At 69.6% G+C, this 56925-nt stretch carries 55 protein-coding genes (2 of these 55 only partly in view); 18 read left to right on the forward strand and 37 right to left on the reverse strand.

The window, feature by feature from the left end; all coding sequences use genetic code 11:
- From GV007_RS01550 to GV007_RS01565, 4 genes are all read right to left on the reverse strand, one after another.
- A protein-coding gene (locus tag GV007_RS01550; RefSeq protein WP_160070704.1) for an ABC transporter permease crosses the window boundary here: on the reverse strand, nt 1-208 show its start. 674 nt of this gene lie to the left of the window's left edge; 208 of the gene's 882 nt are visible here — the first part of the coding sequence; the start codon lies at nt 206-208; its stop codon lies off the left edge, out of view.
- Between the two features lie 155 nt (nt 209-363).
- On the reverse strand, nt 364-1395 hold the full coding sequence (locus tag GV007_RS01555) for a LacI family DNA-binding transcriptional regulator (protein WP_160070705.1): 1032 nt from the start codon (nt 1393-1395) through the stop codon (nt 364-366).
- Between the two features lie 435 nt (nt 1396-1830).
- Nucleotides 1831-2904 (reverse strand): alkene reductase, encoded by a 1074-nt coding sequence (locus GV007_RS01560; protein ID WP_160070706.1) that lies wholly within the window; start codon nt 2902-2904, stop codon nt 1831-1833.
- 462 nt (nt 2905-3366) lie between these two features.
- Nucleotides 3367-4557 carry an ROK family protein gene (locus GV007_RS01565; protein WP_236558232.1) on the reverse strand — a complete coding sequence of 397 codons (1191 nt, stop codon included), beginning with the start codon at nt 4555-4557 and terminating at the stop codon, nt 3367-3369.
- Nucleotides 4558-4684: 127 nt separating this feature from the next.
- Here GV007_RS01565 and GV007_RS01570 point away from each other — a divergent pair, with 127 nt between their 5' ends.
- The 4 genes from GV007_RS01570 to GV007_RS01585 all read left to right on the forward strand — a co-directional run bounded on the left by GV007_RS01570 (nt 4685) and on the right by GV007_RS01585 (nt 9666).
- Nucleotides 4685-5965, forward strand: a complete 1281-nt coding sequence (locus GV007_RS01570; protein WP_236558233.1) for an ABC transporter substrate-binding protein — start codon at nt 4685-4687, stop codon at nt 5963-5965.
- A 41-nt stretch (nt 5966-6006) separates the two neighbouring features.
- Nucleotides 6007-6951 (forward strand): carbohydrate ABC transporter permease, encoded by a 945-nt coding sequence (locus GV007_RS01575; RefSeq protein ID WP_160070707.1) that lies wholly within the window; start codon nt 6007-6009, stop codon nt 6949-6951.
- Nucleotides 6951-7832: a carbohydrate ABC transporter permease gene (locus GV007_RS01580; RefSeq protein ID WP_160070708.1), complete on the forward strand. Its 882-nt coding sequence runs from the start codon at nt 6951-6953 to the stop codon at nt 7830-7832. The genes GV007_RS01575 and GV007_RS01580 overlap by 1 nt, the downstream gene beginning before the upstream one ends.
- A gap of 136 nt (nt 7833-7968) precedes the next feature.
- A complete protein-coding gene (locus tag GV007_RS01585; protein WP_160070709.1) occupies nt 7969-9666 on the forward strand; it encodes a glycoside hydrolase family 13 protein in 1698 nt (565 codons plus the stop codon).
- A gap of 230 nt (nt 9667-9896) precedes the next feature.
- Here the strand turns inward: GV007_RS01585 and GV007_RS01590 are convergent, their stop codons facing one another.
- The 17 genes from GV007_RS01590 to GV007_RS01670 form a co-directional block, all read right to left on the reverse strand.
- Nucleotides 9897-11489 (reverse strand): HNH endonuclease signature motif containing protein, encoded by a 1593-nt coding sequence (locus GV007_RS01590; protein WP_160070710.1) that lies wholly within the window; start codon nt 11487-11489, stop codon nt 9897-9899.
- A 195-nt stretch (nt 11490-11684) separates the two neighbouring features.
- Entirely contained in the window at nt 11685-13007 is a 1323-nt protein-coding gene (locus GV007_RS01595) for a Y-family DNA polymerase (RefSeq protein WP_160070711.1), read from the reverse strand.
- Between the two features lies 1 nt (nt 13008).
- Nucleotides 13009-13470, reverse strand: coding sequence for a LexA family protein (locus GV007_RS01600; RefSeq protein WP_236558234.1), 462 nt, complete (start codon nt 13468-13470; stop codon nt 13009-13011).
- Nucleotides 13471-13525: 55 nt separating this feature from the next.
- On the reverse strand, nt 13526-14386 hold the full coding sequence (locus tag GV007_RS01605; protein ID WP_160070713.1) for an ABC transporter ATP-binding protein: 861 nt from the start codon (nt 14384-14386) through the stop codon (nt 13526-13528).
- Nucleotides 14383-15495, reverse strand: coding sequence for a FecCD family ABC transporter permease (locus GV007_RS01610; protein WP_160070714.1), 1113 nt, complete (start codon nt 15493-15495; stop codon nt 14383-14385). The genes GV007_RS01605 and GV007_RS01610 overlap by 4 nt, the downstream gene beginning before the upstream one ends.
- Entirely contained in the window at nt 15492-16538 is a 1047-nt protein-coding gene (locus GV007_RS01615) for a FecCD family ABC transporter permease (RefSeq protein ID WP_201297538.1), read from the reverse strand. The genes GV007_RS01610 and GV007_RS01615 overlap by 4 nt, the downstream gene beginning before the upstream one ends.
- A complete protein-coding gene (locus tag GV007_RS01620) occupies nt 16535-17572 on the reverse strand; it encodes an iron-siderophore ABC transporter substrate-binding protein (RefSeq protein WP_104332837.1) in 1038 nt (345 codons plus the stop codon). Before GV007_RS01620 ends, GV007_RS01615 begins: the two co-directional genes overlap by 4 nt.
- 254 nt (nt 17573-17826) lie before the next feature.
- Nucleotides 17827-18618 carry a helix-turn-helix domain-containing protein gene (locus tag GV007_RS01625; protein ID WP_160070715.1) on the reverse strand — a complete coding sequence of 264 codons (792 nt, stop codon included), beginning with the start codon at nt 18616-18618 and terminating at the stop codon, nt 17827-17829.
- A gap of 50 nt (nt 18619-18668) precedes the next feature.
- The gene (locus GV007_RS01630) at nt 18669-19496 is read right to left on the reverse strand and encodes an NAD-dependent epimerase/dehydratase family protein (protein WP_160070716.1); all 828 of its coding nucleotides are present in this window, start codon (nt 19494-19496) and stop codon (nt 18669-18671) included.
- Nucleotides 19497-19589: 93 nt separating this feature from the next.
- A complete protein-coding gene (locus tag GV007_RS01635) occupies nt 19590-21125 on the reverse strand; it encodes a nucleobase:cation symporter-2 family protein (protein ID WP_160070717.1) in 1536 nt (511 codons plus the stop codon).
- Between the two features lie 105 nt (nt 21126-21230).
- A complete protein-coding gene (gene pucL / locus GV007_RS01640; protein ID WP_160070718.1) occupies nt 21231-22148 on the reverse strand; it encodes a factor-independent urate hydroxylase in 918 nt (305 codons plus the stop codon).
- A 2-nt stretch (nt 22149-22150) separates the two neighbouring features.
- Entirely contained in the window at nt 22151-22504 is a 354-nt protein-coding gene (gene uraH, locus GV007_RS01645) for a hydroxyisourate hydrolase (RefSeq protein ID WP_160070719.1), read from the reverse strand.
- Nucleotides 22501-22998, reverse strand: coding sequence for a 2-oxo-4-hydroxy-4-carboxy-5-ureidoimidazoline decarboxylase (gene uraD, locus GV007_RS01650; RefSeq protein ID WP_160070720.1), 498 nt, complete (start codon nt 22996-22998; stop codon nt 22501-22503). Before uraD ends, uraH begins: the two co-directional genes overlap by 4 nt.
- 140 nt (nt 22999-23138) lie before the next feature.
- On the reverse strand, nt 23139-23846 hold the full coding sequence (locus GV007_RS01655) for a helix-turn-helix domain-containing protein (protein ID WP_236558235.1): 708 nt from the start codon (nt 23844-23846) through the stop codon (nt 23139-23141).
- A gap of 94 nt (nt 23847-23940) precedes the next feature.
- Nucleotides 23941-24324, reverse strand: a complete 384-nt coding sequence (locus GV007_RS01660; RefSeq protein ID WP_104241981.1) for a DUF4342 domain-containing protein — start codon at nt 24322-24324, stop codon at nt 23941-23943.
- Between the two features lie 46 nt (nt 24325-24370).
- Nucleotides 24371-24754, reverse strand: a complete 384-nt coding sequence (locus GV007_RS01665) for a VOC family protein (protein WP_160070721.1) — start codon at nt 24752-24754, stop codon at nt 24371-24373.
- A gap of 139 nt (nt 24755-24893) precedes the next feature.
- Nucleotides 24894-26255 (reverse strand): cryptochrome/photolyase family protein, encoded by a 1362-nt coding sequence (locus GV007_RS01670; protein ID WP_160070722.1) that lies wholly within the window; start codon nt 26253-26255, stop codon nt 24894-24896.
- Nucleotides 26256-26385: 130 nt separating this feature from the next.
- On the opposite strand from GV007_RS01670, the gene GV007_RS01675 reads away from it, so the two are divergent.
- Together GV007_RS01675 and GV007_RS01680 are read left to right on the forward strand one after the other, a co-directional pair.
- The gene (locus GV007_RS01675; protein ID WP_160070723.1) at nt 26386-27135 is read left to right on the forward strand and encodes an ABC transporter ATP-binding protein; all 750 of its coding nucleotides are present in this window, start codon (nt 26386-26388) and stop codon (nt 27133-27135) included.
- Complete coding sequence (locus tag GV007_RS01680) at nt 27132-28586, forward strand: ABC transporter permease (protein WP_236558236.1); 1455 nt, start codon at nt 27132-27134, stop codon at nt 28584-28586. Before GV007_RS01675 ends, GV007_RS01680 begins: the two co-directional genes overlap by 4 nt.
- A gap of 329 nt (nt 28587-28915) precedes the next feature.
- On the opposite strand, the gene GV007_RS01685 is transcribed toward GV007_RS01680, so the two are convergent.
- Entirely contained in the window at nt 28916-29845 is a 930-nt protein-coding gene (locus GV007_RS01685; RefSeq protein ID WP_160070724.1) for an aldo/keto reductase, read from the reverse strand.
- 170 nt (nt 29846-30015) lie between these two features.
- Here GV007_RS01685 and GV007_RS01690 point away from each other — a divergent pair, with 170 nt between their 5' ends.
- The 3 genes from GV007_RS01690 to GV007_RS01700 are packed head-to-tail and all read left to right on the forward strand — an operon-like array spanning nt 30016 to nt 31454.
- On the forward strand, nt 30016-30507 hold the full coding sequence (locus GV007_RS01690; protein WP_160070725.1) for a DUF4395 domain-containing protein: 492 nt from the start codon (nt 30016-30018) through the stop codon (nt 30505-30507).
- Nucleotides 30508-30518: 11 nt separating this feature from the next.
- Nucleotides 30519-30959: a thioredoxin family protein gene (locus GV007_RS01695; protein ID WP_160070726.1), complete on the forward strand. Its 441-nt coding sequence runs from the start codon at nt 30519-30521 to the stop codon at nt 30957-30959.
- A 54-nt stretch (nt 30960-31013) separates the two neighbouring features.
- Nucleotides 31014-31454 carry a thioredoxin family protein gene (locus tag GV007_RS01700; protein ID WP_146080186.1) on the forward strand — a complete coding sequence of 147 codons (441 nt, stop codon included), beginning with the start codon at nt 31014-31016 and terminating at the stop codon, nt 31452-31454.
- 47 nt (nt 31455-31501) lie between these two features.
- On the opposite strand, the gene GV007_RS01705 is transcribed toward GV007_RS01700, so the two are convergent.
- Nucleotides 31502-32296, reverse strand: a complete 795-nt coding sequence (locus tag GV007_RS01705) for a GAP family protein (protein ID WP_160070727.1) — start codon at nt 32294-32296, stop codon at nt 31502-31504.
- A gap of 117 nt (nt 32297-32413) precedes the next feature.
- Between GV007_RS01705 and GV007_RS01710 the strand changes: the two genes are divergently transcribed.
- From GV007_RS01710 to GV007_RS01720, 3 genes are all read left to right on the forward strand, one after another.
- A complete protein-coding gene (locus GV007_RS01710) occupies nt 32414-33625 on the forward strand; it encodes a sensor histidine kinase (RefSeq protein ID WP_160070728.1) in 1212 nt (403 codons plus the stop codon).
- Nucleotides 33622-34293 (forward strand): response regulator, encoded by a 672-nt coding sequence (locus GV007_RS01715; RefSeq protein WP_236558238.1) that lies wholly within the window; start codon nt 33622-33624, stop codon nt 34291-34293. The genes GV007_RS01710 and GV007_RS01715 overlap by 4 nt, the downstream gene beginning before the upstream one ends.
- 130 nt (nt 34294-34423) lie before the next feature.
- Complete coding sequence (locus GV007_RS01720; RefSeq protein ID WP_160070729.1) at nt 34424-35428, forward strand: Gfo/Idh/MocA family protein; 1005 nt, start codon at nt 34424-34426, stop codon at nt 35426-35428.
- On the opposite strand, the gene GV007_RS01725 is transcribed toward GV007_RS01720, so the two are convergent.
- From GV007_RS01725 to GV007_RS01745, 5 genes are read right to left on the reverse strand one after another with little or no spacing between them, the layout of a single operon-like run.
- Nucleotides 35425-35805, reverse strand: a complete 381-nt coding sequence (locus tag GV007_RS01725) for a VOC family protein (RefSeq protein WP_104241028.1) — start codon at nt 35803-35805, stop codon at nt 35425-35427. The genes GV007_RS01720 and GV007_RS01725 overlap by 4 nt on opposite strands.
- Before the next feature lie 52 nt (nt 35806-35857).
- The gene (locus GV007_RS01730) at nt 35858-37636 is read right to left on the reverse strand and encodes an acetyl/propionyl/methylcrotonyl-CoA carboxylase subunit alpha (protein WP_236558240.1); all 1779 of its coding nucleotides are present in this window, start codon (nt 37634-37636) and stop codon (nt 35858-35860) included.
- On the reverse strand, nt 37633-39276 hold the full coding sequence (locus GV007_RS01735) for a 5-oxoprolinase/urea amidolyase family protein (RefSeq protein ID WP_160070730.1): 1644 nt from the start codon (nt 39274-39276) through the stop codon (nt 37633-37635). Before GV007_RS01735 ends, GV007_RS01730 begins: the two co-directional genes overlap by 4 nt.
- 4 nt (nt 39277-39280) lie before the next feature.
- Nucleotides 39281-40075, reverse strand: a complete 795-nt coding sequence (locus GV007_RS01740) for a LamB/YcsF family protein (RefSeq protein WP_160070731.1) — start codon at nt 40073-40075, stop codon at nt 39281-39283.
- Between the two features lie 28 nt (nt 40076-40103).
- Nucleotides 40104-41396 carry an NRAMP family divalent metal transporter gene (locus GV007_RS01745; protein WP_160070732.1) on the reverse strand — a complete coding sequence of 431 codons (1293 nt, stop codon included), beginning with the start codon at nt 41394-41396 and terminating at the stop codon, nt 40104-40106.
- Nucleotides 41397-41568: 172 nt separating this feature from the next.
- On the opposite strand from GV007_RS01745, the gene GV007_RS01750 reads away from it, so the two are divergent.
- Nucleotides 41569-42237: a GntR family transcriptional regulator gene (locus GV007_RS01750; RefSeq protein WP_236558243.1), complete on the forward strand. Its 669-nt coding sequence runs from the start codon at nt 41569-41571 to the stop codon at nt 42235-42237.
- Nucleotides 42238-42302: 65 nt separating this feature from the next.
- Nucleotides 42303-43052, forward strand: a complete 750-nt coding sequence (locus tag GV007_RS01755; protein WP_160070733.1) for a glutamine amidotransferase — start codon at nt 42303-42305, stop codon at nt 43050-43052.
- Here the strand turns inward: GV007_RS01755 and GV007_RS01760 are convergent.
- From GV007_RS01760 to GV007_RS01795, 8 genes are all read right to left on the reverse strand, one after another.
- Nucleotides 43049-43939, reverse strand: a complete 891-nt coding sequence (locus GV007_RS01760; protein ID WP_160070734.1) for an ABC transporter ATP-binding protein — start codon at nt 43937-43939, stop codon at nt 43049-43051. The genes GV007_RS01755 and GV007_RS01760 overlap by 4 nt on opposite strands.
- On the reverse strand, nt 43932-45017 hold the full coding sequence (locus GV007_RS01765) for a FecCD family ABC transporter permease (protein WP_160070735.1): 1086 nt from the start codon (nt 45015-45017) through the stop codon (nt 43932-43934). The genes GV007_RS01760 and GV007_RS01765 overlap by 8 nt, the downstream gene beginning before the upstream one ends.
- Complete coding sequence (locus GV007_RS01770) at nt 45014-46060, reverse strand: FecCD family ABC transporter permease (RefSeq protein ID WP_160070736.1); 1047 nt, start codon at nt 46058-46060, stop codon at nt 45014-45016. Before GV007_RS01770 ends, GV007_RS01765 begins: the two co-directional genes overlap by 4 nt.
- Nucleotides 46057-47001: an ABC transporter substrate-binding protein gene (locus GV007_RS01775; RefSeq protein ID WP_160070737.1), complete on the reverse strand. Its 945-nt coding sequence runs from the start codon at nt 46999-47001 to the stop codon at nt 46057-46059. Before GV007_RS01775 ends, GV007_RS01770 begins: the two co-directional genes overlap by 4 nt.
- Nucleotides 47002-47056: 55 nt before the next feature.
- Nucleotides 47057-47815 (reverse strand): iron ABC transporter ATP-binding protein, encoded by a 759-nt coding sequence (locus GV007_RS01780; protein WP_160070738.1) that lies wholly within the window; start codon nt 47813-47815, stop codon nt 47057-47059.
- The gene (locus GV007_RS01785; protein WP_160070739.1) at nt 47812-48861 is read right to left on the reverse strand and encodes an iron chelate uptake ABC transporter family permease subunit; all 1050 of its coding nucleotides are present in this window, start codon (nt 48859-48861) and stop codon (nt 47812-47814) included. Before GV007_RS01785 ends, GV007_RS01780 begins: the two co-directional genes overlap by 4 nt.
- The gene (locus tag GV007_RS01790; RefSeq protein ID WP_160070740.1) at nt 48854-49867 is read right to left on the reverse strand and encodes an ABC transporter permease; all 1014 of its coding nucleotides are present in this window, start codon (nt 49865-49867) and stop codon (nt 48854-48856) included. Before GV007_RS01790 ends, GV007_RS01785 begins: the two co-directional genes overlap by 8 nt.
- Nucleotides 49868-50045: 178 nt before the next feature.
- Entirely contained in the window at nt 50046-51059 is a 1014-nt protein-coding gene (locus tag GV007_RS01795) for a siderophore ABC transporter substrate-binding protein (RefSeq protein ID WP_236558245.1), read from the reverse strand.
- A gap of 221 nt (nt 51060-51280) precedes the next feature.
- Between GV007_RS01795 and GV007_RS01800 the strand changes: the two genes are divergently transcribed.
- Complete coding sequence (locus GV007_RS01800; protein ID WP_160070741.1) at nt 51281-52411, forward strand: FUSC family protein; 1131 nt, start codon at nt 51281-51283, stop codon at nt 52409-52411.
- A gap of 52 nt (nt 52412-52463) precedes the next feature.
- Nucleotides 52464-54650, forward strand: a complete 2187-nt coding sequence (helR, locus tag GV007_RS01805; RefSeq protein ID WP_201297539.1) for an RNA polymerase recycling motor ATPase HelR — start codon at nt 52464-52466, stop codon at nt 54648-54650.
- Between the two features lie 54 nt (nt 54651-54704).
- Here helR and GV007_RS01810 read toward each other — a convergent pair whose 3' ends face one another.
- Nucleotides 54705-55130, reverse strand: coding sequence for a hypothetical protein (locus GV007_RS01810; RefSeq protein ID WP_160070742.1), 426 nt, complete (start codon nt 55128-55130; stop codon nt 54705-54707).
- A 184-nt stretch (nt 55131-55314) separates the two neighbouring features.
- Between GV007_RS01810 and GV007_RS01815 the strand changes: the two genes are divergently transcribed.
- Nucleotides 55315-56298, forward strand: coding sequence for an NUDIX domain-containing protein (locus GV007_RS01815; protein WP_236558247.1), 984 nt, complete (start codon nt 55315-55317; stop codon nt 56296-56298).
- A gap of 186 nt (nt 56299-56484) precedes the next feature.
- Nucleotides 56485-56925: the 5' portion of a pyridoxamine 5'-phosphate oxidase family protein gene (locus GV007_RS01820; RefSeq protein ID WP_160070744.1), read on the forward strand. The gene runs 84 nt beyond the window's last position; the window shows 441 of its 525 coding nt (coding positions 1-441); it begins with the start codon at nt 56485-56487; its stop codon lies off the right edge, out of view.

Raw genomic sequence — 56925 nt, forward strand, 5'->3', positions numbered from 1 at the left:
TCAGGGTGTTCGCGATGAGTCGCTCGAACTGGAACGAGGTGACGAAGCGTTCGAAGTGCTCCAGCCCTACCCAGGGGCTCCCGGCGAATCCATCTGCCGGGTTGTAGTTGCGGAAGGCGATCTGCGCCCCGTACATGGGCCAGTACTTGAAGACCAGGACCGAGGCGAGTGCGGGGAGAAGTAATACGTATAACTGCCAGCTCCGCATGGCGCGGCGGACTTCAGTTCTGAAGTTTCGTCGCGGGCGGCGCGGCTGTCGGGGCTGCTCTGGGTGTCGGAACTGTTCTGACTGTCGGGACTGCTCTGACTGTCGGGACTGCCGGGACTGCCGTGGTTTGCGTTCCGGGAGGGTGATCTTCGTGGTCATGCCTTGGCCTTTGCTACCGACCCGCGAGTCACGACGGTGCACTCGAGTGGGATGTGAAGGGACGGGGAGGGTGTCGGGTCGAGGAGCAGGTCGATGGCGGTCCGCGCCATCTGCTCGTAGGGGAGGGCGACCGTGGTCAGGCCGGGGTCGAGGTGCGGCGCGAGCATCTCGTGGTTGTCGAAGCCGATGATGGAGCAGTCGTCTGGAACGCTGAGGCCGAGGGCCTCGAGTGCCCGGTAGGCGCCCCAGGCGGTTCGGTCGTTGCCACAGAAGATCGCCGTCGGTCTGTCGTCGCCCGCCATGAGCTCCTTCGTGAGTCGCAGGCCATCCTCGACGATTCCGGTGCCGGGGAGGATCCACTCGGGCCTCGGTGAGAGGCCAGCTTCGGTGAGCGCGCGCCGGAACCCGGCGAGGCGTCCGATGCCGGCCGGCAGGTCGCTGATCTGGGGCTGGATGTTGATCATCGCCAGCTTCGTGTGGCCTGCGTCGAGGAGCTGGCGCGTAGCCGCGTAGCCGCCCATTTCCTCGTCGGGGAACACGCTCGGCACGAGGCCGGCGCGGTCCTGTGCGTTGACGACGACGGTGGGCACCCCGCTGAGCGCCTCGGGGACATCGAGGACCCGGTGGTACATCGAGGCGTAGACGACGCCGCGCACTCGGTAGGACTGCATCATCTCGACGGCAGCCTGCTCGAGTCCAGCGTCGTTGTAGGTGTCGACGGTCAGGATCACGTTGCCGTTCTCCCAGGCGAGGCGCTGTGCGCCTTTCAGGAGCCCGCCGGCGAAGGGGGAGCTGGCCACTTCGTCGGAGATGAAGCCGATCATCTCGGACTCGCCGCTCCGAAGGGTCTTCGCGAAGGCGTTCGTCCGGTAGTCGAGCTCGCGGACCGCTTCCAGAACGCGCTCCTTGGTGGCTTCGGCGACGCGGGATCCCGCGACGTTGTTGAGGACCAGCGACACCGTGGCCTGCGATACACCGGCGTGCTCTGCCACCTGTGACATCGTCGTCGTCTTGGGGCGTCTCGCCATTGCCCACCTCCTCGTGGATCAGTTAATCGTATAACGCATGCTAGCACGGGGGCGGAGGTCCGCAGTGGCGGTGTGGAGCTGCGACCCACGACATCGGTGCATGGTCGCGCCGCGCACGACGCCACCGTGGATCATCCGGGTGGCGTCGCGCGCGTGCTGCCGTGCTGGCGTGCGCGTGCTGGCGTGCTGGCGTGCTGCCGTACGCGTGCTGGCGTGCTGGCGTGCTGGCGTGCTGCCGTGCGTGAGCTGCCGTGCATCGGGCAGAGCGGCGCGGGCCTCGCGAGTCGGCAGGGCTGCGCGGTCTGCTGTCTGCTGTCTGCACGATTTAGCTGGGCGGCACGGGCCGCGGTAGTTGGCAGGACCGTGCGGTCTGCGCAGGCTGCGCTGTCCTGTGCCGGGCTCCGCCGGCTGCGCGGTCTGCCCGGTCTACCCGGTCTACGCGGAGAGCCGCGGGTAGTCGGTGTAGCCGACCGCCCCTTCGCCGTAGAAGGTCGCCGGGTTCGGCTCGTTCTCCGGGTGGTCGCCCTGCCAGCGCTCGACGAGGTCGGGGTTTGCGATCGCGAGGCGGCCGACGGCTACCGCATCCGCGTTGCCCTGGCCGACGAGGTTGAGGGCCTCCTCGCGGGTCGTGACGCTGCTGAAACCGCTGTTTGCGATGAATGCGCCGCCGAAGCGGGCCCGCAGGTCCTGCACCAGCGCGCCTTCCGGGTCGGCGTGCAGCACGCTCAGGTATGCGAGGCCGAGCGGGGCGAGACCATCCGCCACGGCGTCGTAGGTTGCGCGCACGTCGGCTTCGTCCGTCTCGACGACGTCCTGGATGTTGTGGGCGGGTGACAGGCGCACGCCGACGCGTCCCGCGCCGATCGCCTCCGCGACGGCCGCCGTCACCTCGACGACGAAGCGGGCGCGCGCCGCGGGCGAGCCGCCGTACTCGTCGGTGCGCTGGTTCGATACGGGCGAGAGGAACTCGTGCAGGAGGTAGCCGTTCGCGCCGTGGATCTCGACGCCGTCGAGGCCTGCCTCGATGGCGCGCCTTGCAGCATCCACGAACTCCTCGCGGACCTCGGCGAGCTCAGCCGTCGTGAGTTCGTGCGGAACCGGGTAGGGGAGCTTGCCGTTCGGGGTGCGCACCTCGCCATCGATCGCGATGGCGCTCGGAGCGACGATCCGGTCGGTGCCCGTGATCTCCGTGTGCGAGACGCGTCCGCCGTTCATGAGCTGCATCACGATGCGCCCGCCGCGGGCGTGTACGGCCTCGGCGACGCGACGCCAGCCTTCGACCTGCTCGGGGGTGACGATGCCGGGCTGGCCCGGGTAGGCGCGCGACTCGGCGCTCGGGTAGGTGCCCTCGGTGATGATCAGGCCAAGGCTCGCGCGCTGCGCGTAGTGCTCCGCGACGAGCTCGCCCGGCACGCCTGCTGCATCTGCGCGGGTGCGGGTCAGCGGCGCCATGACGACACGGTTGGCGAGCTCGATGTCGCCGAGAGTCAGGGGGGAGAAGAGGTCCACTGGGACTGCCTTTCGGATTGCGGGACCCGCTCGTGCGCGGCCCCACAGGTCGAACAGTGGCCCGCCCGCTCGCATTCCGTGCGGGCGTGTTGCGCGCTCAGGCTGCACCTGTTCCGGCAGAGATTGCTCAGGCACCCATTGCTCAGGCACCCATTGCTTCGCCGCCCCTTTGCTGCGGCACCACTCGCTTCGGCACCCACTCCGGGTTCGACGAGGGTGGTTCCTGTTCCTGTTCCTGCGTTTGCGAGCGCTCATCCACGTGCCGGTGGGCGCGGGTGCCCGTGCCCGTGCCCGGGTGCTGGCACTGGCACTGGCACAGGTGCGGAGTGCGAGATCTCCCTGTTCGGGGTGCTTCGTCGTTCGGGGTGTCTCTCTGTTCGGGGTTTCTCATCGTCCGGGGCCTGTCCTCGTCCGGGGTTTCTCTTCGTCCGGGGCCTGTCTTCGTCCGGGGCCCGTCCTCGCTCAGAGGTCCAGGATGCTGGCCCTCAGGGAGCTGAGGGCGTGCTGCACGGCGCCGATCGACACGACGCCGGCGCCGAGCTCTGAGCGCACGAGTTGCGGGACGGGCAGGTGCAGGAGCGCTGGGAGTTCCTCCCTGGCCGCCGCGATGATGCCGTCGGCGCCGGGCGCGACGCCTCCCGCGATGATGACCCGTTCGGGGTCGAAGAGGCTTGCGACGAGGCCGGCGATGCGAGCCAGCACTCCGCCGACTTCCGTGACGACCCGACGAGCGTCAGGGTCGCCGTCCCTGGCTGCTTCGAGCACGAGCTTGCCGTCGATCTGCTCCGGTTCCACCCGCAGGAGTGGGCTTCCGGGCAGCACGTTGCCGTCTGCGACGGCTGCCTTGGCGAGCCGCGCAGCACGCAGCCCGAGGCCGTCGACGCCTTCCGCGCCGGCCACGAGGTCGAGGCCGAGCATCTCGCCGACCCCGCCGTGGGCGCCACGGAGCAGTCGTCCGTCGACGACGATGCCCGCACCGAAGCGCTCGCCGCTCAGGAAGGTCACGAAGTCGGTGCTGCCGACGCCTCCACCCACGCTGCCCTCCGCGACGGCGGCGAGCAGGGCGTCGTTCTCGACGCGGATGATCGGGATCTGCTCCTCGAAGACCGTCACGAAATCTGGGTTGGTGCGCTGCCAGAATCTGTCGACGTGCGTGGGGGAGGTGCCACGCCCGTCCACGGGGGCTGGGACGCCGATGCAGATCGCCGCCACTTCCTCGAAGGCATGCCCGGTCACGCCGAGCTGGTCGGTGACGACCCGGCGCAGGAGGTCTCGCCTCGTCTCGGGGGAATCGGCCTCGGGGTCGACCTCGACCTGGCTGGTGCTGATCGTCGAGCCGCGGAGGTTCGACACGGTCGTCGTCAGATGCTCGCGTCCGGCATCGACGCCGACGACGACCCCCGCGTCTGCCGCGAATTCGAAGCGGCGCGCGGGGCGCCCCTTCTGGTAGCTGCCGTCCTGTCGCGAGTTGGGGAGCTCGGTGACGAGCCCGCACGAGGCGAGCTCGTCGAGGAGGTCGATGATGGTCGACCTCGTGAGGCCGATGCTCATGGCATCCGTCGCAGTGAATGCCTCAGAGCTCCAGGCGTACTCGAGCAGCAGTTGCAGGTTGGCGCGCTTCAGGGGAGGTGGGGTGCTGAGAAGGCTGAACACGGTGTTGACCTTTCGCTGGCAGTGGGTTTACATTACCTCCAGCAGTAAATTTAGATACAAAATTTAGTGTTCGTTTCAATGTCTGGCCAGCGTCCGCAGCGGCCAGCTCAGCCCAAGGGACAACGACGTGCCAACACCTTCGAAACGCTTCCGGCCCCGCGCCCTGCTGCGTGCGCTTGTCGCCGCGCTCGTGATCGCGCTCGCCGGCTCAGGACTCGCCGCCTGCACCAGCACGGGGCCCACCGAGGTGCGCTTCTTCCTCAGCAAGCCGGAAGCCATCCCGTACTTCCGAGAGCTCATCCAGGACTACAACTCCTCGCAGAGCGAGGTGCGAGTGGTCCTCGATACCTCCTCCAACCTGCAGGCCGGGTTCCTTCGCGGCAACCCGCCGGACCTGGGGCTCCTCAACTACAACATGGAGATGGCCCGCTTCATGGAACGCGGGGCACTTTCAGATCTGTCCGACCTGCCTGAGGCCGACCGCATCCTGCCGGAGATCCAGGGCCTCGTCGACCAGTACGCCAGCTACCCGGGGCGCACGAGCGTGCTGCCCTACTCGGTCATGGCCGCATCCGTCATCTACAACAAGGACATCTTCGAAGAGCAGGGCCTCGAGGTGCCGACCACCTACAGCGAGCTCATCGAGGTCTGCGATCAGCTCAAGTCGGCCGGCGTCGACCCGTTCTACGCCACCTTCAAGGACCCGTGGACGGTGAGCCAGGGATGGTTCGACTACACGGTTGGCGGCTCCATCGACGTCGCGGGCTTCTACGACGAGCTCAATGAACTGGGCACCGACGTCGGGCCGGACTCGCCCGTCTCGTTCGAAGCGACCATGACCGACCCGGTCACGCGGATGACGGAGCTCGCCAGCACCTACACCAACGCGGATGCGGGCAGCCGAGGCTACGGCGACGGCAACGTGGCCTTCGCCGAGGGCAAGGCGGCCATGTACCTGCAGGGCCCGTGGGCGCTCGGCGAGATCGCCAAGACCAACCCGGACGCGAACCTCGGCATGTTCCCCCTCCCGATGACGGAGAACGCGGACGACCGCGAGGTGCGCGTCAACATCGACCTCGCAGCCTGGATTCCGGAGGCCTCCAAGCACAAGGAGGAAGCGCGCGAGTTTCTCCAGTACCTCTTCCAGCCGGAGGTCATCAACGCCTACAACGCTGCCCAGCTCGGCTTCGGCACGACCGTCGACGCCGACCCGGTCACCGACCCGCGGCTCGTCGAACTCCAGCCCTATTACGAGAAGGCCGCCTTCTACCAGGGGCCGTCGAAGGCGATTCCGCTGACGATCCCCACCGAGAACTACATGCAGGGACTCGTCACCGGGGGAGCGAGCGTCGACTCGACGCTCAGCACGCTCGACGCCGACTGGGCCCGCCTCGCGCTGCGCCAATGACGGCCAGCGCAACTCGATCAAGAACCGGACCGGAGACACCAATGTCGACCACCATCGAGGCAACCACCACTGAGGCGATCCGCACCGAGGAAGCCGCCCGCGAAGGCCAGAAAATCAGGCCGCGAAGCTCACGTCGCATCGACCGCGTCCACTACCTCTTCCTCGTCCCGACGCTCGTGCTCTTCACGATCGCCATCACCATCCCCGCCATCATCGGCATCTTCTTCAGCTTCACGAACTCCATCGGCTTCGGCGAATGGAACTTGGTCGGCATCACCAACTACATCGCCATGTTCGGCGACCCCGCCATCTGGCAGAGCTACGGGTTCACGATGGGCTTCGCTGCCGTCACGGTGATCCTCGTCAACGTGCTCGCGTTCCTCCTCGCGATCGGCCTCGTCGCCCGCATCCGCCTCAAGGCTCCGCTGCGCACCGTGTTCGTGATCCCCATGGTCATCTCGGGCATCGTCATCGCGTTCGTGTTCAACTTCCTGTTCTCCAACGCCGTGCCGGCACTTGGGCAGAGCCTGAACATCCCATGGCTGTCGGAGAGCATCCTCGCGAACCCGAACCTCGCCTGGATCGGGATCGTGATCGTGACGGCCTGGCAGGCGATCCCCGGCACCCTGCTCATCTACATCGCCGGTCTCCTCGCGGTTCCCGGCGACGTCTACGAGGCGGCAGACCTCGATGGCGCCTCGAAGTGGCAGCAGATGCTGCAGATCACGCTGCCGCTCGTCGCCGGCTACGTCGTCATCAACGTGATCCTCGGCTTCAAGAACTTCCTCAACGCCTACGACATCATCGTCGGCCTCACGGACGGCGGCCCGGGCACGTCGACCAGAAGCATCGCCATGACGATCTTCACCGGCTTCAGCGGCGGCGACTACGCCTACCAGATGGCCAACGCGACGTTCTTCTTCGTCCTCGTCGTCGTCATCTCCCTCCTCCAGCTCCGCCTCACCCAGGGAAAGAACCAACTCTGATGGCACTTCAACAGCCCATCGTCAGCCGCGCACGAGTGGCCTCGGCAAGCAGGAACCGTGGCGGACGAGGTCGATGGTCGACGACGATCATCCTGCTCCTCTGCGCCGTGACCGTGCTCATCCCGCTCTACGTGACCGTGGTGACCGCCTTCAAGACCACCTCGCAGGCTGTCAGCGGCAACGTCTTCGCTCTGCCTGCGCCATTCAGCTTCGACGGATTCGTCGAGGCCTGGAATCTCACCAACTTCCCGCAGGCGTTCAGCGTTTCCGTGTTCATCACGGCGGGCACCGTCGTGGGCGTCATCCTGCTCGCGGCTCTCGCCTCGTACGCCATCACGCGCAACTGGAACAACCGGTTCTTCCGGGGCTCCTTCTACTATCTGCTGGCGGCGATGTTCCTGCCCTTCCCGGCCGTCGCCCTTCCGCAGATCCAGATGAGCGGACTCTTCGGGCTCGACAATCCGGTCGGCGTCATCATCCTCCACGTCATGTTCCAGCTCAGCTTCTCGATCCTGCTCTTCACCGCGTTCCTGAGGTCGATCCCGGGCGAGCTCGAGGAGAGCGCCCGCATCGACGGCGCCAGCACGTGGCAGACGTTCTGGCGGGTCATCTTCCCGCTCCTCGCCCCGATGAGCGCGACGGTCGGCATCTTCGCCTTCCTCGCCTCATGGAACGACTTCATGATGCCGTCGCTCATCATCTCCGACCCGGCGATGCAGACCCTGCCCGTGGTGCAGAAGATCTTCCAGACCCAGTTCAGCAACAACTACAACGTGTCCTTCGCCTCCTACCTGATGGCGATGGCGCCGGCGCTCATCGCCTACCTGTTCACGCAGCGGTGGGTCATGGAGGGCGTCACGCAGGGCGCCGTCAAGGGATGACTGCCTCGCGGACGCCGCATGCGCTTCCACAGGAGCATCTCGCGCCCACCGCGAGCTCTCTCGAACCTTCTCGAGCCCTCCCGAACCCAGAACTCTCTCAGCCACAGACCACCAACAACCCGAGGAATACCCAACTATGAGCTCGACCTTCTCCGCAGAGACCGACGTCCTCACCCGCGCCCGCCCGCAGGACGCCGACTGGTGGCGTCAGGCGGCGGTCTACCAGATCTATCCGCGCAGCTTCGCGGACGCCAACGGCGACGGGCTCGGCGACCTGCCGGGCATCACCGCGAAGGTGCCGTACCTGCAGGCGCTCGGCATCGACGCCGTCTGGCTCAGCCCCTTCTATCCGTCTGAGCTTGCCGACGGCGGCTACGACGTCGCCGACTACCGCAACGTGGATGCCCGCCTCGGCACGCTCGAGGACTTCGACCGCATGGTCGCCGCCCTGCACGTGGCCGGGATCCGCGTGATCGTGGACATCGTCCCGAACCACTCGTCCGACCAGCACGAGTGGTTCCAGGCGGCTCTCGCCGCTGGGCCGGGCTCCCCGGAGCGCGACCGCTATATCTTCCGCGACGGCAATGGGCCGGACGGGGCGGAGGCGCCCACGGATTGGGAGTCGGTGTTCGGCGGACCGGCTTGGCATCGTGTCGAGGACGGCCAGTGGTACTTCCACAACTTCGCGGTCGAGCAGCCCGACTTCAACTGGGCGAACCCCGAGGTGAGGGCCGACTTCCTGCACACCCTGCGGTTCTGGTCAGACCGAGGCGTTGACGGCTTCCGCATCGACGTCGCCCACATGCTGACGAAGGACCTCAGCGGCGAGCTGCCGTCGAAGGCGGTGCTCGACGCGTTGCCCTTCGACGGCAACCACCCCATCATCGACCGTGACGACGTGCACGAGGTCTACGCCGAGTGGCGCAAGGTCTTCAACTCTTACGACCCACCGCGGACGGCCGTCGCCGAGGCGTGGGTCGAGCGTGACCGCCGCCCGCGTTACGCGAGCCCGGAGGGGCTCGGTCAGGCGTTCAACTTCGACCTCCTCGAGGCCGACTTCGATGCCCGCCAGTTCTCGAGCATCGTGACCGACAACCTCGAGCTCGCGGAGCGCTCCGGGTCGTCGACCACCTGGGTGCTGTCGAACCACGACGTGGTGCGTCACGCGACGCGCTACGGACTGCCGCATCCGGAGCGCAGCGAGAAGGGTCACCCGGTCGTGAAGCACGGCTCGGAGTGGCTGCTCTCGGGGGGCGAGCACCCTGTGCTCGACGCGGAGGGCGGGCTGCGTCGGGCGCGGGCGGCAACTCTGTTCACGCTCGGGCTGCCGGGTTCTGCGTACCTGTACCAGGGTGAGGAGCTCGGGCTCCACGAGGTCGCCGACATCCCGGACTCGGACCGCCAGGACCCCACGTTCTTCCGCAACCCCGGCGTCGACATCGGCCGCGACGGCTGCCGTGTTCCTCTGCCCTGGGTTGCCGAGGGTCGATCGTTCGGGTTCGGGGAAGCGGATGCGCACCTTCCCCAGCCCGGATGGTTCGGCGCGTCGGCGGTCGAGCTCCAGGAAGAGGACGCCGGTTCGGTGCTTGCGCTCTACCGGAAGGCCCTCGCGCTGCGGCACGAGCTGCAGAGCGGGGAGCAGCTCGAGTGGCTGCCGAGCGGGAGAGCGGACGTGCTTCGCTTCGCCCGCCCGAACGGCTGGGAGATCGTGACGAACTTCGGGTCCGAGCCGTTCGACCTTGGCGCTGACGCTGAGGTGCTGCTGCGCAGCGACCTCGACAGTGGCACAGACTTGGCGGGCGAGACGACCGCGTGGGTGCGTCGCCCGGCCTAGTCGGGGGTCGGTCGCCCGGAATCGGGAGCTGGTACTTGCTGGCCGGTGGTCGGCAGGCGGCGGGAAGCGTGAAGTAGGAAGTAGGAAGTAGGAAGTAGGAAGTAGGGGGAAGCGAGAAGCTACTCGCGACTGCCACTTGGGTGAGCCCTCGCTCGCCACACGAGCGAGGGCGCGCCTTTGCGAGCGCGCTTCGTGGAGGCAGCGCGTCGCCCGCGGGTCGCCTCGCCTGGTCAGAACGGCGGCGCGCTGGAGGCTTGGCCGAGCTGCGGCGGCGGGTCTTCTTCAGGGGCCGAGCGCTCACTCGAGTTGGGCCCTGGGGGCTCGTCCGCTGGTCTGAAGAGTTGGTCGGTGGGTGTGAAGGTGGGGCCGTGGGGTTCGGGGTGGTCGACGTAGGTTTTTCCGCTTGGGGTGGTCCATTCGAGGGTGCCGCCGTCGTGTTGGGTGACGGTCCAGGCGGTGTGGTGCTTGATGATGTGGTGGTTTTTGCAGAAGTCGCTGAGGTTCCAGGTGGCGGTTTTGCCGCCGTATTGGTGGTCGATGGTGTGGTCGAGTTCGCAGTTCGTGGCGGGTTGGCGGCAGCCGATGAAGCGGCAGTGGATGTCGCGGGCTTGGAGGAAGGCGCGCATGGCCGCGGTGGGGGTGTAGGCGTCGACGGCTTGGATTGCTCCGGTGATGGGGTGGGTGAGGAGGCGGACGAACGCGGGTGCGGTCGCGGCGAGGTGTTTCGCGTCTTCGATGGGCATGGGGGACATGCCCTCGAGCAGCGCTGGCGCGCGGCGAGGGCGGCTATCTCTGCCGGCGTCGGTCGGGCCGCCGCTGTCCGCGCCGGTGTCGGTGTCGGTGTCGGTGAGGAGTGTCGTGATGGGGATGCTGACGTGGGTGGTGGCCTGGATGCCGTTCGCTGCGCTGGAGATGGTGGGGTCGCTGGTGAGGAGCAGGTCCGCGATGACGTCGGACATGACCTGGTCGAGGGTGCGCTCATCCGGCGCAACCGCGTCTGCCAGCTCACCCAGCTCGCCCAGCTCGCCCAGCTCGCCCGGCTCGCCCGTCTGACCGGTTTCGCCGGCCTGGCCGGTCTGATTGGTGCCCGGTTTGGGGCGGGCTTTGATGATGGCTTTGCTCTGCTTGCGTGCGCGGTCGCGGATCGCGTGCGCGAGGAAGGAGCTCATGAGCACTCGCAGGATGCTCATGCCGTCGCCGAGGTCCTCGACGCTCACGCGGCGCCGTTTCTTGGCGCGTTCGTGGCGTTGATCGATGGACTCCCCGGTGAGCTCTTCCGCGACGCGCTCGGCCGCTTTCTGCAGCGCTGCCGGTGGGAGCGGCTCTCGGCGCACGCGCTCCAGCATGACCTGGACGAACTCTCCCCGCCGGTGGGTCTGCTCGGCCGGGTCGTCGTGGTTGACCTTCAGGCCGGTCTCGACGAGCTTGTGCACCTGAGCGGGCGTCGCAGCATTGCTCTCGAGCGCGAGGGCGAGGGCCGGGAACTCGCGCAGCGTCACGGATGCTGTCGCGAGGTGTCCCTGGGCGGTGCCGGCGGCGAGCTTCACGAGCAGGCCGACCTCGTTCGCGATCGATCGCACGTGCATGGCGGATTCCGCGCATCCCTCAGCGACATCGAGGGCGTGCCCGAAGTCGTACGCGGCGGCGTGTGCTCGCAGTTGCAGGGCGGCGCCGGCCGCGAGCATCGCTGCGGCCGCTTCCTCCATCGCGAGGATCTCCGAGCGGCGAGCCGCGACGGAGGCCGGGTCCGAAGGGTCAAACCCCGGATCCGGAACCGGGCTCGCCTCGGCCCCTGACCCCTCGTGTCTGTCGCGTTGCTGCATGCCCAAAGTCTACGAACGACCACCGACATTCGAGAGGGTGGTGGATAACTTTCTCGGAGCGCATGGACTGCGGCTCGCGGTTCAGTGAGTCTATCCACAGACCTGACGGGCACTTAAGCAAGTAGTTATTGGTACATGTGTTCCATTCGGAGCAGGTGCAAAACCAGAACTCACGTTAACCCAAAACTTCGCCACTCACTCCGCCTTGACGACCGCCAGCTCGTCCCAGTGGGTGGTTGCACGGGGTGAGACCATGTCGCGCCGCATAGTCCAGCTCCGCCCACTGCGGAGGCCGGCGATGCCGAGGCCAAGCGATTCCTGGCCGAACTTCGCGGCGACGGCGTCGAGGGCCTCGCCCACGCGCCTGTCTTCGCCGCGCTCGTCGAAGATGTCGAGTGCCGCGTACGAGTCTCGCGCGACGAACTCGAAGAGCGAGACGCCGACGCGCACGTACTTCAGCTCGGCTCGCAGCTGCGGGCCGAGGGCGGTGGCGGCGGCACGGAAGAGCACGACCGGGTCGTCGGTGGGTTCCGGGAAGGCGACGGACACGGCGTGCGACTCGTGCCCTTCGCGGAAGGGCGAGGTCGCGGCGTAGCAGCTCATGGCCCGCGTGAGCGAGCCTTGCGCGCGGAGCCGAGCCGATGCGCGCTGCGTGTACACGGAGAGCACCTCTTCGAGTTCCTGCACCGTGGAGATGGGGACTGCGAAGGAGCGGGAGAACTGGATCTGCTCGCGCTCCGACGGGACCTCGTCGATGGGGAGGCAGTCGATGCCGCGCAGCTCTTGGACGACGCGCTCCTGGACGACGCCGTAGCGGCGGCGGATGGCGGTGGGGGAGGACTCGCGGAGGTCGAGGGCGGTGCGGATGCCGAGGCCCACGTATTTCGCGGCCATCTTGCGGCCGACGCCCCAGACGTCACCGATGTCGATGGTGCTGAGAATCCCGCTGAGCTGCTCTCGCCCGTAAGCGCCGAGGTGGCAGACGCCTCCAAGCGATAGTTCGGATTTGGAGCCGCGGTTGGCGAGCTTGGCGAGCGTCTTGCTTGGGGCGATCCCGATGCTGACGGGGATGCCGATGAGCTTCCGCATCGCCACCCTGATCTCGCGGGCGACGGCGAGGGCCTCCCGGCGGTCGTCTGGCAGCCGGATGAAGCTCTCGTCGATCGAGTACACCTCCTGCGATGGCGTGTAGCGGCCGAGGAGCTCGATGGTGCGGGCGTTGATGTCGCCGTAGAGCTCGTAGTTGCTGGAGCGGGCGACGACGCCCTTCATCGCGGCTTCCGGGGCGATGGCCTGCCAGGGGGCGCCCATCGGGATGCCGACGGCTTTCGCTTCCTCGGAGCGCGCGATGACGCATCCGTCGTTGTTGGAGAGCACGACGATGGGCTTGCCTTCGAGGCTGGGGTCGAAGATGCGCTCGCAGGATGCGTAGAAGTTGTTGGCGTCGACGATGGCGATCGCGGACTGCCGGAGCTCCTGCGTCGATGCCTGGGTCGAGTCGTGCGTCGGGTCCGTCATCTCAGACACGGTGGAGGCATCTCGTGACGACGCCCCACACGGTGAGTTCGCTGAGCTCTTCGAGCACGATGTCGGCGTATGCGGGGTTCTCGGGCGCGAGGCGCACGCGGCCGTGCTCGAACCGTAGGCGCTTGACGGTGAGCTCGCCGTCGACGACGGCGATGACCACGTTGCCGTCGTGCGGTTCGAGGGAGCGGTCGACGATGATCTCGTCGCCGTCGAAGATGCCGGCCCCGATCATGCTGTCGCCGCTGACGCGGACGATGAAGGTCGCGGCGGGGTCGTTGATGAGGTGCCGGTTGAGGTCGACGGGGCCGGAGTAGTAGCCCTGGGCGGGTGAGGGAAAGCCGGCTGGGACTGCTTCGTCTGCGCGTTCCGGGAGCTGCGCATTGGGCGTGCTGCCCGGTTCGACCTCTTCCGGGTGCCCGAGGGGAGCGAGGATCTCGACGCCTGCATCGCTCACTGTCGGCACCCTGTCCTTCGTCTCGGCGGAGGGAGCGGGGTGTGGTCCCGCTCGATCACGCGTGTGTTCGAGCCCCAATTGTCGCGGATGAACCTTCGGGATGCGTGACGGATGCATCCGCCGAGTGGTGGCGACCGATGGGCACCATGAGTGGCCGGCCGGAGACGGGGTCCTGCACGACGAGGCTCTCGAGCCCGAAGACGGCGCGCACCGTGTCGACTGTGAGGACGTCGCCGGGTTCGCCCGCTGCGTGCAGTCCGCCGTCGGCGAGCGCGATGAGGTGGTCCGCGTAGCGCGCTGCCAGGTTGAGGTCGTGGAGCACCATGACGATGGTCGTGCCGCGGGACTGGTTGAGGTCGGTGAGTAGATCGAGCACCTCGATCTGGTGGCTGACGTCGAGGAAGGTCGTCGGCTCGTCGAGCAGCAGCAGGTCGGTCTGCTGGGCGAGGGCCATCGCGATCCACACTCGCTGCCGCTGCCCGCCGGAGAGCTCGTCGACGTGGCGGTCGGCGAGAGCCGTCGTCTCTGTCGCTTCGAGGGCGGCGGCGACGGCGAGGTCGTCGTCGTGGCTCCACCTGGAGAGGATGCTCTGGTGCGGGTGGCGGCCGCGGCCGACGAGGTCGGCGACCGTGATGCCCTCGGGGGCGATGGGGGATTGGGGCAGGAGCCCGAGGATACGCGCGAGCTGCTTCGCGGGTGTCTTGTGCACTTCCTTGCCGTCGAGGAGGACCTGCCCGTCGCGAGGTGCGAGGAGCCGCGACATGGAGCGCAGCAGGGTCGACTTGCCACAGGCGTTCGCGCCGACGATCGCCGTGACCTTGCCTGGCGGCACGAGGAGGTCGAGCTCGTCGATGACGACTCGGTCGCCGTAGCCCAGGCTGAGCTGCTCGACGATGAGGGTGTGGTCTGCGGTCATAGCGAGCCTCCCGCGCGGTTCGTGCGGATGATCAGGTAGATGAGGAACGGCGCACCGAGCACGCCGGTCACGACGCCGACGGGGTATCGGGTGCCGAGGAGGAACTGGCCGACGAGGTCGGCGACGAGCACGAGGAGGGCTCCGACGAGTCCGGCGGGGATGAGGAGCGATCCGCCGCCGCCGAAGAGCCGGGCGGCGATCGGGCCGGCGAGGAACGCGACGAAGGCGATGGGGCCTGCAGCGGCTGTCGCGAAGGAGAGCACGCCGACGGCGGTGACGATGACGACGAGCCTCGTGCGGTTGACGCGAACCCCGAGGGCTGCTGCGGTGTCGTCGCCGAGCTGCGTGGCCGAGAGGCTGCGGCTCTGGGCGAGGAGGATCGGGACGAGCACGAGGATCGAGATCGCGACCGGGAGGATGGCGTTCCAGGATGCGCCGTTCAGGCTGCCGTTGAGCCAGCGGAGCGCCTCCTGGAGGTCCCACTGAGCGGCCTGCGAGAGCACGTAGTTGGTGATGCTGTCGAGCATGGCCGCGATGCCGATGCCGATGAGGATGAGGCGCGTTCCCGTGACGCCGCCCTTGAACGACAGGACGTAGATGAGGATGGCGACGCCGAGGCCGACGAAGATCGCGAAGAAGGACACCTCGCTCGCGCCCAGCGAGAGCGTGACGATGCCGAAGGCGGCGGCCGCGCTGGCGCCGGAGGAGATGCCGATGATGTCGGGGCTCGCGAGCGGGTTGCGCAGCATCGTCTGGAAGGTGACGCCGGCGAGGCCGAACGCGAGTCCGGCGAGGATCGCGAGCACGGCACGCGGGAGCCGGAGCCGCCCGACTGTGAAGGTCGCACCCTGCACGTCCTGGCCCAGCACGACGGCGATGACCTGGTCGAGGCTGTAGAAGGTCTGTCCGACCATGAGCGAGACGACGAAGACGACGAGGATGAGGGTGACGAGCACCAGCATGAGGAGTCGGCGCCGCGCGTTGCGTCGGCCGCGGCTACGCGCGACGGCGCGGGCTGTCGCCTCGATGACGGAGTTCGGGGAGGCGGGGGCGAGCGAGGTCGGCGATGAGGCTGGCGCGGCCGAGCCCGAAGGACGGGTCGCGGTCATAGGGCACGCACCTTCGAGCGGCGGACGATCCAGATGAAGATGGGGGCTCCGATGATGGCCGTGATGATGCCCACGTCGATCTCGGACGGGCGGGTGAGGATGCGGCCGAGCACATCCGCCCCCGTCAGCAGGGAGGCGCCGACGACTGCGGAGAAGGGCAGCACCCAGCGGTGGTCGACGCCGAACATGAGCCGGCAGGCGTGCGGCACGACGAGGCCGACGAACGCGATGGGACCCGTGACGGCGGTGGCGGCGCCGCAGAGCACGACGGCGCCGAGGGCCGCCGCGCCGCGCGTCAGCGCGACGCGTTCGCCGAGTCCAGCGGCGAGATCGTCGCCGAGGGCAAGCGAGTTGAGGCCCTTCGCTGAGGCGAGGCTGACAAGGAAGCCGACGATGAGGAACGGCAGCACCTGCGAGATGCTGTCCCAGGTGCCTCCGCCGACGCCGCCGATCTGCCACGACCTGGCGCTCTGGCTGATGTCACCCCGAGGCAGGATGATGGCGGTCACGAAGGACGCGAGCGCGGCCGACGTCGCCGCACCGGCGAGGGCGAGCTTGAGGGGCGTCGCGCCGCCCCGCCCGAGCGAGCCGACGACGTACACGAAGACGGCCGCGAGGGCCGCGCCGGAGATGGCGACCCAGATGAAGCTCGACGCGGAGGCCAGGCCGAAGTAGGCGATTCCCGTCACGACGGCGAGGGATGCGCCCATGTTGACGCCGAGGATGCCCGGGTCTGCGAGCGGATTCCTGGTGACGCCCTGCATGACGGCGCCTGAGACGCCGAGGGCGGCCCCCACGGCGACGGCGAGGAAGGTGCGGGGGATGCGTTTCGCGACGGCCGCCTCGTCGAAGCCGTTCGTCGATCCGCCGAGGGCTGCTACCGCATCCGCCCAGCTCACGTCGCGCGATCCGATCATGACGGACACCACGATGAGCGCGCCGAGCGAGGCGATCGCGAGGAGGAACCACAACGCCCGCAGCCGCCGGGGGCGTCGCACGATGGCGACACCCCCGGCGGCTACGGGAGGAGCGGTCTGGGTCACTTGACCTGTTCTGCTGCCTGCGAGAGGAGCGCGACGTAGTCGTCGAGGATCCACGAGATGGACAGCGGCGTGGGGTTCGCGGCCGTGCCGAGCGGCTCCGTGCCTGGCAGATTGACGATCGAGCCGTTGGCGACGGCGGGGATCTGCGAGAGCACGGGGTCGCCCTGGAGGGTCTGGACGAGCTCCTCGCCGCCGTAGGTGACGATGATCTCGACGTCGGCGAGCGTGTCGCTCTGCTCGGCGCTGATGGTCTGCGAGAACTGGTCGGTCGATGCCGACGCGTCGACGAGGCTCTGCGGGAACGTCATGCCGAGGTCCTCGAAGAAGGCGCTGCGGGTGTCGTGCGTCGTGTAGAAGCTGACCTGGCTGAGGTCGGTCTCGTCGACGTGGGTGAGGAACATGGTCTTCTTGCCCTGGATGGCCGGGTACTTGGCCGCCGTCGCCTCGATCTCGCCCTCGAGCTCGGTGATGAGCGCGTCGCCTTCGGCCTCGAGGCCCATGCCCTGGCTGTTGAGGCGGATCATGTCGCGCCACGAGGTCGCCCAGGCCGTCTCCGGGTAGGCGACGACGGGTGCGATCTCGGAGAGGGTGTCGTAGTCCTCCTGCGTCAGGCCCGAGTAGGCGGCGAGGATGACGTCGGGGTTCGTGTCCGCGACAGCCTCGAAGTCGACGCCGTCGGTCTCGTCGAAGAGCACTGGGGTCTCGCCGCCGAGCTCTTCGAGCTTCTCGCTCACCCAGGGGAGGATGCCGTCGCCGTTGTCGTCGCCGAAGTCGGCCCTGGCCATGCCGACGGGCACGACGCCGAGGGCGAGGGGCACTTCCTGGTTGGCCCAGTTGACCGTGGCGATGCGCTCGGGCTTCTCGGTGATCTCCGTCGTGCCGAGGGCGTGCTCGATGGTGATCGGCGTGAAGTCGCCGCTCGCTGCGCCCGGCTCCGCGTTCGTGCCGGCTGAGGGGGTGGTCGAGCAGGCGGCGAGGCCTGCCGTGAGCAGCGCTGTCGCGGCGAGGGCGACGAGCTTGGAAGCGCGGGGCATGGTGTCCTTTCGAGGGGGGAGCTGAGCCTTTTGCGCACGCCGATGAACGCCGTCTGGCGGCGGAGAGGCGGGGTGCGGTGTCGAAGTCAGCGGCAGCCGTGCAGGGCCGAGAGCTTGCCCTGTTAGGAGTGCCTTACCAAAGCTAAGCGACGCACGTCGTGTTTGCAATCGAGGCGAACCGACACATTTCTTCGCGAAACGGACACCGTGTGGTGGGTGTGGTCGCGTTTGGCAGCCGGTTCGGCCCGCCAGTGCTACTGAGTCCGGAACCGCCCTGGGCTCATCCCCGTGACCCGACGGAACGCGGTGCCGAAGGCGCTCGCCGACCGGAACCCCGCGGCGACCGCAACGTCGTCGATGCTCTCCCCGTCAGTCAGGAGCACGATGGCACGCTGGATGCGAGCCGTGGCGACCCAGCGGCTGAAGCCCAGGCCGGTCTCCGACTGGAACTGGCGTGTGATCGTGCGGGCGCTCACGCCGAGCTCGACCGACCACTCCTCGAGTGTCCCAGCGTCGCGGACATCAGCGCTGACTGCCTCGACGATGGGAGCGAGCAGGGGAGAGTCGGGAATGCGCAGCAGCAGTTCATGGGGTGAGGGGGTGAGCACGTCGAGCACCATCGCCTCGGTAGTCGCCCGGGACGCGTCGTCGAGTCCGGGCTCCGCGAGGCGGTCGAGGAGCAGGCGCAGCAGGTCGGTGACGTCGACCGCCACGGGTTCGTCGGCGATGGGTGCCGTCGTCTGCACGCTGAACATCGCCGTCCGGTACCAGGTGCCGGCCGGCGTCCACGCCGTGTGCCTGACTCCGGCGGGGATCCAGAGGCCGACGGCCGGCGTGATCGTCCACGTGCGTGGGCCGACTGTCAGCGAGGACGCGCCCCGCGTGTTCCAGATGAGCTCGTGCGTGGGGTGGGAGTGCTCCTCCCAGAAGGTGTTCCGCTCGATCGCCTCGTTCATGCCGTCGATGACGTACGGCACGTCGATGGAGCCTGCCTCGTAGAGGGGCAGGCTCCTCCGGTCGACCTCCGGAGCGCCGAGAGTGCTCATGGCACCAGCCTACGGAGCCGAGCAGATGCCACCCGCACGGCGGTCGTCGTTCAGTCGTGCTCGGCTTTCAGCCAGTCTCCGGACGTCGGCGCCCACCCGTAGGCGTCTCGCGCGTACTGCCCGGTCGCGGCCTGATCCTGCAGGAGCGCGTCGGCGAAGGGGGCGCCGAGCCGTTCGCGGCTCGCATCCGGTGTCTCCTCCACGAGCTCGACCGTGCCGTGCCCTGACGATGCGATCTCGCGAACCGTGGGGTTCTCGCCGCTGGCCGCGATCACGTAGCCGACGGCGGCGCCCTTCTCGAGGACCCGCACGTACAGCTCAGCGAGGTCGTCGACGTGGACGAGTGTCCACCGCTGCCGGCCGTCGCCGACGAGGGACACGGGGCCGGACCCGTCACCTGCGAGGAGCTGGGTGACGCCCCCCTGCCCGCCGTAGACGACCGCGGGTGCGATGATCGCGGTGTTGACGTTGCTGTTGATGACCTGGCGGTCGATGGGGATGCGCCACGACACGATCTCGGGTGCGTCGGGTTCGGACTCCTCCGTGATGGCCGAGTTGTCGCCGAACAGCCAGATGCCGCTCGTGTGCAAGAACTGCGTCGGGGAGTGCACCAGCTCGTTGAGCACGATGGGCACGAAGCTGGGGTCGACGTCTGCCGCCGATGCGGTGTGGATGACGCCCTCCGCCTGGCGGAGCAGTGGGGCGAGCGCAGCCCGGTCGGTGAGGTCGACGACAATCGCCTTCGCGCCTGTCTCTCGAACGAGCGCCGCCTTCTCCTCGCTGCGCACCGCGGCGGTCACGGCGTGGCCGTTCGCGAGGAGCGCGCGCAGGACTGCCGAGCCGATGTAGCCGGTCGCTCCGGTCAGGAACACCTTCATGTTGTTGCCTTCCGCTGTGTCGAACTGGACACTCGGGTGCAACCTCGGCAGGGTCGGAGTCATTCCGGGCGGTCGCACCCGCCGACCGCATCCTCAGCTTTCGTCCGGCCCCGACGGACGGGCGCGGGTGCCCTGCTCGACGGGCGTCGGGTTGCGCTCGTAGGAGTGCTCGTCGAGCGAGCCGCCGGACTTCAGCACTCGCAGCTCCTCTGTCTGCACCCGGAGCGCGGGTGCGGCTGCCAGGTTCGACGGCTGCTCCGGGGTGCCGGGCAGCCACACATTGAAGAACAGGTTCAGGATCACCGAGACGATCGCCGCAGAGCTGATGCCCGAGTCGAAGATCGTGACGAACCAGTCGGGGAACGCGTGCCAGAACTGCGTCGAGACGACTGGGATGAGCCCGAAGGCCAGCGACGAGGCCACGATGATCATGTTGTTGTTGCCGGTGTAGTCGACCTTCGAGAGGGTGCGCACGCCGCTGGCCGCGACGCTGCCGAAGAGCACGATGCCCGCGCCGCCCAGCACGGGGCTCGGGATGACGCTGAAGACGGCGGCGGCCATGGGGGAGAGGCCGAGGAGAATCAGGAGCCCGCCTCCGGCCGCGACGGCGAAGCGGCTCTTGATGCCGGTCAGGGCGACGAGTCCCACGTTCTGCGCGAAGGCGGTCGCGGGGAACGAGTTGAACACGGGGGCGATGAGTGAAGACAGCATGTCGGCGCGCAGCCCGTCGCCGACGCGGCGCGAATCGACCTTCGTTCCGACGACCTCTCCGACGGCCAGCACGTCTGCCGTCGTCTCGACCATGATGACGAGGATCACGATCGTCATGGAGACGATGGCGCCGATCTCGAAGATCGGCATGCCGAAGGCGAAGGGCTGCGGGAACGCGAAGATCGACGCGGACCCGACGGCGTCGAAGTCGGCCTGGCCGAGGAAGAGCGCGAAGACCGTGCCGATCGCGAGGCCCAGCAGCACGGCGAGCCGGGAGAGGGCGCGGATCTTGCTCAGGATGAGCACCACCGCGAAGGTGAGGAAGGCGAGGCCGATCTTGTCGGCGGATGCGAAGCCCTCGGCGGTCGGGTCGGATCCCGTCACCCAGCGCGCCGCGACGGGCATGAGGGAGAGGCCGATGACGGTGATGATCGATCCGGTCACGACGGGTGGGAAGAACCGCACGATCCTGGCGAAGAACGGGGCGATGATGAGGCCGATGGCGCTCGCGACGATGACGGCGCCGAACACGGTCTGGAGTCCGGTCTCCCCGTTGCTGCCGATGATGGCGAGCATGGTCGAGACGGCCGCGAACGAGATTCCCTGCACGAGGGGGAGCCTCGAGCCGAAGTACGGCACCCCGATGGTCTGCAGCACGGTCGCCGCGCCGCTGACGAAGAGCGCGCAGGCCACGAGCAGCGCCTTCTGGCCGACGTCGAGGCCGGCGGCGCCGCCCACGATGAGGGGTACGGCGATGACGCCGCCGAACATCGCGAGGATGTGCTGGACGCCGTAGCCGACGGTCTTGCCTGGGCTGAGCCGTTCGTCCTCTGGGCGAGCATCCGGTGAATGTGACGCGGACGCAGACGCTGCCGGAGGGGTTGAAGGCGCTGGGCTCTTGCGGGACTCGGGAGACATGAGCTGACCTCTCTTGGGGTCGTCAAGCAGCGCTGCCACGCGGGAGCTGGGAGGAGCGCTGAGCTGAGGGTGTGCGGAGGCGCCGGCTCGATGGCCGACGCGCCCCTAGATGAACCCGGGCGTGTCTGCCCAGGCCTCGGGCGCCGGTGCGACGCCGTCTCGGATGACGGTTCCCTCGATGAGGCCGTAGGGGCGGTCGGCGGCGAAGAACACCTCGCCGGGGTTGTCCAGGTCGAACGGGGAGAGGTCGACGAGGAAATGGTGCTTGTTCGGCATTGCGAAGCGGACCTCCGCGATCTCAGGGAACTGCTCGATCGCCACCTTGCCCATCTGCCACAGGGTCTGCTGCAGGGCGAGGGAGTGGACGGTCGCGAACGTCGAGATCAGGACCGCCGAGATCGCGTCGTAGAGGGCGTTGTAGTCGGGTTCCGCATCCACGGCCTCTGGCGTGTAGCGCCAGCGCGCCGTGACCGAGGTCGCGAGGATGCGGTCGGTCGCCTCCGCGAGGGTCGTGTACTTGTCGCGCGGGAAGCCGTGGAACTCGCTGCCCGTCGACTTGAGCACCGTCAGGTCCTTGAGCCCGGCCGTCACGTGGGTCGCGCCGTCGATCTTCTGCACGGTTGCAAGCCGGGTCGCCTTGCCTTTGCGCACGAAGGCGTGGTCGTGCTCGGCGCCGTCCACGCGGATGCGCTCCCACTCGAACTGCTCGGCCTGCCACAGGCCGCCCTCGATCCACTCGAACGCGTCGACGAAGTGCGAGCCGAGTTTGAGGAGGAAGCTCTCCGGCGAGCCGACCCCGTGTTCGCGGGCGAACGCGAAGATGGTGTTCTTCTGCGTGTCGGTGGCGACGACCAGCGAGTTGTCGCCGTCGAGGTAGGACCCGGCGAGGGCCGCTCCGCGGAGCTGGCTGGTGATGTTGAGGTCTTCGATCTCGTGGCGATCGGTGTCACGGGTGATCCTGACGAGGCGGTTCTCCGCCTTGCCGTACTTGTTGGCGCCGAGACTCACGGTGACGTCGGTCATGGTCAGGTCCCCCTGTAGGTCGAGTAGGCGAATGGGCTCAGCAGCAGCGGCACGTGGTAGTGCGGCGGGTCGCCTTCTCCGGGCGCGGTGTGTGCGCTCGCGACGGTGATCGCCACCGTGATGTGCGGGTAGAAGGTCGCGACGCCGCGCTCGGCGAAGTACGCGCCCGTCTCGAACAGGAGCTCGTAGGTGCCAGCGGGGAGCGCCGCGGGCCCGAGGTCGGTGACGCGGCCGTCCGCATCCGTCACCGCCTGCGCCAGCTCCCGGCCGTCGAGCGTCCGGAGGCGGATGCGCACACCCGCTGCGGCCAGTCCGACGGAGCTGTCGAGCACGTGGCTCGTGATCCGGCTGGTCATTCGGTCACCGATTCGTCGAGGCGGAGGAGGGTGATGTCACGGAGTTCCGAGGCGACGACAGCGAGCTCCGCGTCGTCGTCGTTCTCGAGGCGCGCCTCGAGCTGCTCCAGGATCTCGGCGGGGGAGCGGCCCGCGGCTCGAACGAGGAAGATGCGGTCGAAGCGCGCCTCGTATCGGCGGTTGCCCTCGGCGATGCGTTCGCGGAGCTCATCGCCCGCGGCGGCGACCGCCCCCTGCTCCCTGGCGGAGTGCCCGGCGCCCGGTTCGGCGGCGCTGGCACGCTCGCCGATGCGCGGGTGGCCGGACAGCGCGAGCTGCACCTCAGTCTGGCTCCAGGCGGCCGCCGCATCGGCGGCGCGCTCTCGCATGGCGGCTTTCGACGCGAACGGTCGCGATTCAACCAGCGCAGTCGTGAAGGCGGGTATTGCGACGAGCGTCGCGGCGAAGTCGGCTGCATCGGCTTCGCTGAGCCGGTTGTAGTCGTTGATGAGCACAGGCAGATCCCTCCGTGGCGGATAACCGTAAAGCTATCCCTTCACGCCCCGTCGGAGATTTCAGCGAGGTAAAAGAGAGGTTTCCATGCGTTTCGAGAACGCCGCCGACGAGTTCGCCTCAGCGACGGGGCGAGCTGCCGTCAGCTGCGCGCGGTGTGCGATTCGGAGAACAGCGGGTCGCTCGGGTCGGAGTGCGGGGCCCTGGCGATGACCCAGTTCGCGACGCACGGCTCCGGGGAGCGGTTGCTCACGCGGTGCGGTGTCTCCGAGGAGTACGTGATGGAATCCCCGGCACGCAGGGTCACGGTATCGCCGTGCACCTCGACCGTGAGCTCGCCGGAGATGACGACCCCTGACTCGACGCCCGTGTGGGTCGCGAACGAGTTCGCGTCGCCCGCAGAGGCGGAGGTCATGGGCGGGAAGGTCGACTCGAAATGGTCGATGCCCGAGGTGCGCGAGCCGGAGAGGCGGCGGTAGATCACGCCGTTCTCGAGCACCACGGGAGCGATCTCGCCCCGCCGGAGCAGGCTGTAGCTGCCGAAGCTCGAACGCTCGGCATGCGCGCCGGTGCCGCCCGCGAAGACATCCGTGATGGAGGCGCCCAGCTCGCCGACGATCGCGATCAGCCGATTCACGCTCGGCCGCATGACTCCACGCTCGATCTGCGAGACGGCGCTGGCGGAGATGTCGAGGCGCCTTGCCAGCTCCCTGAGGGAGAGGCCGGCCTCCTCGCGGAGCACGCGGAGCCGGGCACCCAGCTCGGCGGCGTCCCCCGCTTGATCGGCGAGCGTCGAAGCAGCGGCGATCTCCGCGTCAGACCTGGGGGTGACGGTCTCTGGTTCTCGCACTGGTCACGCGCCTCTCGGCTCTGGGAACCCACAGAGTAGCAAGCGCGAGCTTCACACCGCCGGAAGCCGGAGCTCCGGCGGTGTGAAGGACGAGCTACGCCGTCGTCGGTCCCAGGTCCGGGTCAGTGGCCTCCGCGGCGGGCGCAGGCGCGACGACGTCGCTCTTCGGCACACCGTCGGTGTCGGCCGAGCTTCCCGCACGGTCGGTGGAGTCAGGGCCGCGGCGCTCGACGCCGACCGTCACCTGAGTGACGAGTGCTGCGATCGCACCCACCGCGACGAGCACCGGGGCGAGTGCCGCGGCGACGACGGTGACGGCGAGGCCAGCGGTCAGGGGGATCTCGAGGAGTGTCGTGCCGTCGTCGTTCTTGATGAACACGCGACGCACGTTGCCCTCGTGGATGAGCTCCTTGACCTTGCCGAGGAGGTTTTCCCCGGAGACCTTGAACTCTTCGTAGCCGCTCTTCTTTTCCGTCATGTGGTGCATCCCTTTCGTCGGTGATCTTGCGTTCGTTGGAACTGGGTCAGGCCATCTTGGAGTAGTCGGGCAGCTCCTGGATGGACCAGGAATTGCCGTCAGGGTCGGCGAAGTAGACGAAGCGCCCCCACGCCTGCTCGTCGATGTCGCTCACGGCGACGCCTCGGCTCTCGAGGTCGGCGTGCGCCTCCTCGATGGAGGCGACGACGCACTGAAGCGCACGCAGCGAACCTGCTGGCATGTCGCTGATGCCCACACCGAAGGCGATCGAGCAGGCGGAGCCGGGAGGAGTCACCTGCACGAACCGGATCTCGTCGCTCACCACCTGGTCGTGGTCGACCGGCCACCCCAGCGTCTCGCCGTAGAAGGCGCGCGAGCGGTCGACGTCGGCGACGGGAACGCCGACGAGTTCGATGCGGTACTCAACCATGATGATGCCCCTGATTCCCCTGGTGTGCCGTTCGGCCGAGACCGGTGGATGCCGGCGCGTCGACGGCGCAGCGTGCGGGCAATCTAGCACCGGCCGCCGACAGTTCCCGGAGGTGCTTTGACTGGGTCGCTCTCGGGTGTCAGCGAACCTCGCGCCAGGCCGCGAGTGCGGCTTCCCGACCTTCCTTCAGCCCAACGATGGGTTCCGGGTACTCGTCGCTGCCCGCCTCGGGGACCCATCGCTGCACGTAGGCCCCGTGCGGGTCGAATCGCTCAGCCTGGCGCTCCGGGTTGAAGACCCGGAAGTAGGGCGCCGCGTCCACACCGGAGCCTGCGACCCACTGCCAGTTGAAGGGGTTGGAGGCCTGGTCGGCGTCGACGAGCGTGTCCCAGAACCACTCCTCGCCGCGACGCCAGTCGGTGAGCAGGTGCTTGGTGAGGAACGAGGCGGTGACCATGCGGATGCGGTTGTGCATGCTGCCTGTGCGCCAGAGCTCTCGCATGCCGGCATCCACGATGGGGACCCCGGTGCTGCCGCGCTGCCAGGCGTCGAGTGCGTCGCGGTCGAGAGCGGGCCACGGGAAGTCCTCGTAGGCGGCTCGCCAGGGCCGCGTGTGCAGCTCCGGGAAGCTGTAGAGCGTGTGCCAGGCGAACTCCCGCCAGAGCAGCTCGCGACGGAAGGTCGCTGCGCCCTCGCCCGTGCGACCCTCGAGGGCGTGCCAGGCCTGGGCGGAGGAGATCTCGCCCCAGCGCAGGTGGGGGCTGAGCCGGCTCGTGCCCTCGAGGTCTGGCCGGTCGCGATCGGCCTTGTAGTCGCCGACGACCCCGTCGAGGAATGCCTCGAGACGCTCGTGGGCGCCGTGCTCACCGGGGGTCCACTCTTCGCGGAGGCCCTCGGCCCAGTCGGGTCGCGTGGGGAGCAGCTCCCAGGAGTCGAGGGGGTCGGAGTCGAGCGAGCTCGCCTTCGAGCCGTGGGGCAGCGCATCCGGTGCCTCGAGCGGCACGCGGGGCGGCTCGTGCTGGAAGCGGCTCTGGCAGGCGTTGGCGAAGGGCGTGTACACGCGGTAGGCCTCACCCTGACCGGTCTGGATCTGCCAGGGCTCGGTGAGGAGCGACCCGGGGAGGCTGTGCGCCTCGATTCCCCCGTCGACGAGGCCCTGCTTGATGCGAGCGTCGATCTCGCGCTCGGCCCCGCCGTAGCGCCGGTTCCAGACGACGAGCTCGGCGCCAGCGTCCTCCGCGACCGCTGGCACGATCTCCTCGGCCCTGCCGCGGCGCAGCAGGAGCGCCCCACCGATCTCCTCGAGGCGCTCGCGCAGGGCGAGCAGGCTGTGGTGCAGCCACCACTTCGCGGCGCCCCCGAGCGCGCGAACGCCGGGGGATTCCTCGTCGAGCACGAACAGGGCGATGACGGGCCCACCGCGCTCGAGGGCGACGTGCAGGGCCGGGTGATCGTGGATGCGCAGGTCGTCACGGAACCAGACGAGCGTTGGGGAGGCCATGCGGCAAGGCTATTGGGCGAACCTCGTTCGCTGGCTGGACGTGACGCTCGCCCGTGTCATCCCAGAGGAGCATGCTGCCGCGACCAGGGGTGGACGCGACCGAGCCGGGCGCGTCCGTAGCGTCGAGGACATGAACACCACACCCCCACTTGTCGCGAGCGTCGTCGACGTTCGGAAGATCTACGGCACCCACGGCAGCGTCGCCGCCCTCGACGGCGTCAGCCTCGGCATCAGAAGCGGTGAGTTCACGGCCATCATGGGCCCGAGCGGCTCCGGCAAGTCGACGCTCATGCACGTCATGGCCGGCCTCGACGGTGCCTCGTCCGGGCGCGTGTTCCTCGGCGACACCGAGATCACGGGCATGGGCGACGGCGAGCTGACGGTGCTGCGGCGCCGAGCGGTCGGCTTCATCTTCCAGGCCTTCAACCTCGTGCCCACACTGGATGTGCGCGGCAACATCATGCTGCCGTTCGACCTCGATGGCCGTACCGTCTCGCGCGACGAGGAGGCCTGGATCTCGCACCTCATCCAGACGCTCGGACTCTCGCAGCGTCTCGCGCACCGACCGTACGAGCTGTCCGGCGGGCAGCAGCAGCGGGTCGCCATCGCCCGGGCCCTCGCGACCCGGCCGAAGCTCATCTTCGCCGACGAGCCCACGGGGAACCTCGACTCCAGGACCGGCCGCGAGGTCCTCTCGCTGCTCTCGACGGCGAGCAGCCAGTACGGCCAGTCGATCGCGATGGTGACGCACGACCCGATCGCCGCGAGCCACGCCGACCGCGTCGTCTTCCTCGCCGACGGCAAGGTCGTCGCCGATCGTCCGCGCACGAGCGCCGCCGAGATCGCGAACCTCATGCTCTCCATGGAGACGGCAGCATGAGTGCCACGAGCACCGCATCTGCGGCCCAGGCAAGCAGCGCCGCCAAGGCGCAGCGCGCCCCCGAGTCCCAGCAGAGCAGCGGAGGCGCCGCCGTCGTGCTCGTCTCCGCCCTCTCGGCGGCCTTCGGCACGGTGCTGATCATGATCGTCGCCGACCTGGCCGCCTACTTCGACGCGATGGGCCTCAGCGAGATCGGCGCCCTCGCCAGCGTGCTCGGCACGGTTGCAGCGCTGTTCTTCGCGATCGCGCTCTTCGTGGGCGCCGTCGTCACGTCGAACTCGGTCGCCACCGTGATCGCCGGACGCACCAAGGAGATCGCGCTGCTGCGCCTGATCGGGGCATCTGGTCGGTCGCTGCGCCGGCGCACCGTCCGCGAAGGGCTCGTCCAGGGCGCCTCGGGTGCTGTTGCCGGGGCCTCCCTCGGTGTCGGGCTGACGGCCCTCGGCGCGCAGCTCGCCATCACGAACGGCGCGCTCGACCCGTTCCCGTTCCCGATCGTGCACCCGGCGATCCTGGCGCCCGTCATCGCCGTCACGGCGGCGACCGTCATCGCGTCCTGGGTCGGCTCGCGCCGGGTCCTCACGGTCTCGCCGATCGCGGCCACCTCGTCCAGCGCAGAGCCCACCATGCAGGAGCTCCGCGCCGGTCGCGGACGCAGCATCACGGCGACGATCCTCATCGCCCTCGGCACCGCCATGCTCATCGGCGGCGTGTTCCTCGGCCTGCAGAGCTCGAGCGGCGTGCTCGTGAGCGTCGGCGGCGGCATGCTCTCGTTCGTCGGCGTCATCGTCGGCGCTCCCGTCATCCTCCCGCCCCTCATGAGCCTCGTGGGCAGCGCCCTCGGTCGCGGCCCGGTGCCGCGCCTCGCCGCCGCCAACGCCGTGCGCAACCCCGCGCGCAGCAGCCGCGCCGTCATCGGCCTCGTGATCGGCATCACGCTCGTCACCATGTTCGCGGTTGCCAGCGAGACCTTCCGCGCCATCACCCTCCGGTTCGGGCAGATGGAGCCCGAGATGTACGCCGCCTTCGAGCAGGTCATCGACGTCACGACCGCCATCATGAGCGTGCTCCTCGGCTTCTCCGTGCTGCTCGCCGCCGTCGGCATGGTCAACACGCTCTCCTTGAGCGTCATGCAGCGTCGGCGGGAGCTCGGGCTGCTGCGAGCGCTCGGCTTCACCGTCGGCCAGGTGCGGCGGATGATCGTGACCGAGGCGGTTGCCATGATCGCCTCATCCGCGCTCTTCGGTCTGCTCCTCGGAGTGTTCTACGGGTGGGTCGGCGCCCAGGCCACCTTCGGGTCGCTCGTCGGACAGCTCGTCCTGCCCAGCATCCCGTGGGTGACCGTCGCCGCCGTGCTGCTTGTGACGCTGCTCATCACCGTCGCCTCGTCGCTGCTGCCGGCTCGTCGAGCCACCCGAGTGTCGCCCGTCGCGGCGCTCGCCGTCGACTGAGGCGCTGACGCCGGTTGTGACGCGCTGACGCCGGTTGTGACGCGCTGACGCCCGTTGTGAGGCGCTGACGTCGGCGGCCTCCGCTAGTGCCCGGCCACGTGCTCCCGCTCGAAGGCCCCGCGCTCCCGCCCGCCCGCAGAGTTGTGGCCCGGTGCTGCTCCCGATCACGGGAGCAGCACCGGGCCACAACTCTGCGCTCGGGCCGGCTCGGGCCGGCTCGGGCCGGCTCGGGCCGGCTCGGGCCGGCTCGGGCCGGCTCGGGCAGGCTCGGGCAGGCTCGGGCAGGCTCGGGCCGGCGCGCGGACAGGCTCCGGAGCGCGCGGACGCTACTACGGCAGTGTGTGACCGGCCGCCGTGAAGATGCGGTAGTACTCCTCGCGCGTCAGATGCACATCCGAGCCCGCGGCCGACTCGGAGACGCGCGATGGGGTAGTCGTGCCGAGAACCACCTGGATGTTCGCGGGGTGACGTGTGATCCAGGCCGTTGCGATGCCCATCGGCGTGACGCCGTACTTGTCGGCGAGCGCCTCGAGCACGTCGTTGAGCTCGGCGAAGTGCTCGCGGTCGCCGAGGAAGACGCCGTCGAAGAACCCCTTCTGGAACGGCGACCACGCCTGGAGGGTGATGCCGTTGAGGCGCGCGTAGTCGAGCATGCCGTTGTCACGGTCGATGGACTGGTCGAGGCCGACCATGTTGGCGGCGATTCCCGACGCGATGATCGGAGCGTGGGTGATGCTGAGCTGCACCTGGTTGATGATGAGGGGCTGCGCGACCACCGACTTCAGCAGCTCGACCTGACCGGGTGTGTGGTTGGAGACGCCGAAGTGGCGGACCTTGCCGCGGTTGTGGAGCTCGTTGAACGCCGTCGCCACCTCCTCGGGCTCGACGAGGGTGTCGGGGCGGTGCAGCAGGAGCACGTCGAGGTACTCGGTGCCGAGGGCCTCGAGCGACTCGTCGACCGTGCGCAGGATGTGCTCGGCGGAGAAGTCGAAGTAGCCCTCGCGGATGCCCACCTTCGACTGGATGAGCACCTTCTCGCGCTCGGCGGGGGACAGGCGGATGGCCTGGCCGAAGCGACGCTCGCAGGCGTGGCGCTCGCCGCCGTAGATGTCGGCGTGGTCGAGGACGTTGACGCCCGCGTCGAGGGCCGTGCCCACGAGGGTGCGCAGCTGCTCGTCGTCGAGGTCCATGATGCGCATGAGACCGAGGACGATGCTCGAGGCACGCACGTCGGTCTGGGGGAGAGTGAAGGTCTTCATGCGGGCATCATCTCAAGTCGCCTCCCGCCGAACCTGGTCGTCGCGGAGCGTCACAGTCGTTCCCCTCGGAGCCGCGCGCGCCTACCCTTTCGGCACAGCATCCGCTGCCGCCCCGGGGGCTGGCTTCGTTCGAAGCCATCGCCGAGGTCACCCCTGGAAGAGGGAGCATCATGTCGGCACAGACTCGCATCGACCCACGCGGGCCGCGGTTCGGGGCAGCGATCACGGCTGTCCTGCTCCTCGTCACCGTCTTCCTCGGCCTCGTCGCCCCGGCGGCGGAGACGGTGGCAGGCAGGCTCGTGCAGCCCGGCTTCCTCCTGCTCGTCGCCCTGACGGCGCTCTTCGCGTGGGGCGCGTTCGCGGGCATCCAGCGGCACCCCTACGGGCGTCTCTTCGCCGCGGTGATCCGACCGCGGCTCGCGCCACCCGCCGAGACGGAGGAGGCGGCGCCGCCGACGTTCGCGCAGGGAGTCGGGTTCGCGGTGACCCTCGTCGGCGTCGTGCTGCACGTGCTCGGTGTTCCGCTCGCCGTGCCGGTGGCCGCCGGTGCGGCCTTCATCGCGGCCTTCCTGAACGCCGCCTTCGGCTATTGCCTGGGGTGCCAGCTGTACGTCCTGCTCCTCCGGGTCGGCGTCATCCGCCCGCGCGGCGTGCGGGCCTGAGGGAGGCGCCCGTGGATGCCTCGCTCGCCGTCATGGTGCTCGTGGGACTCGTCGTCTTCGCCAGCGTCATCGGCGTCGTCCTGCAGCGGACGAACGGTCGCCTGAAGACCTCGCGTGCCCCAGCCGGTGCAGCCGCGGGGGCCGCCGACCTGCACCTCCTCGGGGCCGGCGTCGAGCCGGGGGACAGCGCCACGGTCATCCTCTTCTCCACGGAGTTCTGCGCGAGGTGCCCCGCCACGAAGCGGATGCTCGACCAGCTCGCCGCGACGGCCCCCGGCGTCGTCGTGGCCGAGGTCGACCTCACCGACCGTCAGGATCTGGCCAGGAGCTACGACGTACGGCAGACGCCGACCGTGCTGGTGCTCGACGCCGACGGCAAGCGGGTCGCGCGCATCGGCGGGCCTCCGAGACGAGCTGAGCTCGAGGCGCAGCTCCTGCAGCTCAGCTCGTGACGCGAACGCCCGCGGATCTGACCTCCGAACCCCCGAGTGTGGGAGGCTGAGCGCGTGGACGGATCAGTGGTGTTGCTCGTGATCATGGCGCTTGTGCTCATCGTCGCCGTCGTCGGGTGGGTCGCGCGACGAGGGGTGAGCCGCTTCGACGGCGAAGGCGAGCCCGAGCCCGAGCAGTCCGAGATCGACCTCGAGCTCCTGCCCGAGGATGTGCTGCCCGGCCGCCGCGCGACGATCGTGCTCTTCACCGCCCCCGACAGTGCGGAGTGCGCCGCCACGAGATGGATGCTGCAGGACGTTGCAGCCACCTCGGCGGGGGTTGTGCTCGCGGAAGTCGACACGAGCATCCGCCCCGAACTCGTGCTGCCCTACGACATCGTCGTGACCCCGACGGTGCTGCTCCTCGACGCCGACGGGAACCGCGCCGGTCGCTTCGACGGGTCCCCGCTGCGTGAGTCGGTGGAGGCGCAGCTCATCGAGCTCAGCGTGCGCTGAAGGCGCGTCGGGGGTGTCGACGCGGGCCGGCGCCCAGGCTGTCACCGTCAAGTATTGAAGGGCCAGAAGTCGAAGCTCGCCGAGTGCGCGAGCGCGTCTCGGAGCAGGAAGAAGCCGACGAGGGCGATGATCCAGGCCGTGTTCTCCGCGGCGTTTCGGCTCAGCCAGTCGGCGAGCCGGCGAAGGCGGGGCTCGACCGCGCGTCGAGCGGCGACGCGGCCGAGGAGCAGCAGCAGTGCCGGCGCGACCATGACCACGCAGTAGGCGGCGAGGAGCGGAGTCGACCCGGCGATACCGAGCCCGGAGCCTGTGAGGAGGCCGACCGCCGCCAGGTACGGGATCATCGTCGCGAGCTCGATGAGCCCCGCCGCCAGCGCGAGCGCGATGACGGTCACGGGTGGGCCGTCTCCGAGTGCGCGGTCGCGCCAGCGGGCGAGCCTGCCCTTGGCGGGCTTCGCCGACTCCCCGGGGTGTTCCGGCTGCGCGCCTCCCGGCAGAGCGCTCCCGTCCTGTGCGGCCCCGGCCGCGACCCGGTCCCGCTTCTTGGTCGGCATGCAGATGCCCACAACGAGCAGTCCGCCGCCGACCACCAGCTGAATGGCGTAGGCCGTCGGGGTCTCGAGCACCGCGGCCGCGTTCTCCAGGAAGGCGGACGCCCCGGCCGTCAGGGCGAGCCCGACGAGGAAGTAGAAGCCGGCGATCGTCCCCAGGTAGGTGAGGATGCGCCCGAAGCGGATGCGGCCGGGCGCGAGCAGGAAGAAGATCGGGATGAGGAGCGTGCCCGCGCTCAGGCTGTCGACGAGCGCGAGACCGAGGAGCGAGAGCAGGAGTTCAGTGGACATGCCGCAACCCTCCTGTGCACGGGCTCCCGGCCGCATCCGCTGAAGGATGCCAGCCGCGGTGCTCGCGTACATCGTTCGGGTGACCGCGCGTGGGCGTCCGTGTGCTGGGATGGTGCCATGACCGAACCGCAGAGCGCCGTCGCGCCGGGAACCCGGCACCTCCGCGCCGGTTGGCGGCCCGACGAGGATGCGACGACCACGCTCTTCGCGATCGCGGCTGCCGTCTTGCTGGCGCTCTTCGACTCGCCTCAGCACATCGCGCTGAGCCTCGGTGCGGTTGCGCTCGGTGGGCTGGCGCTCACCCAGAAGCGGCGGTTCCCCGTGCTCGTGCTGCTCGTCTGCGTGACCGTGTCGGTGTCCGCTTTCGTGTTCGTGGGCGTGATCGGCGGGGCCGTCCTGGTGCTGGATGCCCTCTATATCGTCGGCCGGTACAGCCCGCCGGCGGCGCTCCGAGCGGTGCAGGTGCTCGTCGCGGTGGCCGTGGTGGCGGCTTTCGCCGTGCCCGTGCTGCTCGGCGAGGCGCTGCGGCAGGGCGTGTTCTTCGGGCTGCAGGCCCTCGCGATCTTCGGCACGCCGCTCTGGTGGGCGAGCTCGGTGCGTCAGAGCGCGGAGCTCGCGCGGGTGCAGGAAGCTCGCGCCGACGACGCCGAGCGTCTGCTCGTGCTGGAGCGGGAGGAGGCGGTGCGCGACGAACGCGAGCGCATGGCCCGCGACCTCCATGACGTGGTGGCGGCCAACCTCTCGGCGATCGCCATCACCTCGGAGGCGGCTCTCGCGGGGTCCGGCGTGCGAGGCCGGGAGGCGGGGGCGCTGCAGGCGATCCGCGACTCGGCCCTCGACGGGCTCGACGAGATGCGGTCGATGATCCTCATCCTCCGAAGTGGCGCCGGCGATGGGGAGGTCGCGGCGCCGCCGAGGCTGGCTCAGGTCGCGGAGCTCGTGGCCTCGGCGGACTCGGTCGAGGCGAGCATCGTCGGGGAGGTGCCGAGCGCATCCGCCGCCACGGAGCAGGCCCTCGCCCGTGTGGTGGCCGAGGCCGTCTCGAACGCCGGGCGGCACTCGCCGGGCGCCGTCGTCGAGGTGCGCTTCGAGGAGCGGGCTGACTGGCTCTCCGTCGTCGTGACCTCGACGGGCGGCACCCGGATGCAGGCAGCGCCGGGCACGGGCAACGGGCTCGGTCTCATCCGCGAGCGGGCGGAGCGCCTCGGCGGCCACCTCGAGGCTGGGCCGACGCCAGACGGTGCTGGGTGGCGAGTCGCAGCGACCGTGCCGCGCACCGCGGGCGCGAGGGCGCAGACCACTGAACGACCTGAGGGGAGCACATCGTGACCGAGGAGATCGACGGACCCATCCGTGTGCTCGTCGCCGACGACCACGCCGCGATCCGGGCCGGGCTGCGGCTGCTGCTCGAGGCCCACGGCATCGAGGTCGTGGGCGAGGCCGGCGACGGGGCCGCGGCGATCAGGAACGCGCGGGCCCTGCGACCCGACGTCGTGCTCATGGACGTCCGCATGCCGGGGACCGACGGCATCGAGGCGACGCGAGCCATCGTCGCCGACTCGCTCGCGCAGGTGCTGGTGCTCACCACCTTCGACCTCGACGAGTACGTGTTCGGCGCCGTCCGGGCAGGGGCTGCCGGGTTCCTGCTGAAGACGACGTCGGGGCCGGCCCTCCAGGCCGCAGTCGAGGCGGTGGCTCGGGGCGAGGGAGCCCTGTCGCCGGAGGTGACACGGCGTCTCCTCGATCGCTTCGCGCAGACGGCTGACGGCGCTCCGACGCCGACTCCCGAGGTGCCCGGGCTCGCCGAGCTCACGGCGCGAGAGCGGGAGGTGCTCTCCGCGCTGGGCGAGGGGCTGTCGAACTCCGGCATCGGCCAGCGGATGCACATCAGCGCCTCCACGGCGAAGACCCACGTCTCGCGGGTCCTTGCGAAGCTCGGCGTCGTGTCCAGGATGGAGGCCGCCGTGCTCGCGCGTCGGGCTGGCCTCAGCGACTGACGCGCGCCCGCATCCGCGAGACGGGGTCCTGGCGACGTCGAAGGTCTGCTCCGTCTTGCTCTGCGAGAAGGCCTCGTGCTCGACGCGCGGAGCTCTCGCGGTGCGCGCGGCGCCCGACTAGGGTTTTTCCGTGACGACTGAACGGGTGCGGTGGGGAATTCTCGGGGCGGGCAACATCGCGAGGACCTTCGTGGGCGACCTCGTGGCGCAGGGCCTGGAGGTGGCGGCGGTCGCGTCTCGGGATGCGAGGCGCGCGGCCGAGTTCGCCGCTGAGCTGTCGATTCCGACCTCCTACGGCAGCTATGAGGCGCTGGTCGCCGACCCCGGCGTCGACGTCATCTACATCGCGACGCCGCAGGCGTTCCACGCCGAGCAGGCGCTGCTCGCGATCGACGGAGGGAAGCCGGTGCTCGTGGAGAAGTCGTTCACCAACGACGCCCCCGAAGCCGAGCGGGTCGTCGCGGCGGCCCGCGCCAAGGGCGTGTTCGCGATGGAGGCCATGTGGACGCGCTTCCTGCCGACGGCCGACGCGATCGGCGACGTCCTCGAGCGCGGTTCGATCGGCGAACTCGTGAGCGTCTCCAGCTCGCATTTCCAGAACCTCGACGTGGCCCCGACGAGCCGCCACGGGAACCCCGAGCTCGGCGGTGGCGTCATGGCCGACCTCGGCGTCTACGGCGTCTCCTTCGCCTCGAGGTATCTCGGCGAGCCCACCTCGATGCTCGTCGACGGCGAGGCCTCGGAGCTCGGGGTCGATCTCTCCGCCTCCGTGCTCCTGCGGCATGGTGCCGGCCGCACCTCGGCGACCCTCACGCGCATGGATGCGCCCGGCTCGAACCGCGCGGCCGTCGTCGGCTCGGACGGCTGGATCGACATCGACTCGGTCTTCTACGCGTCGACCTCGTTCACGGTCTACGACGGCGGCCGAGGGCAGCGCGAGCTCCTCCGCTTCGACAAGCCGCAGCACGTGGGTCGCGGCATGCAGTTCCAGGCGCTCGAGGTCGAACGGTGCCTCAGCGCCGGCGAGCTCGAGAGCCCGCGCATGCCGCTCGACGAGTCGATCGCCATCATGCGAACGCTCGACCAGGTGCGGGCGCGCATCGCGGCCGCTCGTTCCAGCTCGGTCTCGCGCTAGGAGCTCGACCAGACCCCGAGCTCGTTGCCCGCCGGGTCGGTGAAGTGGAATCGGCGGCCACCGGGGAACTCGTACGGCCCGCTCACGACCTCGCCGCCGGCCGCGCGCACCTGCGCGACGCTCGCCTCGAGGTCGTCGGAGTAGAGCAGCACAAGCGCCCCGCCTGGAGTGACCTGGGGGTCGAGTCGGAAGCCGCCCACCTCGTCGGTGGCGTCACCGCCGGGCCGTCGGATGCCGACGTAGTTGGGGCCGGGGCCGTAGTCGTTGAAGCTCCACCCGAAGGCATCGCCGTAGAACTGCTTGGCCACGGCGAGGTCGGTGACTCCGAACTCGAGGTAGTCGATGGAATGGTGGGCGCGGGCGGCTGGTTCCGTCATGCGAACCAGTCTGCCCGCAGCCACCGACAATTCACCGTCGCCTGGCAGGAGATCAGCTCGCCGCGGCGAGCTCCGCGAGCACCTCGCCAGCGGCGATGGGGCTCCCAGCCTCGGCGCGCTGGCGGAGGACGCCAGCGGCCGTGACCTGAACAGGCGTCTCCATCTTCATGGCCTCGACGACCGCGACGGCAGTCCCCGCCTCGACTTCGGCGCCGTCCTCCACGAGCCAGCGCAGGAGCGTGCCCGCCATGGGGGCCGTGACCGACGAGCCGGACTCGCTGCCAGCATCCGCTGCCCCTGCAGAACCTGCCGCACCGGCAGGCGACGCCGCGGCAGCCGAGCCGCCGGCGGCGAAGAGCGTCGCAGGGAGCCGGAGGGCGACGCGGCGGCCGTCGAGCTCAACCCACGTCGAGACCACGGAGGGGCCACTCGGCTCGACGGCGAGCGCCTGCTCGGGGACCCGCTCGGCGAAGGTCGTCTCGATCCACTGCGTGTGCACGCCGAAGCCGGGGACGCCCTCGGCGCTCTTGCCGCCGATGAAGTCCGGGTCGTCGAGCACCGCGCGGTGGAAGGGCAGCACCGTCGGCACGCCTTCGACCTCGAACTCGGCGAGGGCGCGGCGCGCGCGGCGCAGCGCCTCCTCGCGGGTCGCGCCGGTGACGATGAGCTTCGCCAGCATGGAATCGAACTGGCCGGAGACCACGGAGCCCGTCTCGACGCCCGAGTCGACGCGGACGCCCGGTCCGGACGGTGCGCGGAACAGCGAGATGGTGCCCGGCCCCGGGAGGAAGCCGCGCGCCGGATCCTCGGCGTTGATGCGGAACTCGAGCGAGTGCCCGCGGGGTGCGAACTCGGCTGCGTCGAGCGTGAGCCCGTCGGCGATGCGGAGCTGCTCGACGACGAGGTCGACACCCGCGGTCTCCTCGGTGACGGGGTGCTCGACCTGCAGGCGCGTGTTGACCTCGAGGAACGAGATGACGCCGTTCGCGTCGAGGAGGAACTCGACGGTGCCAGCGCTGCGGTAGCCGGCGGCCGCGCAGATGTCGCGGGCCGAGGTGTGGATGCGCTCCCGCTGCTCCGCGGTCAGGAAGGGGGCAGGTGCCTCCTCGACGAGCTTCTGGTTGCGGCGCTGCAGCGAGCAGTCGCGGGTGCCGACGACGACGACGTTGCCGTGCTCGTCGGCGAGCACCTGCGCCTCGATGTGGCGCGGCGACTCGAGGAACTGCTCGACGAAGCACTCGCCCCTGCCGAAGGCGGCGACGGCTTCTCGCCCGGCTGCGGCGAAGAGCTCCTCGACCTCGTCGAGGCGGCGCGCGACGCGCAGGCCGCGGCCACCGCCGCCGAACGCGGCCTTGATCGCGATGGGGAGTCCGTGCTCCTCCGCGAAGGCGCTCGCCTCTGCGGGGGAGTCGACGGGGCCGCTGGTTCCGGCGACGAGCGGCGCGCCGACTTGCTCGGCGAGGCGGCGGGCCGAGATCTTGTCGCCGAGCAGCTCGATCGCCTCGGGAGACGGGCCGATCCAGACGAGGCCCGCCCCCTCGACGGCGCGCGCGAATTCGGCGTTCTCGGAGAGGAAGCCGTAGCCCGGGTGCACGGCGTCGGCACCCGTGGATGTCGCAGCAGCAAGCAGCTTCTCGGTATCGAGGTACGTGTCCCGCGAGGTCGCGCCCTCGAGCGGCACGGCCTCGTCGGCGAGGCGCACGTGAAGCGCATCGGCGTCGCCGTCGGCGTACACGGCGACGGAGGCGACCCCGTAGTCGGCGCAGGCGCGGGCGACGCGCACGGCGATCTCGCCGCGGTTCGCGATGAGGACCTTGGTGATGCGGGTCATCGGAGTTCTCCTGAGGTCTGGGTGCGTGGGGTCTGGGTGCGTGGCTGGTTGCCGCGCGGTTCGACGATGCGGAATCGCACCGTCGCGCCGACGGGCAGCTGGCCCGCGAGGGGGAGGTCGTCGGTGATGACGGCGCCGAGCACGGGGTAGCCGCCGGTGAGGGGGTGGTCGGCGAGGAAGAGCACCGGCTGCCCGTTCGGGGGCATCTGGATCGCGCCGCTGACGCAGCCCTCGCTGGGCAGCTCGCCGCTCTTCACTCGGGTGAGGGCGTCGCCGTCGAGTCGCACGCCGACCCGGTTCGATTGCGGCGTCACCTGCCAGTCCTGGCCCGTGAAGCGCTCGATCTCCTCGGCGGAGAACCAGTCGTCGCGGGGGCCGAGCACGATGCGCAGCTCGACGGTCTCGCCGCCGGCTCGGGGAAGCTCGCGCGGCGGGGCGTCCGCGACGGGGCTGGCAGCGAGGAGGGTGGCGTGGGGCGCGAGGACGCTGAGCAGGTCGCCGGCTTTCAGCGCGTCGGGGCCGAGCCCCGCGAGGAGGTCGGTCGCGAGGCTCTCGAGCACCGGGGGCGCGCCGAACCCGCCGCGCACCGCGAGGTAGCTGCGCACTCCGGCGGCGGGGGAGCCGAGCTGCAGTTCGTCGCCGTCGTCCAGCGCGAACGCCGCTCCGAATGGGGCGGTGCGGGGAAGGGTGCCTGACACGGTCAGGGGCACCTCGGCGCCCGTCACCGCCACGACCTGCGGGCCGTGCGCCCGCACCAGGAGGCCGCCGTAGGCGACCTCGAGGGTGGGGGCCTCCGCAGCGCTGCCGACGAGGCGGTTCGCCTGGCGGTGGGCTGGCGCATCCAGTGCCCCGGAGGCGGAGACGCCCATGCTGGCGTAGCCGTCGCGTCCGAGGTCCTGGAACAGGGTCTGCAGGCCAGGGGACAGCACTTCGAGGGCGGAGGGGCTGTCGCTCGTGTCGACCGCACCCGCTGGTGTGGCCCCTCGGGCACTGTGTGCTCGGTCCTCGCTCACGCTCGCGCGGGCCCTCGTGGCGGCGACGCTGAACGTGACGAGATCACCTGGCGCCATGAACGCGGCCGGGTCGCGGTCGAGGTCCCACATGGGCACCTCGGTGGTGCCGATGAGCTGCCACCCGCCGGGGCTCTCGCGCGGGTAGACGCCGCTGTATGTGCCTGCCAGCGCGACGGAGCCCGCGGGGATGCGGGTGCGGGGCGTCGCCCGGCGTGGCACGTCGAGCACGGGGTCGTCGCCTGTCAGGTACGCGAAGCCGGGAGCGAAGCCCACGAACCCGACCGTGAAGGTCGAGCTCGTGTGGCGGCGCACGACTTCGTCAGTGGAGAGGCCGAGGAGCTCGGCGACCTCCGCGAGGTCCTCACCGTCGTACCGCGTCGGGATCTCGAGACGCCTCGGCTGTCCCGTGCGCACGCCGCTGAGGTCGGCTGCCGCGGCGGCGGCCTCGATCTCCTCGGCGGTGACCCGGGCTGGCCGGAACGGGACGAGCAGGGTGCGCGCACCCGGCACCATCTCGCCGACACCGGGGATGCGCAGTGCGGTCAGGGCGTCGAAGAGCGCGATCGTCTCGTCGAGGCTGTTGCACTCGATGAGGACCGCATCGTCGCGGGCGGTGAGGACTCTCATGGGGTCAGGCCAGCTTTCCGGCGGCTGCCGGGGCGGCTGCGAACGGGCGCAGCTCCACGCCGGCCTCCGTGAGCGCGAGCCGCACCTGCTTCGCCATGTCGGTTGCCCCTGGGCTGTCGCCGTGCACGCAGATCGAGTCGGCCCGCAGCTCGAGAGTGCTGCCGTCGATCGCCTCCAGCAGGCCCTCGGTCGCGAGGCGCACCATACGCTTCGCGACCTTGTCGACGTCGTGCAGCACGGCGCCGGGCTCCCGACGGGAGACGAGCGTGCCCTGCGGCGTGTACGCGCGGTCGGCGAAGGCCTCGATCGCGGTGGGGATGCCCGCCTCGGTGGCGAGGCGGAGCACGGCCGAGCCCGGCATGCCGAGGAGCACGAGGCTCGGGTCGACGAGGCGAACGGCCTCGACGACGTCCGCCGCCTGCCGCTCGTCGTGCACGATCGTGTTGTAGAGGGCCCCGTGCGGCTTGACGTAGCTCACGCTGGTCCCCTCGGCGGCGGCGAGTGCCTGCAGGGCGCCGATCTGGTAGACCACATCGGCCACGAGGTCGTCGGAGGCGACGTCGATGTTGCGACGCCCGAAGCCGGCCAGGTCGCGGTAGCCGACGTGCGCGCCGATCGCGACCCCCGCATCCGCCGCCCCCTTGACGGTGGCGCGGATGGCGCGCGGATCGCCGGCGTGGAACCCGCAGGCGACGTTCGCGCTCGTGACGATGCCGAGCATCTCCTGGTCGTCGCCCAGGGTCCAGCGGCCGAAGCCCTCGCCGAGGTCGCTGTTGAGGTCGATGGAGCGTGTGTTCATGTGGTCAGCCTTTCGCTCGGGATACGGATCAGGTGTTGAGGAGGTCGAAGATCGGTCCGACCGCGTTGACGGCCATGTACCAGGTGATGAGCGTCGCGAGCGTGCCGATGATGAGCAGCCACTTCGGGTACTTCGCGCCGCCCAGCTTCGACGGGCGGAACCAGCCGATGTACATGAACAGGGTGAGGCCGATCGGCAGGATGAGGCCGTTGAAGCCACCGACGAACACGAGGAGCGTTGCGGGCGGAGTGCCGATCGACAGGTAGATGGCCAGCGAGAAGAGGATGAATCCGACGGTCCAGAAGTCAGCGGCGCGGCCGGCGATGCGCTTCGAGAAGACCGGCAGGAACGACACCGAGGTGTACGCGGCGCCGATGATGCTCGTGAGGGCGGCGAGCCAGAAGATGGCGCCGAAGATGCGGAAGCCAGCCTCGCCGGCTGCTGCCTGGAAGGCGTCTGCTGCCGGGTTGAGGGTCGTGTCGAGCACGACGCCGCTCGCGACGACGCCGAGGATGGCGAGGAACAGCACGTAGCGCATGATGCCCGTGATGACGATGCCGGTCACAGCCGCGCGGTTGACTTCCTTGATGTGCTCCGGTCCGGCGTTGCCGGAGTCGAGCAGCTTGTGCGCCCCCGAGTAGACGATGTACCCGCCGACGGTGCCGCCGACGATCGTCGTGATGGTCGCGAAGTTGATGGTGTCGGGGAGGACGGTCTGGCGGAGTGCGTCGCCGATGGGCGGCTGCGCGACGATGGCGACGATGACCGTGAGGATGATCATGGCGATACCGGCCACGATGACGACCCGGTCCATGACGATGCCGGCGCGCTTGATGAGGAAGATGGCGATCGCGATGGCGGCGCTGATGACGGCGCCGACCTTGACGTCGAGGCCGAGCAGCACGTTCAGGCCGAGCCCGGCGCCGCCGATGTTGCCGATGTTGAAGACGAGGCCGCCGATGACGATGAGCACGGCGAGCACGTAGCCGCTGCCGGGGAGGGCGTCGTTGGCGAGGGCGCTCGCGCGCTTCCCGGAGAGCGTGATCATGCGCCAGATGTTGAGCTGCACGGCGAGGTCGATAAGCACCGAGATGAGGATGCCGAAGGCGAACGCGGCGCCGAGCTGCTGGGTGAAGGTCGCCGTCTGGGTGATGAAGCCGGGGCCGATGGCCGAGGTGGCCATGAGGAAGAGCGCGCCGACCAGCGAGGTGCGGCGAGCTTTGGCGTACTGCTTGAGCTTCTCCGGGGTGCTCGCCTCGTCGGCGGCAGAAGAGCCGGACGCTGGGGACGCCGGGGAAGCGGGAGGAGGTGTGGAGGTCATGACTCGTTCCAGTTCGGTAGGGGAGCAGCGAGTGATTGCGGCAACCCTACGGTTGTTCAACGCTGAGCAACAGATTGTTCAACGATAGACGCGTAAATGTCTTGTTACAAGATGTATCGGGCAGATTTCGTGTAACGGGTCGCCGCGAAGCGCCGCCGGTAGAGTGCGAAGCGTGAACGCAGCCGACGAGACCCTCGACAGGGCGGAACGAGCGGCCTCGAGCCTCCGCCAGATGATCGTCACCGGCGAGATCGTGCCAGGGCAGCGCCTCTCGGAGAGCGCCATGACCGAGCGACTCGACGTCTCGCGCAACACCCTCCGCGAGGCATTCCGCATGCTCACGGCGGAGCGACTGCTCACCCGGCGCCCCAACGCGGGCGTCTTCGTGGCCATCCCCTCACTGGCCTCGATCCTCGACATCTACCGCGTTCGACGCATGATCGAGGTGCAGGCCCTGCGCGCCGCCCCGGGGCGGCACCCAGCCGGGGCGCGGATGCGCGAGGCCGTCGAGCACGCCATCCGAGGGCGAGAGGCCGGCGACTGGGCGGCGGTCGGAACCGCCAACATGGCATTCCACACGGCGATCGTCGCGCTCGCGGACAGCGAGCGCCTCGACCGCGTCTACGCGAACGTCTCAGCGGAGCTCCGGCTCGCATTCGGCTTCCTCGAGGACCTCGAGTATCTGCACGCGCCCTACATCGAGCTCAACCAGCGCGTGCTGGAGCTCCACCTCGCCGGCGATACGGCCGGGGCGGCGGAGGCCCTCGACGAGTACCTCGTGCGCTCTGAGCGCACCGTGCTCGCCGCCTACGCGCGCATCGCCCCAGCGCCGACGCTCTGACCCGACGACCTGAACCGAAGACCGACTCGTCGCCTCGAGTCGCACCCAACCCGAAGGAGTCCGCCGTGTCTCTCACCGCTCTGGTCGTCCGCCACGTCGTCTTCGAGGACCTCGGGCTGCTTCGTGACGTGCTCACTGAGCGCGGCTACGGCATCCGCTACCTCGAGGCCGGGCAGGACGAGATCACTGCCGAGCTGCTCGTCGATGCCGACCTCGTCGTGGTGCTCGGCGGGCCGATCGGGGTGGGGGATGCGGAGCGATACCCGTTCCTGACTCCCGAGATCGCCGCCATCAGGGCTCGCGTCGAAGCAGACCGGCCCACGCTGGGCGTGTGCCTCGGGGCACAGCTCATGGCGGCAGCCATGGGTGCGGCGGTCGCGCCGACGGGGCGAGTCGAGATCGGCTTCTCGCCGCTCACGCTGACCCCGGATGGGGCAGCTTCGGTGTTGGGCGGCCTCGCTGACGTGCCGGTGCTGCACTGGCACGGCGACCAGTTCGAGATCCCCGCGGGAGCCGAGCGACTCGCCGAGACCCCCGGCTTCCCGAACCAGGCGTTCGCCGCGGGCCGGAACCTGCTCGGCCTGCAGTTCCACCTCGAGGTCGACCCGCGGATGGTCGAGACCTGGCTCATCGCGAACGCCTACGAGCTGGCGATTCACAAGCTCGATCCGCGGGAGATCCGGGCGGATGCGCTCGCGATCACGCCACGACTCACGGCCGCCGCGCGGACAGTCGTCGGTGGCTGGCTCGACGCGCTCGATCCCGTTGCCGCCGGCGGGGACGAAGACGGCGGGAACGAAGCCAGCGGGAACTAGGCCGGGGAGCCCGCGCCCGCCCGTGCGCTTTCCGTGGGACGAGGGTGGGGCATCCCGCGCGGCACGACAAGCGGCCCGCCCGTGATGGGGTCTTCGATGACGACGTTCGGCAGGCCGTAGATCTCCTCGACCCGCTCGCTCGTCACGACGTCGCGGGGTGTGCCGGAGGCGAGGATGCGCCCGTCGCGCATCGCGATGATGTGATCGGCGTAGCGCGCGGCGTGGTTGAGGTCGTGCAGCACGGCGACGATCGTGCGGCCCTGCCGGTTGAGGTGCGCGAAGAGCTCCATGAGCTCGACCTGGTGCGCGATGTCGAGGAACGTCGTCGGCTCGTCGAGCAGGAGGAGCTCGGTCTCCTGCGCGAGGACCATCGCGACCCAGACCCGCTGGCGCTGGCCGCCGGAGAGCTCGTCGACGCGTCTCGACGCCAACTGCAGGGTGCCTGTCGCGTCGAGGGCATCGCGGACCGCTCGCTCGTCGGACTCGGACCATTGGCGCAGGAGACGCTGGTGCGCGAACCTGCCGCGGCCGACGAGGTCGGCGACGGTGATGCCATCCGGAGCCAGGGCCGACTGCGGCAGCAGGCCGAGGCGACGGGCGACGTCCTTCGCCCGCATGCTCGTGATGGCCTTCCCGTCCAGCACGACCCGGCCGGAGTCCGGCGCGAGCAGTCGGGACAGGCCGCGGAGCAGGGTGGACTTTCCGCACGCGTTCGGGCCGATGATGACGGTGAAGGAGCCGTCGGGGATCTCGGCGCTCAGGTGCTCGATGATCGGTCTGCCGTCGTAGCCGAGGGTGATGTCCTCGGCGACGAGGCGCGACGAGGCGGGGAGCGTGGCGCGCTCTCGGGGCGTGCGGGCGGTGGGTGGTGGCTGGTGCTCAGGCACGGCGGCGGATCTCCTGGACGATGGTGACGACGAGGTAGAGGCCGCCGACGGAGACCGTCACGACCCCGACCGGCAGTGTGACGGGAAGGACGTGCTGGGCGATGAGGTCGGAGGCGAGGAGGAGCAGAGCACCGACCAGGGCTGCGAGCGGCAGCGACAGGTACGGGGTGCGCGCCATGCGACGCGCGATCTGGGGAGCCGCCAGGGCGATGAAGGCGACGGGGCCGATGACGGCCGTCGACATCGACACGAGGCCGACCGCGGCGAGCAGGACAAGCGCGCGGACGAGCTGCGGCCTGGCACCGGTCGCGGCTGCCACGTCGTCGCCGAGGTCGAGCTGACGCAGCTGCGGGGCGAGGAAGAGCAGCACGGCGAACAGCGGGATGCCGCAGACGATCGCGCCGGCGAGGGGCGGGCCGGTCACGCCGTTGAGGGTGCCGGCGCCCCACGCGGAGGCGAACATGGCGGTCTCGAGCTCGACCTCGAGCAGCATCCACGTGTTCGCGGAGGCGAGCATGGCCGAGACGCCGATGCCGATCACGATGAGGCGGAACCCCTGCGCGCCGCCGCGATGCGCGAACGCCCAGATCACGAGGGCGGTGAGGAGGCCGCCGATCACCGCACCGGCGGTCATGAGCGGCCAGGATGCGGAGAACACGACGACGCTCACGAGCATGCCCGTGAAGGCGCCGTTGGAGAGGCCGAGGATGTCGGGGCTCGCGAGCGGGTTCCTCGTGACCGTCTGGAAGAGGGCGCCGGCGACGGCGAGGAAGGCGCCGAGGGTGATGGCCGCGATGACCCGGGCGAGTCGCCACTCGTAGACGACGGTGCGGTCGAGTGCGTCGCCGCCGCCGAGCAGGGCGCGGACGACGGCATCGGGGCTGAGCGGATACGTGCCGAGCCCTAGGCCCAGGATGCCGAGGACCAGCACGGCCGCGGCCGCGGCCGCACCGACGATGGCGCTGCGCAGGCGGACGGTGACGGCGATGGGGCCGGCCCCGAGGCGGAGCTGCCGGTAGCCGAGGTCGACGGGCTCGAGGCGGTCCTCGGTGGGGGTAGGGGTGCGGGTCGCGGTCACGAGAGGGTGCTCGCCTTCCGCTGCCTGGCGAGGGCGATGAGGATCGGGGCTCCGACGAATGCCGTGACGATCCCGACGGGGATCTCGGCGGGCGCGATGAGGACGCGGCCGAGCACGTCCGAGAGGAGCACGATGACGGGGGCGAGGACCACGGAGATGACGAGGATGACACGCTGGTCGACGCCGAACAGCCACCGTGCGACGTGCGGCACCATGAGGCCGATGAACGAGATGGGGCCGGCCAGCGCGGTCGCGGTTCCCGCGAGCACGGTGACGGCGAGGATGACGCCGATCCGGATCGCGCCGACGTTGGCGCCCTGGGAGCGGGCCACGTCCTCCCCGAGGGCGAGGGCGTTGAGCCCGGGGGTGAGCAGGAGGGCGCCGAGCACTGCGAGCGCGATGAAGGGGAGCACGGGCAGCAGGACGTCGAAGCCGCGGCCGAGCAGCGAGCCCGCGTTCCAGGACCGCATCTGCTCGAAGGCATCCGGGTTGCTGAGGGTCATGCCGGTGGTCATCCCCGAGAACACGGCGCCGAGGGCCACCCCTGCCAGGGTGAGGCGGATGGGGTCGGCGGGGCCCCGGCCGGAGGAGCCGATGAGGTACACGGCGACGGTCACGATGAGGGCGCCGAGGAAGCCGAGCCACACGAACGACGAGATGTCTCGGAGGCCGAGGAACGCCACCCCGATGGCGATCGCGAATGCGGCCCCTGCATTGACGCCGAGGATGCCCGGGTCGGCGAGCGGGTTGCGGGTGAAGGCCTGGATGAGCGCTCCGGCGACACCGAGGGCGACGCCGACGACGATGCCCGTGACCGTGCGCGGCACCCGGAGCTCGGCGACGACGTAGCGCGCTTCGGAGGACCCGCCACCCCGCAGCACGTCGAGCACGACGTGCGGCGGGAGCGCGTTGGAGCCGAGCATGAGGGAGAGTGCAACTGCGGTCACGAGCAGGGCGAGGAGCACGAGCGCGCCGGTGGTTGCGCGCGCTCCTGACCCCGCCCTGAGTCGAGCCGGGGTGCGATCGGTGTGGAGGAGCGTCACCGCTGGGTTTCGAGGAAGCGCTCGATGTCGTCGAGCACAAGCGCGCCGCCCTTGGGGCCGACGCCGGACACCCAGTAGCTGGTGTCGACGAGGGTCACCGAGGGGAACTCGGCGGCGTTCTGGGTGATCGCGGCGGGGACGGCCGATGCGTCGTCGACGTCGGTGGTCGTCACGAACACATAGTCGGCCTTGGCGTCGAGGATGTTCTCGGGGGAGAGGTCGGCCTGGAGTCCGTCTTCCCATTCCTGCTCGGGGATGGTGAGGCCGGCGCATTCGAGCGCGCCGCCGGCGAACGAGGTCGGGCCGTAGAGGCTGAGCGTCGTCTCGTCACGGGGGCGGATGAGGTTGGCGGTCTTGCCGTCGACGCCGAACTCGGTCTTGATCTCCTCGCAGCGGTTGTTGAAGCCGGTCAGCAGCTCCTGTGCTTCGTCCTGCTGCCCGAGGGCTTCGCCGATGAGGAGGACGTTCTCCTGCCACGGGTCGGCCTGGCTCGCCATGAAGACGGTGGGCGCGATGGCTCCGAGCTGCTCGTAGAGCTTCGAGTGCCGCGACTCCGTTCCGAGGATGAGGTCGGGCTTGAGGGCGGCGATGGCTTCGAGGTCGGGCTCCGGCACCGTACCGACGGGCTCGACTCCGTCAACGCCCAGGTACTCGGGCACGCCGGCGACGTTGCTCGCGACTGCGGCCCCGACGGGGGTGACGCCGAGGGCCACGGCAGTGTCGAGCTCGACGGGTTCGAGGACGACGACGCGCTGCGGGTCGGCGGGGACTTCGGCCGTGCCCCGGGCGTGCTCGACGGACCGGGTGCCGGATGCGGTGCCCTCCGCGTCTCCTGCGGTCGGGGTGTCCGCGGCTCCGGCCGAGCAGCCGGCGAGCAGCAGGCCGGTGAGGGCTGCCGAGGCGATGAGCGTTGCGGCTCTGCGTGTGGTGCGTGTGTGCATGGTGAACGACTTCCGTGGGGTGGGATGGGGAGGGGGATGCGCTGCCACCGAGTGCCTACCGGTAGTAGACGGCGAGCGGGTAGTCGCCGTCGTCTCGCACCTGGATGGGGGTGCCGAAGACCTGCTCGAGCGTCTCGGTGGTCATGAGCTCGCTCGGGCTGCCGGAGTGCGCGAGCTGGCCGTCGGTGAGGGCGACGATGTTGTCGGCGTAGGCGGCCGCGAAGTTGATGTCGTGGATGACGATGACAAACGTCTTCCCGAGCTCGTCGGCGGCGCGGCGCAGCTGGCCCATCATGGCGACGGCGTGCTTCATGTCGAGGTTGTTGAGGGGCTCGTCGAGGAGGATGTAGTCGGTGTCCTGGGCGAGCACCATGGCGACGTAGGCGCGCTGGCGCTGCCCGCCGGAGAGCTGATCGAGGTAGCGGTGCTCGAGAGCTGCCAGGTCGAGGAACTCGATGGCCCGGTCGATGTGCACCTTGTCGTCGGCGGTGAGGCGCCCCTGAGAGTGGGGGAAGCGGCCGAAGCCGACGAGCTCGCGCACCGTGAGCCGGGTGACGAAGTGGTTCTCCTGGCGGAGGATCGAGACGACCTTCGCGAGGTCGCGGCTTCTGGCCTTCGTGACGTCGTGTCCGCCGACGGTGACGGTGCCGGTGCTCGCATCCGTGAGCCTGCCGACGATCGTGAGGAGCGTCGACTTGCCTGCGCCGTTCGGCCCGACGAGCGCCGTGATGCCGCCAGCTGGGATGTCGAGGGTCACGGGACCGAGCACGGTGGTCTTGCCGTAGGTCTTGGTGACGTTCGAGAGCGAGATCACAGCGCACCCTTTCGGAGGAGGTAGACAATGAAGAACAGGCCGCCGACGAACTCGATGATGACCGAGAGGGAACCGGCCGCGTAGAACACGTGGCGCAGCACGAAGTAGCCGCCGAGCAGCGTCAGCATGCCGAGCAGCATCGCGAAGGGGATGACGTGCTTGTGCAGGGAGGAACCCGTCAGCTGGTAGGCGAGGGTCGCGACGATGAACCCGAAGAACGTCATGGGGCCGACGAGGGTTGTCGAGATGGAGATGAGCACGGCCGTCAGGATGAGCAGCACCGTGACCTTGCGCTTGTAGGCGACACCGAGGTTGACGGCGGTGTCCCGGCCGAGGGCGAGCACGTCGAGGGTGTTCCGGGTGCGCCAGATGAAGGCGAGCACGACCGCGATGATGAGCGCAGCCCACGGCAGGTACTCGGGGTTCGAGTTGCTGAGGTTGCCGAAGAGCTTCGCGGAGAGCACGTCGAACTCGCTCGGGGTGAGGAGGCGCTGCATGAACGTGGAGAGCGAGCCGAAGCCCACCCCGAAGACGACGCCGATGAGCAGCATGATGTGCAGGTTGCCGCGCTTGCCGGAGAACAGCCACGTGTAGAGCAGCGTCGCGAAGCCCACCATGAGGAAGCTCTGCAGGAACACCTTGGGCAGGCCGTCGGTGGAGGCGAGGGCGGCGCCGCCGAGGAAGAACACGAGCGCGGTCTGGAAGACGACGTAGATCGCGTCGAACCCCATGATCGAGGGGGTGAGGATGCGGTTGCCGGTCGCGGTGTGGAAGAGCACGGTCGCGACGGCCTGGCACGCGGCGACGACGATGACGGTCGCGACGGTCACGACGCGCAGGTTCACGGCGAGCCAGAAGCCGCGGCTGCCGGGTTCCATGGCGATGTCGTAGGTGAGGACGCCGACGGCGGCGAGGATGACGAGGGCGGCGAGGATGCTGAAGCGCAGCCAGAGTCGGGGCGCCGTCGCGGGGCGGCTGGCGTCGCTGACCTGGTCGCCGATGCGACGGGACGTGGATCTCGGGAAGCGGGGCACGGTCTCAGCCATTGCGGCGCATCCGGAGGAGGAGGGTGATGAAGACGGCGGCGCCGACCATGCCGAGGATCATGGAGACGGGCAGCTCGAAGGGCATGCGGATGACGCGGCCGATGATGTCGCAGACGATGATGATGCCGACGCCGAGCACGCACACCCAGGGCAGGTTCGATCTGAGGTTGTCGCCGCGCGCCATGGAGACGAGGTTCGGCACGATGAGCCCGAGGAAGGGCAGGAAGCCGACCACGACGGTGGTGACTCCGGTGGCGATGGCGACGAGGGCCGTGCCGATGAACATGATGAGGGTGTAGTTGAGCCCGAAGTTCGTGGCGATGTCCTTGCCGAGGCCCGCGACGGTGAAGCGGTCGGCGACGAAGTACGCGATGACGACGATGATGGCGACGATCCACAGCACCTCGTAGCGGCCGCGGACGACGCTCGTGAAGCTGCCCATGAACCAGGTGCCGAGCATCTGCAGGTAGTTCGTCTCGATGGCGAGCCAGGTCGTGAAGGCGGAGACGACGGCGCCGAGCATGATGCCGATGAGCGGCACGATGAGGGCGGAGCGGAGTGCGACGCGGCGCAGCACGGCGAGGAACACCATGGTGCCGATGAAGGCGGAGACGCTTGCCATGACCATGCGGGTCGTGAGGCCGGCCGCTGGGGCGACGATGTAGCTCACGAGCAGGCCGAGGGCTGACCACTCGGTGGTGCCGGTTGTCGTGGGTTCCACGAAGCGGTTCTGGGTGAGCAGCTGCAGGATGAGGCCGGAGACGCTCATCGCGCAGCCCGCGAGCACGAGCGAGACGGTGCGGGGAACCCGGGAGATCCAGATCATCTCGCCGCCGAACTCGTTGCCGGCGATGTCGTAGGCGCCGACGAAGAGCGACAGGACGGCGAGACCGGCGACGGTGAGGATACCGATGGGGAGCGCCCCTCGCCGGTTGAGGAGCGGCACGTGCGGCTTCGGCGCGGCTCGGGGCGCCGGCGCTGCTGGGGGTGGGGCTGTTGCTGTCATTCGCTCGCTGTCGTGGGTGACGTGCGGAGGGGTCGTGCGGAGGGTGCCGTGCGGTTGTTGCGGTTTGCGCGGCTTACGCGGCGGGAGACCCCGGGATGCCCGGGTCCGGTTCGTGCCCCGCCTCCCGGGCGCCACGAGGGCGCCAGGGCAGCGGCGGGGCACGAGCCCCGGAGCGTGGCTAGCTGCTCGCGCCGGAGAACGCCGCGGCGACGTCCGTGTACAGGCCCGTGTAGGCCTGGATGCCCTCGTCGAGGTAGAAGGTCGGGTCGAGGTAGACGATCTGGTTCTTCTGCACGGCTGGCACGTTCTGCAGGGCCTCGGCGCCGGCGATCAGCTCGGCTGCTGCCGTAGCGCCCTCTTCGCCGGTGCCGGCGTCGCGGTCGAGCACGATCATCCACTCGGGGTTGGCCTGGGCGATGGCCTCGACGCTGATGTCGTCGCCGTGGGAGGCGTCTTCAGCGGCCTGGTCGATGGCGGGGGTGAGGCCGATCGTGGGGAAGAGCTGGCCGACGCCGCGTCCCTCGCCTGGTGCTGCGTAGGCGATCTCGCCGCCGGAGGTGATGAGGCCGACGACCGTGTCGGTGCCGTTGTAGGCGCTCTTGGCATCGGCGATGGCGGTGTCGAACGCCGCGACCGTCTCGGCGGCTTCCGCTTCCTTGTCGAAGATCTGGCCGAGGATCTCGACCTGGCGCTTCAGCTCGCTCGTGGCCTCCTCGCCGTCGCGGGGGTTGATCTCGATGGTCTTGGGCTGGATGTCCTTGAGGTCCTCGTAGTAGTCCTGGAAGCGGTAGCCGCCGATGATGAGGTCGGGCTCGGCTTCGATGACGGCCTCGAGGTCTGGCTCGCGGTGGAGGCCGACGTCGAGCACCTCGTCGCCGCCGGCGAGGTCGGGCCAGACGCTCTCCATGAGCGGCTTGGGGGCTGCGACGACGTTGATGCCCCAGTCGCTGAGGGTCTGGAACGTCGTGTTGTCGAGGGCGATGACGCGCTCGGGGTTGACGGGAACCTCGATCTCACCGTGGTTGTCGGTGATGGTGACGGTTCCGGATGCGGCAGCAGTGGTCTCCTCGGGTGCGGCCCCGGTGGCGGCTGGGGCGCATCCGGCGAGGAGGAGCGCGGAGATGGCGAGCAGTCCGGCGCCCTGGATGCGGGCGGCCGTGCGCCTCATGGGAATCGTGAGCGTTTCGGGCATGGCGGATCCTCTGTTCGGGGATGTGCTGTGCTGCGCGCACAGAGAGTGGAGCCGTTGCAGGGGCCGCACGGGCGCTTTGGGGGCGGACGGGCCAAGCCTGCGCGTCGCGTTGAACGTCCAACACGACTCGGCTTTGAGTAAGGCTAGCCTATCTTAAGTTCGGAGTCGTGGTCAGGGGCGGGAGACGGGGAGAAGTCCCCGGGCGGGGAGATAATGGCGCAATGCCTTTTTCCCGACACGAGCTGATTCCTGGCTGGCGCGACCTTGTGACGATGGGGCCCTACCGCCGCGACCATTGGGTGGCACTGCGGGTTGCACTGGCGATCGGGGCGCCATTGGTGCTCCTGTGGGCGACCGGATCCATGGAGCTGGCGATCTTCGCCGTGTTCGGGGCCTTCACGAGCGTCTACGGACGAGGGCTGGGCGTGTTCGCTCGCCTCCGACTGCAGTCGATCGCGGCGGGAGCGCTGCTCGTGTCCGTCGGGGTGGGGGCACTCGTCTCGCTGTCGCCAGAGCGCGGCCTGCTCGTGCTGCCCGTCGCCGCCGCGTGGGCCTTCCTCATGTCCCTCCTCGGCGACCGGGTGCGATGGGCACCTCCCGGCCCCATGTTCCAGATCTTCGCCCTCGCCGCGATCGCGGCGCTCGCGGTGGACGGGGCGGTGCTGCTGCGCGGTCTCGGCGTGGCCGTTGTGACGGCCGTGTGGTCGCTGCTTCTCGGGCTCGCGTTCGGCGCGGTCGGGGAGCTCGTGGACAGGGGCCGAGCGGCGCGCGCTGCCGCCGGTGAAGCCGCTGCTCCTGCTCAGGCTCCTGGGCCAGCTGTCTCGGGGGCCTCTGCTGGGGGCTCGCCGTCGACGGGATCGATCAGGTCGGTTCGACCTGCGAGGTCGACGCCGATGGGGCGCGCGTGGATGTTCGCGGTCGGCACGCTGGTGGCTGGGGCGATTCCACTGCTGATCGGCATCGGGCATCCGTATTGGGCGATGGTGTCCGCGATCGCGGGTCTGTCGGCGGCGACGGGGTTCCATCGGGTGCTGCGGGCGACGCATCGGCTTGTGGGGACGGTGCTCGGCCTCGGGGTGGCGGCGGTGCTGATGGCGTTCGAGCCGAGCGGCCTGGTTGTGGTGCTGCTGGTGATCGCCCTGCAGGGTGGAGTCGAGCTGTTCATCGTGCGCAACTACACGCTGGGGCTGCTGTTCCTGACGCCGCTTGTGCTTGTCATGGGGCGCCTCGCGGGGGATGTCTCGGCTGGGCAGCTGCTGCTCGAGCGGGGTGTGGAGACGCTCATCGGGGTGGCTGTCGCGGTGGCGATCGCGGTGGTTCTCGAGCGCCTGCCTGCCTCTTCCAAGTTATAAATCACCAGGGGGCTTGCCGCAAGACCCCGTCGAGGCACCAGAATGAGCGATCGTGACATCTCCTGCTGAAGTCTTTGCCCTCCCGCCCCACCTCTCGTTCAAGTCCGACCCGGAACTGGTGGGTGCTGATGCTGAGCAGTTCGCTTCGGTCGCTGAGGCGCTGGCCCTGCAGAAGGGCGAGCTCGCGGCGCGGCTGGACGAGCTGCGGCTGACGGAGGGCGGCGCGGGGCAGCAGGCGCTTGATCGGGATACGGAGATCCATCGCCTGTCGCGGCAGCTGCGTGGCCTGGAGCGCTTCGGGGTCGATGCGTGCTTGGGGCGGATGACGCCGGCGGATGGTTCGCCCGATGTGTACGTCGGCCGGTTCGGGCTCGCGGATGAGGCCGGGCGTCGACTGCTCATCGACTGGCGTGTGCCGGCGGCTGAGCCGTTCTTCGCGGCGACGCACGCGAATCCGCTCGGCCTGGCGAGCCGCCGCCGGTACCGCTGGAACGTGGAGCGGGTCGTCGACTACTGGGATGAGGTGTTCGTGCCCGGGGATCTCGTCGGCCGTGTGGCGCTGGACGACCAATCGTCGTTCATCGCGAGTCTCGGGACGGCGAGGTCGGGGGAGATGCGGGACGTGCTCGGCACGATCCAGGCCGATCAGGACGCGATCATCCGCGCCCCTTCGCGGGGTGCGCTGGTTGTGGATGGCGGGCCCGGCACCGGCAAGACGGTTGTGGCGCTGCACCGCACGGCGTTCCTGCTGTACTCGGACCCCCGCTTCAAGCAGGGGCGCGGCGGGGTGCTGTTCGTGGGCCCGAGTCGCCCGTACCTGAACTATGTGGCGAATGTGCTGCCGAGCCTCGGCGAGGACAGCGTGCAGCTGTGCACGCTCCGCGATCTGCTCCCGGAGGGAGCCGACGCGCGGGAAGAGGCTGATGCATCCGTTGCCCGGCTGAAGTCGTCGCTCGACCTGGTGCGAGCTGTCGGCAAGGCGGTTCGGTACCACCAGCGTCCGCCGCGGGCGCCGTTCTCGGTGACGACGACGGACTCGCAGGAGCTGACCCTGGATGCGCGCGACTGGGCGGAGGCGTTCGTGGCTTACGAGCCTGGGCTCACGCACAACGAGGCTCGTGAGCAGGTGTGGGAGGAAGTGCTGCGGCTGCTCGTCGACAAGCGCACGCCGCAGGCTTCCGAGCACGCGGTGAGGGCGTCGCTGGTGCGTGATGAGCGGTTGCGGGCCGCGTTCGCGAAGGCGTGGCCGCTGCTCGACCCGGCTTCCGTGATCGCCGACCTCTGGTCGGTGCCGGCGTACCTGCAGTGGTGCGCCCCTGAGCTGAACGCTGAGCAGGTTCGGGCGCTGCAGCGCGCCGACGCTCGCTCGTGGACTGTCTCGGATCTCCCGCTCATCGACGCGGCACGGCGACTCACGGGCGACCCGAACGAGTTCCGGCAGCGGGCACGCCGGGCCGAGGCGCTGGTGTCGCAGCAGGAGAACATGTCGCACGTGGTCGACAACCTCATCGAGGGCGACGACGACGGCGAGGGTGTCGTCACGATGCTCCGGGTCGAGGATGCGCAGCATTCGCTCATCGACGAGGATTCCCTGCCGCCGGTCGACTTCGACGAGCTTGCTGGCCCCTTCGCGCACGTGGTGATCGATGAGGCGCAGGAGCTCACCGATGCCGAGTGGGCGATGCTGCTTGCGCGGTGCCCCTCGCGCAGCTTCACGGTCGTCGGCGACCGGGCGCAGGCGAGGCACGGATTCCGGGAGACGTGGGAGGAGCGTCTGCAAGGCATCGGGCTGCCGAAGGTCGAGGTGGCGCAGCTCACGATCAACTACCGCACGCCGGAGGAGGTCATGGCCGAGGCTGCGCCTGTCATCCTGGCGGCGCTCCCGGATGCCAACGTGCCGGTGTCGGTGCGCAGCAGCGGACTGCCCGTCGTGCACGGATCGGCCGCTGACCTCCAGCAGGTGCTGGATGCGTGGCTGGAGGAGAACCTCGAGGGAATCGCCTGCGTCATCACGGCCGTCGGGAGCGGGAGCGGTGGCGGTGATGGCCAGAGCGGTGTCGAGTTCGACAACCGGGGTCGGGTGCGCTCGCTCACTCCGGAGACCGCGAAGGGCCTCGAGTTCGACCTGGTCGTGCTCGTCGATCCCGAGCAGTTCGGGACCGGGATCGAGGGTGCCGTCGACAGGTACGTCGCCATGACCCGGGCCACGCAGCGCCTCGTGGTGCTGACCACCGACTGACGCTGCGGTGCGTGTCGTCGGTGTCGACAGCTTCGGAGGGGTCGTCAGCATCGCTCACGCCGCCACGGCGAAGTACTCGGCCTTGTCGAAGTGGCGCACGCCCTCGCGCGACGCGAGGAGCTGCGCGCGCACGGTGAGCTCGCGCACCTCGCACGCGATGCCGAGCGCGGCTGCCCACAGCCGCTCGTCTGGCGTGGAGTCGCCAGAGCCTGGCCGCTCCCACGTGAGGATGACGCTCGCGGCCCGCAGCTCGGCGACCATGTCGGCGATGGCCCCCGCGATCTTCTCGAGTTGCGGATACGTCGGCCTGTTCGGGTAGGCCTCGATCGGCATGAGCACTGGGAGGGCGAGGTCGTCGGCGTCGAGGAACATGAGCCAGAGCTGGCGCCGGTAGGCCTCTCCGACGAGGCCGGTCACGTGACGGAGCACCTCCTCGTCGGTGATGATGGGCTCGGTCATCGGGGCTGGGATCGCTGTCATGCGACGAGTGTGCGCGCGACGAACGGACCGGAACCGGGCTGGCTTCGCACCTGTGGAAGGGGTGCATCCACAGGCCGCACGCCTGCGGAGTCGCCCCTCGCCCGCACTGGCCCTCCTGGAGCATCTGTTACGCCCGTCTGGCTGGGCTCTTGGCAGCGGGGCCGCGCCGTGTGAAGCTGACGGGGTGACGACTTCCCCCACCGGCAACCAGGTTTCGCGACGCCTGCTGCACGGGCCGCGCGATCCCGGCGACGCGTGGGTGTACTCCGAGACCGGACAGCGCTACTGGGGCAGGTTCGGTGCCGCAGGGCTCGTGGCCGTCGACCCGCAGCGCGGCATCCTGCTCCAGCACCGCGCCGAGTGGAGCCACCACGGCGGCACGTGGGGCATCCCGGGCGGGGCGCTGCACGAGGGTGAGCCCCCGGCCGTCGGCGCCCTCCGTGAGGCTGCCGAGGAAGCGGGTGTGCCGTGCGGCTCCGTCTCGCCGCTCTTCACGAGCGTCCTGGAGCTCGGCTTCTGGCGGTACACGACGCTCGTCGCTCGCGTCGTCGAGCCCTTCGATCCGGTCATCGCCGACGCTGAGAGCCTCGAGCTGCGCTGGGTCCCCGTCGCTGAGGTGGACAAGCTGCCGCTGCACCACGGCTTCGCGGCCTCCTGGCCTGCGCTGCGGGCCGCCCTCGAGGTGCGTGCGGCGGTTGTCGTGGACGCGGCGAACGTGGTCGGCTCGGTCCCCGACGGCTGGTGGCGGGACCGTGCGGGCGCTGCCGAGCGGCTGCTGTCGAAGGTCGAGGCCTTCGCTCAAGCCGGAGCGGCCCTGCCTGTGTCGTCCGTATCCACATCGGTGGCCGCCGGTGTCTCGGCCGAAGACCTGGGACTGGGCGGCACGAGCTGGTTCCCGGAGTTCGCGGTGGTCGTCGAGGGCGCCGCGCGGGAGATCCGCGGCCCGTCGGAAGACGAGGCGCCGCACGCCCCGGTTCGAGTGGTGCGCGCGAGCGCGTCAGGAGATGACGCGATCGTCGATGAGGCGCGTCGCCGGGTCGATGGTGGCGAGACCGTGACGGTCGCCACGAGCGATCGCGAGCTCGGCGAACGCGTTGCGGCGGTCGGTGCGACCGTGAAGGGCGTTGGCTGGCTGCGCGAGCTGATCGGCTACGGGGCTCGCCGCTAGGGCACGTGCCTGCCGCCTCGCTCTCACGTCTCGCTCTCAGGCACCGCGCCGGCAGTGCACGGCGGGCATCCGGGAGACACGAGGGGGATTCGGAGGCCCCGTGCGTAGGTTCGCCGGGTCCCGCCAATGGGAGCGCCCGATGATGGGCGCGACGATGCGCACGATCTGATCCCCGAGGAGCAACACATGACCGACCACACGACGCACGACGGCCACGGCACCCACTCGAATGCCTCGCACGCCGACGAGGTGGCGAAGATCGCGAAGCTCGTCAAGGAGTTCCGCTTCGCCATGCTGACGACGATCGAGGGCTCGGGGTCGCTGGTCGCGCATCCGCTCACCATTCAGGAGGCGGAGTTCGACGGCGACCTGTGGTTCCTCATCCAGAAGGACTCGACGACGGTCCGGAACCTCGCGGCGGATGCTCGCGCCGGGGTCTCGCTGAGCTCGAACGACTCGTGGGTCTCGCTCTCCGGGACGGCGGGGGTCGTGGATGCGCCGGAGAAGCTGCGCGAGCTCTGGAACCCGGCTGCCGAGGCATGGTTCCCTGACGGACCCGAGGACCCGAACGTGGGCGTCCTGAAGTTCACGGCGAGCGGTGGCGAGTACTGGGACACCCCGGGTGGC

It is taken from the genome of Pseudoclavibacter sp. 8L (genome assembly GCF_902506465.1).
In the GTDB taxonomy this organism is placed as follows: domain Bacteria; phylum Actinomycetota; class Actinomycetes; order Actinomycetales; family Microbacteriaceae; genus Pseudoclavibacter.

Excerpts from the sequence above, each read along its gene's own strand:
- GV007_RS01555 (WP_160070705.1), bottom strand. The coding sequence starts at position 1,395 with ATGGCGAGACGCCCCAAGACGACGACGATGTCACAGGTGGCAGAGCAC.
- GV007_RS01575 (WP_160070707.1), top strand. The coding sequence starts at position 6,007 with ATGTCGACCACCATCGAGGCAACCACCACTGAGGCGATCCGCACCGAG.
- GV007_RS01580 (WP_160070708.1), top strand. The coding sequence starts at position 6,951 with ATGGCACTTCAACAGCCCATCGTCAGCCGCGCACGAGTGGCCTCGGCA.
- GV007_RS01585 (WP_160070709.1), top strand. The coding sequence starts at position 7,969 with ATGAGCTCGACCTTCTCCGCAGAGACCGACGTCCTCACCCGCGCCCGC.
- GV007_RS01590 (WP_160070710.1), bottom strand. The coding sequence starts at position 11,489 with ATGCAGCAACGCGACAGACACGAGGGGTCAGGGGCCGAGGCGAGCCCG.
- GV007_RS01595 (WP_160070711.1), bottom strand. The coding sequence starts at position 13,007 with ATGACGGACCCGACGCACGACTCGACCCAGGCATCGACGCAGGAGCTC.
- GV007_RS01605 (WP_160070713.1), bottom strand. The coding sequence starts at position 14,386 with ATGACCGCAGACCACACCCTCATCGTCGAGCAGCTCAGCCTGGGCTAC.
- GV007_RS01610 (WP_160070714.1), bottom strand. The coding sequence starts at position 15,495 with ATGACCGCGACCCGTCCTTCGGGCTCGGCCGCGCCAGCCTCATCGCCG.
- GV007_RS01620 (WP_104332837.1), bottom strand. The coding sequence starts at position 17,572 with ATGCCCCGCGCTTCCAAGCTCGTCGCCCTCGCCGCGACAGCGCTGCTC.
- GV007_RS01625 (WP_160070715.1), bottom strand. The coding sequence starts at position 18,618 with ATGAGCACTCTCGGCGCTCCGGAGGTCGACCGGAGGAGCCTGCCCCTC.
- GV007_RS01630 (WP_160070716.1), bottom strand. The coding sequence starts at position 19,496 with ATGAAGGTGTTCCTGACCGGAGCGACCGGCTACATCGGCTCGGCAGTC.
- GV007_RS01635 (WP_160070717.1), bottom strand. The coding sequence starts at position 21,125 with ATGTCTCCCGAGTCCCGCAAGAGCCCAGCGCCTTCAACCCCTCCGGCA.
- pucL (WP_160070718.1), bottom strand. The coding sequence starts at position 22,148 with ATGACCGACGTCACCGTGAGTCTCGGCGCCAACAAGTACGGCAAGGCG.
- uraH (WP_160070719.1), bottom strand. The coding sequence starts at position 22,504 with ATGACCAGCCGGATCACGAGCCACGTGCTCGACAGCTCCGTCGGACTG.
- GV007_RS01660 (WP_104241981.1), bottom strand. The coding sequence starts at position 24,324 with ATGACGGAAAAGAAGAGCGGCTACGAAGAGTTCAAGGTCTCCGGGGAA.
- GV007_RS01665 (WP_160070721.1), bottom strand. The coding sequence starts at position 24,754 with ATGGTTGAGTACCGCATCGAACTCGTCGGCGTTCCCGTCGCCGACGTC.
- GV007_RS01670 (WP_160070722.1), bottom strand. The coding sequence starts at position 26,255 with ATGGCCTCCCCAACGCTCGTCTGGTTCCGTGACGACCTGCGCATCCAC.
- GV007_RS01675 (WP_160070723.1), top strand. The coding sequence starts at position 26,386 with ATGAACACCACACCCCCACTTGTCGCGAGCGTCGTCGACGTTCGGAAG.
- GV007_RS01680 (WP_236558236.1), top strand. The coding sequence starts at position 27,132 with ATGAGTGCCACGAGCACCGCATCTGCGGCCCAGGCAAGCAGCGCCGCC.
- GV007_RS01685 (WP_160070724.1), bottom strand. The coding sequence starts at position 29,845 with ATGAAGACCTTCACTCTCCCCCAGACCGACGTGCGTGCCTCGAGCATC.
- GV007_RS01690 (WP_160070725.1), top strand. The coding sequence starts at position 30,016 with ATGTCGGCACAGACTCGCATCGACCCACGCGGGCCGCGGTTCGGGGCA.
- GV007_RS01705 (WP_160070727.1), bottom strand. The coding sequence starts at position 32,296 with ATGTCCACTGAACTCCTGCTCTCGCTCCTCGGTCTCGCGCTCGTCGAC.
- GV007_RS01710 (WP_160070728.1), top strand. The coding sequence starts at position 32,414 with ATGACCGAACCGCAGAGCGCCGTCGCGCCGGGAACCCGGCACCTCCGC.
- GV007_RS01725 (WP_104241028.1), bottom strand. The coding sequence starts at position 35,805 with ATGACGGAACCAGCCGCCCGCGCCCACCATTCCATCGACTACCTCGAG.
- GV007_RS01730 (WP_236558240.1), bottom strand. The coding sequence starts at position 37,636 with ATGACCCGCATCACCAAGGTCCTCATCGCGAACCGCGGCGAGATCGCC.
- GV007_RS01735 (WP_160070730.1), bottom strand. The coding sequence starts at position 39,276 with ATGAGAGTCCTCACCGCCCGCGACGATGCGGTCCTCATCGAGTGCAAC.
- GV007_RS01740 (WP_160070731.1), bottom strand. The coding sequence starts at position 40,075 with ATGAACACACGCTCCATCGACCTCAACAGCGACCTCGGCGAGGGCTTC.
- GV007_RS01745 (WP_160070732.1), bottom strand. The coding sequence starts at position 41,396 with ATGACCTCCACACCTCCTCCCGCTTCCCCGGCGTCCCCAGCGTCCGGC.
- GV007_RS01775 (WP_160070737.1), bottom strand. The coding sequence starts at position 47,001 with ATGCACACACGCACCACACGCAGAGCCGCAACGCTCATCGCCTCGGCA.
- GV007_RS01785 (WP_160070739.1), bottom strand. The coding sequence starts at position 48,861 with ATGGCTGAGACCGTGCCCCGCTTCCCGAGATCCACGTCCCGTCGCATC.
- GV007_RS01790 (WP_160070740.1), bottom strand. The coding sequence starts at position 49,867 with ATGACAGCAACAGCCCCACCCCCAGCAGCGCCGGCGCCCCGAGCCGCG.
- GV007_RS01795 (WP_236558245.1), bottom strand. The coding sequence starts at position 51,059 with ATGCCCGAAACGCTCACGATTCCCATGAGGCGCACGGCCGCCCGCATC.
- GV007_RS01800 (WP_160070741.1), top strand. The coding sequence starts at position 51,281 with ATGCCTTTTTCCCGACACGAGCTGATTCCTGGCTGGCGCGACCTTGTG.
- GV007_RS01810 (WP_160070742.1), bottom strand. The coding sequence starts at position 55,130 with ATGACAGCGATCCCAGCCCCGATGACCGAGCCCATCATCACCGACGAG.